General features: G+C 61.1%; 55 protein-coding genes and 1 other RNA gene (2 of these 56 cut by a window edge). 35 read left to right on the plus strand and 21 right to left on the minus strand.

The window, feature by feature from the left end; all coding sequences use genetic code 11:
• From LQ215_RS05350 to LQ215_RS05380, 7 genes are all read left to right on the plus strand, one after another.
• A protein-coding gene (locus LQ215_RS05350) for a FadR/GntR family transcriptional regulator (RefSeq protein WP_230147704.1) crosses the window boundary here: on the plus strand, positions 1–274 show its 3' end. 434 nt of this gene lie to the left of the window's left edge; only the last 274 of its 708 coding nucleotides appear in the window; its start codon lies beyond the left edge, outside the window; the stop codon is at positions 272–274.
• A gap of 121 nt (positions 275–395) precedes the next feature.
• The gene (gene trxA / locus LQ215_RS05355) at positions 396–725 is read left to right on the plus strand and encodes a thioredoxin TrxA (RefSeq protein ID WP_003206727.1); all 330 of its coding nucleotides are present in this window, start codon (positions 396–398) and stop codon (positions 723–725) included.
• Positions 726–966: 241 nt separating this feature from the next.
• The gene (gene rho, locus LQ215_RS05360) at positions 967–2,226 is read left to right on the plus strand and encodes a transcription termination factor Rho (RefSeq protein ID WP_003177350.1); all 1,260 of its coding nucleotides are present in this window, start codon (positions 967–969) and stop codon (positions 2,224–2,226) included.
• Positions 2,227–2,360: 134 nt separating this feature from the next.
• Complete coding sequence (locus tag LQ215_RS05365) at positions 2,361–4,316, plus strand: acyltransferase family protein (protein WP_230147706.1); 1,956 nt, start codon at positions 2,361–2,363, stop codon at positions 4,314–4,316.
• 78 nt (positions 4,317–4,394) lie between these two features.
• Complete coding sequence (ubiD, locus tag LQ215_RS05370; protein ID WP_230147708.1) at positions 4,395–5,861, plus strand: 4-hydroxy-3-polyprenylbenzoate decarboxylase; 1,467 nt, start codon at positions 4,395–4,397, stop codon at positions 5,859–5,861.
• Complete coding sequence (locus LQ215_RS05375; protein ID WP_230147710.1) at positions 5,861–6,829, plus strand: CDP-6-deoxy-delta-3,4-glucoseen reductase; 969 nt, start codon at positions 5,861–5,863, stop codon at positions 6,827–6,829. The genes ubiD and LQ215_RS05375 overlap by 1 nt, the downstream gene beginning before the upstream one ends.
• Before the next feature lie 341 nt (positions 6,830–7,170).
• Entirely contained in the window at positions 7,171–7,839 is a 669-nt protein-coding gene (locus LQ215_RS05380) for a gamma-glutamylcyclotransferase (protein ID WP_230147712.1), read from the plus strand.
• On the opposite strand, the gene glpT is transcribed toward LQ215_RS05380, so the two are convergent.
• Positions 7,815–9,164 (minus strand): glycerol-3-phosphate transporter, encoded by a 1,350-nt coding sequence (gene glpT, locus LQ215_RS05385; RefSeq protein ID WP_230147714.1) that lies wholly within the window; start codon positions 9,162–9,164, stop codon positions 7,815–7,817. The two genes, LQ215_RS05380 and glpT, sit on opposite strands and share 25 nt — an antisense overlap.
• Positions 9,165–9,381: 217 nt before the next feature.
• Positions 9,382–10,359 (minus strand): NADPH:quinone oxidoreductase family protein, encoded by a 978-nt coding sequence (locus LQ215_RS05390; protein WP_230147716.1) that lies wholly within the window; start codon positions 10,357–10,359, stop codon positions 9,382–9,384.
• A gap of 150 nt (positions 10,360–10,509) precedes the next feature.
• Here LQ215_RS05390 and LQ215_RS05395 point away from each other — a divergent pair, with 150 nt between their 5' ends.
• Positions 10,510–10,926, plus strand: a complete 417-nt coding sequence (locus LQ215_RS05395) for a flagellar basal body-associated protein FliL (RefSeq protein WP_003206698.1) — start codon at positions 10,510–10,512, stop codon at positions 10,924–10,926.
• A gap of 66 nt (positions 10,927–10,992) precedes the next feature.
• Here the strand turns inward: LQ215_RS05395 and LQ215_RS05400 are convergent, their stop codons facing one another.
• The 4 genes from LQ215_RS05400 to LQ215_RS05415 form a co-directional block, all read right to left on the minus strand.
• A complete protein-coding gene (locus tag LQ215_RS05400; protein ID WP_230147718.1) occupies positions 10,993–12,111 on the minus strand; it encodes an ABC transporter permease in 1,119 nt (372 codons plus the stop codon).
• Positions 12,111–14,834 (minus strand): ribosome-associated ATPase/putative transporter RbbA, encoded by a 2,724-nt coding sequence (gene rbbA, locus LQ215_RS05405; protein ID WP_230147720.1) that lies wholly within the window; start codon positions 14,832–14,834, stop codon positions 12,111–12,113. The genes LQ215_RS05400 and rbbA overlap by 1 nt, the downstream gene beginning before the upstream one ends.
• Entirely contained in the window at positions 14,831–15,796 is a 966-nt protein-coding gene (locus LQ215_RS05410; protein ID WP_230147722.1) for an HlyD family secretion protein, read from the minus strand. The genes rbbA and LQ215_RS05410 overlap by 4 nt, the downstream gene beginning before the upstream one ends.
• Positions 15,797–15,877: 81 nt before the next feature.
• Positions 15,878–16,327 (minus strand): EVE domain-containing protein, encoded by a 450-nt coding sequence (locus tag LQ215_RS05415; protein ID WP_230147724.1) that lies wholly within the window; start codon positions 16,325–16,327, stop codon positions 15,878–15,880.
• 195 nt (positions 16,328–16,522) lie between these two features.
• Here LQ215_RS05415 and LQ215_RS05420 point away from each other — a divergent pair, with 195 nt between their 5' ends.
• Positions 16,523–16,669 carry a hypothetical protein gene (locus LQ215_RS05420; RefSeq protein WP_230147726.1) on the plus strand — a complete coding sequence of 49 codons (147 nt, stop codon included), beginning with the start codon at positions 16,523–16,525 and terminating at the stop codon, positions 16,667–16,669.
• Positions 16,670–16,704: 35 nt separating this feature from the next.
• On the opposite strand, the gene LQ215_RS05425 is transcribed toward LQ215_RS05420, so the two are convergent.
• The 4 genes from LQ215_RS05425 to LQ215_RS05440 form a co-directional block, all read right to left on the minus strand.
• Positions 16,705–17,310 carry a 5-formyltetrahydrofolate cyclo-ligase gene (locus LQ215_RS05425; protein ID WP_058542288.1) on the minus strand — a complete coding sequence of 202 codons (606 nt, stop codon included), beginning with the start codon at positions 17,308–17,310 and terminating at the stop codon, positions 16,705–16,707.
• A 114-nt stretch (positions 17,311–17,424) separates the two neighbouring features.
• A non-coding RNA gene (ssrS, locus tag LQ215_RS05430) (6S RNA) lies at positions 17,425–17,604 on the minus strand.
• 30 nt (positions 17,605–17,634) lie between these two features.
• On the minus strand, positions 17,635–17,952 hold the full coding sequence (locus tag LQ215_RS05435) for a cell division protein ZapA (protein WP_003177364.1): 318 nt from the start codon (positions 17,950–17,952) through the stop codon (positions 17,635–17,637).
• Entirely contained in the window at positions 17,949–18,158 is a 210-nt protein-coding gene (locus tag LQ215_RS05440) for a TIGR02449 family protein (protein ID WP_003177365.1), read from the minus strand. The genes LQ215_RS05435 and LQ215_RS05440 overlap by 4 nt, the downstream gene beginning before the upstream one ends.
• Positions 18,159–18,287: 129 nt before the next feature.
• On the opposite strand from LQ215_RS05440, the gene LQ215_RS05445 reads away from it, so the two are divergent.
• From LQ215_RS05445 to gcvH, 8 genes are all read left to right on the plus strand, one after another.
• Complete coding sequence (locus LQ215_RS05445) at positions 18,288–18,842, plus strand: YecA family protein (protein ID WP_058542287.1); 555 nt, start codon at positions 18,288–18,290, stop codon at positions 18,840–18,842.
• A gap of 25 nt (positions 18,843–18,867) precedes the next feature.
• Complete coding sequence (pepP, locus tag LQ215_RS05450; RefSeq protein ID WP_230147728.1) at positions 18,868–20,202, plus strand: Xaa-Pro aminopeptidase; 1,335 nt, start codon at positions 18,868–18,870, stop codon at positions 20,200–20,202.
• Positions 20,199–21,386 (plus strand): 2-octaprenyl-6-methoxyphenyl hydroxylase, encoded by a 1,188-nt coding sequence (ubiH, locus tag LQ215_RS05455; RefSeq protein ID WP_230147730.1) that lies wholly within the window; start codon positions 20,199–20,201, stop codon positions 21,384–21,386. The genes pepP and ubiH overlap by 4 nt, the downstream gene beginning before the upstream one ends.
• A 67-nt stretch (positions 21,387–21,453) precedes the next feature.
• Positions 21,454–22,671: a 2-octaprenyl-3-methyl-6-methoxy-1,4-benzoquinol hydroxylase gene (locus LQ215_RS05460; protein ID WP_230147807.1), complete on the plus strand. Its 1,218-nt coding sequence runs from the start codon at positions 21,454–21,456 to the stop codon at positions 22,669–22,671.
• A gap of 217 nt (positions 22,672–22,888) precedes the next feature.
• Positions 22,889–23,893 (plus strand): extracellular solute-binding protein, encoded by a 1,005-nt coding sequence (locus tag LQ215_RS05465; RefSeq protein WP_230147732.1) that lies wholly within the window; start codon positions 22,889–22,891, stop codon positions 23,891–23,893.
• Positions 23,894–23,980: 87 nt separating this feature from the next.
• A complete protein-coding gene (locus LQ215_RS05470; protein ID WP_230147734.1) occupies positions 23,981–25,597 on the plus strand; it encodes an ABC transporter permease in 1,617 nt (538 codons plus the stop codon).
• Between the two features lie 156 nt (positions 25,598–25,753).
• Positions 25,754–26,836, plus strand: a complete 1,083-nt coding sequence (gene gcvT / locus LQ215_RS05475) for a glycine cleavage system aminomethyltransferase GcvT (protein WP_230147736.1) — start codon at positions 25,754–25,756, stop codon at positions 26,834–26,836.
• 52 nt (positions 26,837–26,888) lie between these two features.
• Positions 26,889–27,272 carry a glycine cleavage system protein GcvH gene (gene gcvH, locus LQ215_RS05480; RefSeq protein ID WP_230147738.1) on the plus strand — a complete coding sequence of 128 codons (384 nt, stop codon included), beginning with the start codon at positions 26,889–26,891 and terminating at the stop codon, positions 27,270–27,272.
• 97 nt (positions 27,273–27,369) lie between these two features.
• Here the strand turns inward: gcvH and LQ215_RS05485 are convergent, their stop codons facing one another.
• From LQ215_RS05485 to LQ215_RS05510, 6 genes are all read right to left on the minus strand, one after another.
• Positions 27,370–28,038, minus strand: a complete 669-nt coding sequence (locus LQ215_RS05485) for an outer membrane protein (RefSeq protein ID WP_230147740.1) — start codon at positions 28,036–28,038, stop codon at positions 27,370–27,372.
• A gap of 217 nt (positions 28,039–28,255) precedes the next feature.
• Entirely contained in the window at positions 28,256–28,576 is a 321-nt protein-coding gene (locus tag LQ215_RS05490; RefSeq protein ID WP_170846005.1) for a DUF2388 domain-containing protein, read from the minus strand.
• A 65-nt stretch (positions 28,577–28,641) separates the two neighbouring features.
• Positions 28,642–29,091 carry an NfeD family protein gene (locus LQ215_RS05495; RefSeq protein ID WP_230147748.1) on the minus strand — a complete coding sequence of 150 codons (450 nt, stop codon included), beginning with the start codon at positions 29,089–29,091 and terminating at the stop codon, positions 28,642–28,644.
• A 9-nt stretch (positions 29,092–29,100) separates the two neighbouring features.
• Entirely contained in the window at positions 29,101–30,021 is a 921-nt protein-coding gene (locus LQ215_RS05500) for an SPFH domain-containing protein (RefSeq protein WP_014340768.1), read from the minus strand.
• Between the two features lie 206 nt (positions 30,022–30,227).
• Positions 30,228–32,012, minus strand: a complete 1,785-nt coding sequence (locus LQ215_RS05505; RefSeq protein ID WP_230147756.1) for a GspE/PulE family protein — start codon at positions 32,010–32,012, stop codon at positions 30,228–30,230.
• A gap of 144 nt (positions 32,013–32,156) precedes the next feature.
• Positions 32,157–32,495 carry a hypothetical protein gene (locus LQ215_RS05510; RefSeq protein ID WP_230147758.1) on the minus strand — a complete coding sequence of 113 codons (339 nt, stop codon included), beginning with the start codon at positions 32,493–32,495 and terminating at the stop codon, positions 32,157–32,159.
• A 126-nt stretch (positions 32,496–32,621) separates the two neighbouring features.
• On the opposite strand from LQ215_RS05510, the gene LQ215_RS05515 reads away from it, so the two are divergent.
• Positions 32,622–33,092: an Lrp/AsnC family transcriptional regulator gene (locus tag LQ215_RS05515; protein WP_230147760.1), complete on the plus strand. Its 471-nt coding sequence runs from the start codon at positions 32,622–32,624 to the stop codon at positions 33,090–33,092.
• A gap of 130 nt (positions 33,093–33,222) precedes the next feature.
• Here LQ215_RS05515 and LQ215_RS05520 read toward each other — a convergent pair whose 3' ends face one another.
• Positions 33,223–34,590, minus strand: coding sequence for a CYTH domain-containing protein (locus LQ215_RS05520; protein WP_230147762.1), 1,368 nt, complete (start codon positions 34,588–34,590; stop codon positions 33,223–33,225).
• A 146-nt stretch (positions 34,591–34,736) separates the two neighbouring features.
• On the opposite strand from LQ215_RS05520, the gene argE reads away from it, so the two are divergent.
• The 3 genes from argE to LQ215_RS05535 all read left to right on the plus strand — a co-directional run bounded on the left by argE (position 34,737) and on the right by LQ215_RS05535 (position 39,126).
• The gene (gene argE, locus LQ215_RS05525; RefSeq protein WP_230147764.1) at positions 34,737–35,894 is read left to right on the plus strand and encodes an acetylornithine deacetylase; all 1,158 of its coding nucleotides are present in this window, start codon (positions 34,737–34,739) and stop codon (positions 35,892–35,894) included.
• 137 nt (positions 35,895–36,031) lie between these two features.
• Complete coding sequence (argA, locus tag LQ215_RS05530; RefSeq protein ID WP_230147766.1) at positions 36,032–37,330, plus strand: amino-acid N-acetyltransferase; 1,299 nt, start codon at positions 36,032–36,034, stop codon at positions 37,328–37,330.
• A gap of 473 nt (positions 37,331–37,803) precedes the next feature.
• The gene (locus LQ215_RS05535) at positions 37,804–39,126 is read left to right on the plus strand and encodes an OprD family porin (protein ID WP_230147768.1); all 1,323 of its coding nucleotides are present in this window, start codon (positions 37,804–37,806) and stop codon (positions 39,124–39,126) included.
• 84 nt (positions 39,127–39,210) lie between these two features.
• Here the strand turns inward: LQ215_RS05535 and hepT are convergent, their stop codons facing one another.
• Together hepT and mntA are read right to left on the minus strand one after the other, a co-directional pair.
• Complete coding sequence (gene hepT, locus LQ215_RS05540) at positions 39,211–39,639, minus strand: type VII toxin-antitoxin system HepT family RNase toxin (protein ID WP_230147770.1); 429 nt, start codon at positions 39,637–39,639, stop codon at positions 39,211–39,213.
• Positions 39,629–40,024 carry a type VII toxin-antitoxin system MntA family adenylyltransferase antitoxin gene (gene mntA, locus LQ215_RS05545; protein ID WP_230147772.1) on the minus strand — a complete coding sequence of 132 codons (396 nt, stop codon included), beginning with the start codon at positions 40,022–40,024 and terminating at the stop codon, positions 39,629–39,631. Before mntA ends, hepT begins: the two co-directional genes overlap by 11 nt.
• Positions 40,025–40,359: 335 nt before the next feature.
• Here mntA and LQ215_RS05550 point away from each other — a divergent pair, with 335 nt between their 5' ends.
• The 7 genes from LQ215_RS05550 (at position 40,360) to LQ215_RS05580 (ending at position 45,965) form a co-directional block, all read left to right on the plus strand.
• Positions 40,360–40,998: a peroxiredoxin gene (locus LQ215_RS05550; protein ID WP_230147779.1), complete on the plus strand. Its 639-nt coding sequence runs from the start codon at positions 40,360–40,362 to the stop codon at positions 40,996–40,998.
• A gap of 309 nt (positions 40,999–41,307) precedes the next feature.
• Entirely contained in the window at positions 41,308–41,901 is a 594-nt protein-coding gene (ssuE, locus tag LQ215_RS05555) for an NADPH-dependent FMN reductase (protein WP_230147780.1), read from the plus strand.
• A gap of 91 nt (positions 41,902–41,992) precedes the next feature.
• Positions 41,993–42,958, plus strand: a complete 966-nt coding sequence (locus LQ215_RS05560; protein ID WP_230147782.1) for a sulfonate ABC transporter substrate-binding protein — start codon at positions 41,993–41,995, stop codon at positions 42,956–42,958.
• Between the two features lie 24 nt (positions 42,959–42,982).
• Complete coding sequence (gene ssuD, locus LQ215_RS05565; protein WP_230147784.1) at positions 42,983–44,131, plus strand: FMNH2-dependent alkanesulfonate monooxygenase; 1,149 nt, start codon at positions 42,983–42,985, stop codon at positions 44,129–44,131.
• A gap of 7 nt (positions 44,132–44,138) precedes the next feature.
• Positions 44,139–44,921 (plus strand): aliphatic sulfonate ABC transporter permease SsuC, encoded by a 783-nt coding sequence (gene ssuC / locus LQ215_RS05570; RefSeq protein ID WP_230147785.1) that lies wholly within the window; start codon positions 44,139–44,141, stop codon positions 44,919–44,921.
• Positions 44,918–45,724, plus strand: a complete 807-nt coding sequence (gene ssuB / locus LQ215_RS05575) for an aliphatic sulfonates ABC transporter ATP-binding protein (RefSeq protein ID WP_230147787.1) — start codon at positions 44,918–44,920, stop codon at positions 45,722–45,724. The genes ssuC and ssuB overlap by 4 nt, the downstream gene beginning before the upstream one ends.
• A 25-nt stretch (positions 45,725–45,749) precedes the next feature.
• Positions 45,750–45,965 (plus strand): TOBE domain-containing protein, encoded by a 216-nt coding sequence (locus tag LQ215_RS05580; RefSeq protein WP_003177394.1) that lies wholly within the window; start codon positions 45,750–45,752, stop codon positions 45,963–45,965.
• 69 nt (positions 45,966–46,034) lie between these two features.
• Here LQ215_RS05580 and LQ215_RS05585 read toward each other — a convergent pair whose 3' ends face one another.
• Positions 46,035–46,667 carry a TetR/AcrR family transcriptional regulator gene (locus LQ215_RS05585; RefSeq protein WP_230147790.1) on the minus strand — a complete coding sequence of 211 codons (633 nt, stop codon included), beginning with the start codon at positions 46,665–46,667 and terminating at the stop codon, positions 46,035–46,037.
• A 286-nt stretch (positions 46,668–46,953) separates the two neighbouring features.
• Positions 46,954–48,330, minus strand: coding sequence for a glutamine synthetase family protein (locus LQ215_RS05590; RefSeq protein WP_003177396.1), 1,377 nt, complete (start codon positions 48,328–48,330; stop codon positions 46,954–46,956).
• 278 nt (positions 48,331–48,608) lie between these two features.
• Here LQ215_RS05590 and LQ215_RS05595 point away from each other — a divergent pair, with 278 nt between their 5' ends.
• The 7 genes from LQ215_RS05595 to LQ215_RS05625 form a co-directional block, all read left to right on the plus strand.
• Positions 48,609–49,385 carry a gamma-glutamyl-gamma-aminobutyrate hydrolase family protein gene (locus LQ215_RS05595; protein ID WP_230147792.1) on the plus strand — a complete coding sequence of 259 codons (777 nt, stop codon included), beginning with the start codon at positions 48,609–48,611 and terminating at the stop codon, positions 49,383–49,385.
• A gap of 40 nt (positions 49,386–49,425) precedes the next feature.
• Positions 49,426–50,784 (plus strand): glutamine synthetase family protein, encoded by a 1,359-nt coding sequence (locus tag LQ215_RS05600; RefSeq protein ID WP_003206640.1) that lies wholly within the window; start codon positions 49,426–49,428, stop codon positions 50,782–50,784.
• Positions 50,785–50,842: 58 nt separating this feature from the next.
• A complete protein-coding gene (locus LQ215_RS05605; protein WP_230147794.1) occupies positions 50,843–52,207 on the plus strand; it encodes an aspartate aminotransferase family protein in 1,365 nt (454 codons plus the stop codon).
• A gap of 216 nt (positions 52,208–52,423) precedes the next feature.
• Complete coding sequence (locus LQ215_RS05610) at positions 52,424–53,521, plus strand: polyamine ABC transporter substrate-binding protein (protein ID WP_230147809.1); 1,098 nt, start codon at positions 52,424–52,426, stop codon at positions 53,519–53,521.
• A gap of 184 nt (positions 53,522–53,705) precedes the next feature.
• Positions 53,706–54,803 (plus strand): polyamine ABC transporter substrate-binding protein, encoded by a 1,098-nt coding sequence (locus LQ215_RS05615; RefSeq protein ID WP_230147796.1) that lies wholly within the window; start codon positions 53,706–53,708, stop codon positions 54,801–54,803.
• Positions 54,804–54,865: 62 nt separating this feature from the next.
• Positions 54,866–56,008, plus strand: a complete 1,143-nt coding sequence (locus LQ215_RS05620) for an ABC transporter ATP-binding protein (protein ID WP_003206635.1) — start codon at positions 54,866–54,868, stop codon at positions 56,006–56,008.
• Positions 56,005–56,224, plus strand: partial view of an ABC transporter permease subunit gene (locus LQ215_RS05625; RefSeq protein WP_230147798.1) — the 5' end (the start) only. It continues 701 nt past the right edge of the window; 220 of the gene's 921 nt are visible here — the first part of the coding sequence; the start codon lies at positions 56,005–56,007; the stop codon falls past the right edge of the window. The genes LQ215_RS05620 and LQ215_RS05625 overlap by 4 nt, the downstream gene beginning before the upstream one ends.

Raw genomic sequence — 56,224 nt, forward strand, 5'->3', positions numbered from 1 at the left:
GCTGGATTTCGAATTCCATCGACGCATCCTGTTGGCCAGCGGCAATCAGGCGATGCTGAGCATCCTTACTGCCAGCGCCGACATCTTCCTGGAAAGCCAGAAACTACCGTTCATCAGGGCGGAGCGGGCGATGGAAACGTGGCAGGAGCATCGCAAGATCCTTCGCGCCCTGGCCCGTCGGGCTTCAGGCGCTGCGCAAAAAGCCATGCAGGAACATGTACGTAACGCTGCACTGCGCACCGGGATTTCCTTCGTCGCCCCCGCGGCTTCGTGACGTCGGCCATACCCAAAGCCATCGACCGCCATAGCGAGACTCAATCAACTGCGGCTTCCTGAACCCGGGAAGGGCCGCTATGATGGGCCACGTTTTTTTGCTGACAACCCCGGAGATTTCCATGAGCAGCGATCTGATCAAACACGTTAGCGACGCTAGCTTCGAGGCTGACGTACTCAAGGCCGAAGGCGCGGTACTGGTCGACTATTGGGCTGAGTGGTGCGGTCCCTGCAAAATGATTGCCCCGGTCCTGGACGAGATTGCCGAGACCTACAAAGGCAAGCTGACCGTTGCCAAGCTGAACATCGACGAAAACCAGGAGACTCCGGCCAAGCACGGCGTACGTGGTATCCCGACCCTGATGCTGTTCAAGAACGGCAATGTCGAAGCCACCAAAGTGGGTGCGCTGTCGAAGTCGCAACTGGCTGCTTTCCTCGACGCCAACATCTAAGCGCCGAATGCCATTGAAAAAGCCCCGCAAATCGCGGGGCTTTTTCGTTATTCAGGGCTAGACGCTCGCAAACCCAGGTGTTACATTCGGCCCCGCACTGGTTTCTCCATTGCCCCCTGCAAGCCGTCGCCGACGCTCTCCTTTCGAATAAGTACGCGATCCTGTCGCCTTCTCCGCGGCGCGGCCTCATTAAGCCAAAAGCTTAATTTCCCCCCTCCATAAATGATTACGTCATTCCTATATGAATCTGACTGAACTCAAGCAAAAGCCGATTACCGAACTGCTCGAATTGGCCGAACAGATGGGCATAGAAAATATGGCCCGTTCGCGCAAGCAGGACGTGATTTTCTCCCTGCTCAAAAAGCACGCGAAAAGCGGCGAGGAAATCTCCGGTGATGGCGTGCTGGAGATTCTCCAGGACGGCTTCGGCTTTCTCCGCTCTGCAGACGCTTCCTATCTCGCCGGCCCAGACGATATCTACGTCTCGCCGAGCCAGATCCGTCGCTTCAACTTGCGCACCGGTGACACCATCGTTGGCAAGATCCGTCCTCCGAAGGAAGGCGAACGTTACTTCGCCCTGCTCAAGGTCGACACGATCAACTTCGACCGTCCGGAAAACGCGAAAAACAAGATTCTCTTCGAGAACCTGACGCCGCTGTTCCCGACCGTGCGCATGAAGATGGAAGCCGGCAACGGTTCCACCGAAGACCTCACCGGTCGAGTCATTGACCTGTGCGCACCCATCGGCAAGGGCCAGCGTGGCCTGATCGTGGCGCCGCCGAAAGCGGGCAAGACGATCATGCTGCAGAACATCGCGGCCAACATCGCCCGTAACAACCCTGAAGTTCACCTGATCGTGCTGCTGATCGACGAACGTCCGGAAGAAGTGACCGAGATGCAGCGCACCGTGCGCGGCGAAGTGGTCGCCTCGACGTTCGACGAGCCGCCAACCCGCCACGTGCAGGTTGCCGAAATGGTGATCGAGAAGGCCAAGCGCCTGGTCGAACACAAGAAGGACGTGGTGATCCTGCTGGACTCCATCACCCGTCTGGCCCGTGCCTACAACACCGTGATCCCGAGCTCCGGCAAGGTGCTGACCGGTGGTGTCGATGCCCACGCCCTGGAAAAACCCAAGCGTTTCTTCGGTGCCGCGCGGAACATCGAGGAAGGCGGTTCGCTGACCATCATCGCCACCGCGCTGGTTGAAACCGGTTCGAAGATGGACGAAGTGATCTACGAGGAATTCAAGGGCACCGGCAACATGGAGCTGCCTCTGGATCGTCGTATCGCCGAGAAGCGTGTGTTCCCGGCCATCAACATCAACCGTTCCGGCACGCGCCGCGAAGAGTTGCTGACCGCCGACGACGAATTGCAGCGCATGTGGATCCTGCGCAAGTTGCTGCATCCGATGGATGAAGTCGCTGCCATCGAGTTCCTGGTCGACAAGCTGAAAGCGACCAAGACCAACGACGAGTTCTTCCTGTCGATGAAACGCAAGTAACACGAAGCACCGTTTCAAAAAAAGGGCGCCCTAAGCAGGGCGCTTTTTTTTTGCTGTATTTGTATCAAAATAGACAACTTTCCCAGGCCGGCAGTGTCCGTGCTTGCATCATCTGGTAAACGACAAGGATCGTTATGCACACATTCGGCAACCGCCGTGACATCGACGGCTTGAGGGCTCTGGCCGTTATTCCTGTGGTGCTGTTTCACTTCGGCTTCAGCACGTTCAGCGGTGGCTTTGTCGGTGTTGACGTTTTCTTTGTCATTTCCGGTTTTTTGATAACCGGTATCCTGTTTCGCGAGATCAATGCGCAGCGTTTCAGCTTCGTCGATTTCTGGGCGCGACGTGCGCGGCGCATCCTTCCGGCCTTGAGCGTGGTGCTGGTGGCAACGCTGGCCTTGGGCTGGTTGCTGTTGACGGCCAAGGACTTTTCCGAGCTGGGCAGGGCGGTTCGTTATCAGGCGCTGTTCATATCAAACATCTTGTTCATGCGTCAGGACGGTTACTTCGAGCCCGCCTCTGATCTCAAGCCCTTGCTCCACACCTGGTCCCTGGCTGTCGAAGAGCAGTACTACATCTTCTTTCCGCTGCTGATGGTGTTGTTGATGCGCCATGTACGGCATTGGCGCTGGGTGCTGTTTGCCGTGCTGTTGGTTTCTTTCGGACTGAATGTCGCCTACATCGACCGCAAGCCTGACTTCGTTTTCTTTTCGCTGCCGACGCGGGCCTGGGAGTTGTTGTGCGGTGCAATGCTCGCGGTGTTACCTGCGTCGAAACAGGTCGTGAGGCCGTGGCGCTATCAACTCGCTGGCGTGGCCGGGCTGGCTGCGGTCCTAATAGCGGTTTTCACCTTCGACGAGACCACGCGCTTTCCGGGTTGGGCCGCCTTGCTGCCGGTGCTGGGCACTACTGCGCTGATCTGGTCTGGCGCCCAGGGTTCGACCTGGGTGGCTCAAGCGCTCAGTACCAGGGGACTTGTCTGGATTGGCTTGCTGTCCTATTCCTTTTACCTGTGGCATTGGCCGATCTACGTCTATGCCAATGCCATCTCCATCGACGGTATCCAGGCCTGGGAAGCCGCGGGCTGGATTCTGCTGGCGCTGGGCCTGGCCTGGTTGAGCTGGCGCTTCGTCGAGCTTGCGTTTCGCGAAAAGCGCGTGCTGCGCGCACGCAGGCCGGTACTGGTCGCCGGTTTGCTGGCCATGGCCGTCCTGGCGGTGACGGGGGCGGTGGTGCGCTCGGCCGATGGTTTTCCCCAACGCTTCACGGGCAAGGCGCTGGAACTTGTCCAGGCGCAGGAATGGCGGGCCGGGCAGATGAACTGCATGTTGGTGAACTCGGACAGGAACCTGGACAAGGCCTGTCTGATTGGCAGAAATAAAGACGGGCCGGCGACTCAACTGGTTTGGGGCGACAGTCACGCCGCCGCACTGTTGCCGGCCATTCAAACCAATGCCGACCGCGAGGGGCGCCCGGTATGGCTCTACAGTATGAGCGGCTGTCCACCGATCCTGGGCGATGGCCCGCGGCAGCGCTGCAAGGACTTTAACGAACGGACCATGGAACAGGTGCGTCGCCTGCAAATCAAGGACGTGGTGCTGGCATCCAACTGGAGCCTTTACATCTATGGGCGCGAGGACGGCGACAGGAAGCTATTGCTCGACCCCCGCGACAGTACCGACGCAGCTGAGGCACGTATGGCCGCAGCGCTCCAGGCGCAGGTGGCGGCGATCAGGGCGGCGGGGGCCCAGGTCTGGTTGTTCAAGGAAGTGCCGCTGCAGCGCGAGGGCGCTATCAGTCGCTTGACCAGCCTGGCCCGGGTCGGGCGTTCGGCCGAAGGATTGAGTCGTCCACTCGAGGAACACTTGGCCCGCCAGCATTTCCTGAGTGCCTTGTTCGACTCGATGAGCGCCGTCGACCCCGGTGTACACGTCATCGATCCGACCCCGCTGATGTGTGCGGGTCAACTCTGCGATATCGAGTTCAGGGGGCATTCGCAGTACAAGGACGAGGATCATCTGTCTGACATCGGCAGTGCCCGACTGGCCCCATTGTTTGCCCCGGTGCTGTTGGGTACAGCCGAAAATTGATCGTGCCGCGCACGCGCGGGCTGCTGTTTGGGCGTTAGAGCAGGTAGGATGTACGCCTATTTTCGGGGTGGCATCTCAATGAAATTCAAGGATCTTCGGGATTTCGTGCAGCAGCTTGAGCAGCGCGGCGAGTTGAAACGCATCCAGGTTCCTATCTCTCCAGTGCTGGAGATGACAGAAGTCTGCGACCGCACGCTGCGGGCCAAGGGCCCAGCGCTGCTGTTCGAGAATCCTACCGGCTACGACATTCCGGTACTGGGCAACCTGTTCGGCACGCCGGAGCGCGTGGCCCTGGGCATGGGCGCCGAAGCCGTCAGCGAACTGCGCGAGATCGGCAAGCTGCTGGCGTTCCTCAAGGAGCCCGAGCCGCCCAAGGGCCTGAAGGACGCTTGGTCGAAGCTGCCGATTTTCCGCAAGATCATTTCCATGGCGCCGAAAGTCGTCAAGGACGCGATCTGTCAGGAAGTGGTGATCGAGGGCGACGATGTCGACCTGGGCATGCTCCCGGTGCAGACCTGCTGGCCGGGCGACGTGGGGCCGCTGATCACCTGGGGCCTGACCGTTACCAAGGGCCCGAACAAGGATCGCCAGAACCTGGGCATCTATCGTCAGCAGGTGATTGGCCGCAACAAGGTCATCATGCGCTGGCTGAGCCATCGCGGCGGTGCACTGGATTATCGTGAGTGGTGTGAAAAACACCCCGGCCAGCCCTTCCCGGTGTCGGTGGCGCTGGGCGCGGACCCGGCGACCATCCTTGGCGCTGTCACGCCGGTGCCCGACAGCCTCTCCGAATATGCGTTCGCCGGCCTGTTGCGCGGCAACCGTACCGAGCTGGTGAAATGCCGCGGCAACGACCTGCAAGTGCCGGCCACCGCCGAGATCATCCTCGAAGGGGTGATCCATCCTGGCGAAATGGCCGATGAAGGTCCGTACGGCGACCACACCGGCTACTACAACGAAGTCGACAGCTTCCCGGTGTTCACCGTCGAGCGCATCACCCATCGGATCAAGCCGATTTACCACAGCACCTACACCGGTCGGCCGCCCGATGAGCCGGCTATTCTGGGTGTAGCGCTGAACGAAGTGTTCGTGCCGATCCTGCAGAAGCAGTTTCCGGAAATCACCGATTTCTATTTGCCACCGGAAGGCTGTTCGTATCGCATGGCCGTGGTGACCATGAAGAAGTCGTATCCGGGGCACGCCAAGCGGGTGATGCTCGGGGTCTGGTCGTTTTTGCGACAGTTCATGTACACCAAGTTCGTTATCGTCACTGATGACGATATCAACGCACGGGACTGGAACGACGTGATCTGGGCCATCACCACGCGCATGGACCCCAAGCGCGACACGGTGATGATCGAGAATACGCCGATCGACTACCTCGACTTCGCCTCGCCGGTGTCCGGCCTGGGGTCGAAGATGGGGCTCGATGCCACGCATAAATGGCCCGGTGAAACCACCCGTGAGTGGGGCCGGGTTATCGTCAAGGATGAAGCCGTTACCCAACGGATCGATGCCATCTGGAATCAGTTAGGAATAGATTGATGCGTGTAACCTTGCAGCCTTCCGGCGCGGTGCTGGAGATTCGGCCCGCCGAGCGGATTCTCGATGGCGCGCGGCGCCTGGGCTATGAATGCCCGCAAAGCTGCCGCAACGGCAACTGCCATGTCTGTGGCGCGTTGCTGGTGGAGGGCCGTGTGCAACAGGCGGGCGAGGTGCGCGATCACGGTGAGATCTTCACCTGCATCGCCGAGCCGCTGGAGGACTGCGTGGTGTTGTGGGATGGCGTGCTGTCGCCGGGTGAGCTGCCGGTACGCAACCTGGCGTGCCAGGTGGTCGAGTGCGCCGACGTGGGGGGCGATGTCTGGCGAGTGCGCCTGCGTGCGCCGGCCGGCAAGCCGCCGCGCTATCACGCCGGGCAGTACCTGATGATCGAGCGGGAGAACGGCGAAAAATCGGCCTTCTCCCTGGCCTCGGCGCCGCATTCGGGGCGCGAGCTGCAATTGCACGTATTGGTGCGCGAAAGCAGTGCACAATCCCTGCTGGAGCAACTGCGACGCAACCCCAGCGTGCGTATCGAGATGCCTTTTGGCGACACGCATTTGTCCGAACTGCCGGACGGACCGCTGGTTTTGATCGCCGCCGGAACCGGCATGGCGCAGATGCACAGCCTGATCGAACATTGCCGGGCGGCGGGTTTCAAGCACCCGGTGCACCTGTATTGGGGCGTGCGGCGGCCGGAAGATTTCTATGAAATCGAGCATTGGGACGAATGGAAAAAACTGCCGAACCTGTTCCTGCACAAAGTCGTCAGCGACGTGTGCGGCTGGGAAGGGCGCTGCGGCATGCTCCATGAAGCGGTGTGCGAGGACATCCAGGATCTTTGCGGCGTGCATGTCTATGCCAGCGGCTCGCCGGCCATGATCTACGCCACGCTCGATGCGCTGGTGGAAGCCGGAATGGACGCCCACCAAATGCGCGCCGACGTGTTTGCGTATGCGCCGCGGGCTTGATAGCGATTGAGCCCAAGTCTTGAATCATGCGCTTTAGTGGTCTGGTCTCGTGCGCTGTTGTGGCGAGGGAGCTTGCTCCCGCTGGGCTGCGCAGCGGCCCCAACATCTTGCGGTCGCTGCGCAACCGAGCGGGAGCAAGCTCCCTCGCCACAACCGCGCGCATGTCCACCCATTGATATAACTTCATATATTTCGTTTCGATATTTAGTCTCTAGGCTAGATACCGATAACGTATATAGAGTGCAGGATGGCATTTAACTTGCCTTGATCCCGATAAACGTCAACTGCATGACGGGCGTCCCTTCACCTTCCGACCCGCGAGGAGCCAAACGCTACCGGCCATGACCGCTATCGAATCCGCCATTCCTTGTGCCCTGTATCCACCACGACTGGAGCTGGGGCCGCAACTGACCCGTGAGCAACTGCTCGCCTCGATGCAATTGACCATGAGCCTCCACCAAGGCGGTCCGGTCTGGCTCTTTGCGTACGGTTCATTGATCTGGCGGCCCGAATGCACGGCGGTGGAGCGGATGCGCGGTCGGGTCCATGGTTATCATCGCGGTTTGTACCTGTGGTCCCACGAGCACCGCGGTACACCGGAGTTGCCCGGGCTGGTGTTCGGTCTGGATCGCGGCGGCTCGTGCAGCGGTTTCGCCTACCGATTGCCGGAGGAGAATCTCGAAGACTCGCTGTTTGCCCTGTGGCAGCGCGAGATGCCGGTCCCGTCCTATCGCCCGCACTGGCTCAGTTGCCGTCTCGAGGATGGCAGCCGGGTGCAAGCCTTGGGGTTTGTCCTGGAGCGGCACCTGCCCAGCTATGCCGGCAACCTGCCGGACCATGTGCTGAGCCAGGTGTTTGAAAGCGCCTGTGGGCGTTACGGGACCACTCGCGATTACGTCGAGCAGACCATCCACGCCCTGCGCAGCCACGCCATGCCAGACCGGAATCTGGAGGCGCGGCTCAAACGCTGCAAATCAGCGCTGGATCAGGCGACCGCTTCGCGGCTCTGACTGGCGATCTGCTTGTGCCACAGGGTTGGCGCGAGGAAGGCCATCGCCAGCAGGCAAGCGACAACCAGTAGGATGAAACCGCCATCCCAGCCGAAATAGTCCACCGTGTAGCCCATCATGGCACTGGCCGCGACCGAACCACCGAGATAACCAAACAGACCGGTAAAGCCGGCAGCCGTGCCCGCCGCTTTCTTGGGCACCAGTTCCAGCGCCTGCAGACCCACCAGCATCACCGGACCATAGATCAGAAAGCCGATCGCGAATAGCGAGATCATGTCGACCATCGGGTTGCCCGGCGGATTCAGCCAGTAAACGATCGTCGCAACCGTCACCAATGCCATGAACACCATGCCCGTCAGGCCACGGTTGCCCCGGAAGATCTTGTCCGACATCCACCCGCACAGCAGCGTGCCGGGAATGCCGGCCCACTCGTACAGGAAGTAAGCCCAGGACGTCTTGTCGAAGTTGAAGTGCTTGACCTCTTTAAGGTAGGTCGGCGCCCAATCCAGGATGCCGTAGCGCAACAAGTAGACGAAGACATTGGCCAGCGCGATGAACCAGAGCATTTTGTTGCGCAGCACGTATTTGACGAAGATGTCCTTGGCACTGAATTCTTCTTCGTGGCTGGCATCGTAGCCTTCCGGGTAATCGTTCTTGTACTTCTCGATGGGGGGCAAGCCGGTCGATTGCGGCGTGTCGCGCATGACAATGAAGGCAAATACAGCGACCAGCAGCGCCACCGCTGCCGGTACGTAGAACTTGCTGTGCCAGTCGTTGAACCAGCCCATGCCGAGTATTGCCAGTGGCCCGATCAGGCCGCCGCCGACGTTGTGGGCGGTGTTCCAGACCGAAACCACACGACCGCGTTCTTTCTGCGACCACCAATGCACCATGGTGCGCCCGCTAGGTGGCCAACCCATGCCTTGGGCCCAGCCGTTGATGAACAACAGGATGAACATCATGGTCACGCTGGAGGTTGCCCACGGTGCGAAACCGAAGACAAACATGACAGCGGCGGACACGATCAGGCCAAAGGGCAGGAAATAACGCGGATTGGAGCGGTCGGACACGATGCCCATCAAAAACTTGGAAAGGCCGTAGGCGATCGCGATCGCCGACACTGCCACCCCCAGTTGGCCTTTTGTATAGCCTTGGGCGATCAGGTCCGGAAACGCCAGGGTGAAGTTCTTGCGCAGCAGGTAGTAACCCGCATACCCAATGAAAATCCCGGCGAAGATCTGCCAGCGAAGGCGTCGATAGGTGCTGTCTATTTTTTCTTCAGGCAATGGAGCCTGATGGGCAGCAGGGCGAAAGAAAGCAAACATTCAAGAGCTCCATTTTTTTTATTTTGACCGCGGATGCGAATGTTACAGTTTCGTTACCGAAAATAGCATCGGTTCGCAGCAACAAAAAAGCGCGAATGTTGGAGATATTGTGTTCTTTTGTGAACATGTCGCTCAGGTATAAATGAAGGGCGGTATGGGAATGGCGAAACCGGGTCGCAGGGTTACGGCCCGGTATAGAAACAGGACTGGTACGCAATCAGCGAACCTGAATCACCACTTTTCCGACCGCCTTGCGTTGGCCAAGATCATTGATGGCTTGTGCCGCATTGCTCAGCGGGTAAACCTGCGACACCAGCGGCTTGAGCTTGCCCTCGGCGAACCAGCCAAACAATTGCTGGAAGTTGGCGGCGTTGTCCTGGGGCTGGCGTTGGGCGAAGGAGCCCCAGAACACGCCCACCACGGCGGCGCCCTTGAGCAGGGCGAGGTTCACCGGCAATTCGGGGATGCGTCCGCTGGCAAAGCCCACCACCAGCAACCGGCCGTTCCAGGCGATGGCGCGGATGGCCTGGTCGAACAGGTCACCACCCACCGGGTCGTAGATCACGTCGGCGCCCTGGCCGTCGGTGAGGCGCTTGATTTCATCCTTGAGACTGGTTTCGCTGTAGTTGATCAATTCGTCGGCGCCGGCCGCCTTGGCCACGGCGAGTTTCTCTGCGCTGCTGGCGGCGGCGATCACCCGGGCGCCCATGGCTTTGCCGATCTCCACTGCCGCCAGGCCGACACCACCGGATGCGCCGAGCACCAGCAGGGTTTCGCCGGGTTGCAGGTTGGCCCGTTGCTTGAGGGCGTGCATCGAGGTGCCATACGTCATGCTGAAGGCGGCGGCAGTGTTGAAGTCCATGGATGCGGGGACCGGCAACACGTTGTAGCCAGGTACCGCCACTTGTTCGGCAAAGCTGCCCCAGCCGGTCAACGCCATGACCCGGTCGCCGACCTTCAAGTGGCTGACTTTCTCTCCCACTTCGCTGACGACGCCCGCCGCTTCGCCACCGGGTGAGAAGGGGAAGGGTGGCTTGAATTGGTATTTGCCCTCGATGATCAGCGTGTCAGGGAAGTTCACCCCGGCGGCATGCACGTCCAGCAGCACTTCGTTCTTCTTGGCGACGGGGCTGGCGACGTCTTCCAGCACCAGCGATTCGGCGGGACCGAATTCTTTGCACAGCACGGCTTTCATCAGGGCTATTCCTTTGGGAGTGATGGCCGATAAGTGTAGGTGTGAGAGACAACGGGTCAACGAGCATGCCCTGCCCTGATAGCCGGCCATAAGCTTGTGCTTGAACGGCGGGGCGGTATGCTGGGCCGCAAACCGGATGAGGAATCAATTGTGAAAGCGTGGATCATGTTGATGCTGGCCCTGTCGTTGCCTGTGGCAGCGATGGCCGAAGAGGGCAAGGAAGCAAAGGAAGGTGAGGCGCCGAAGGTCAGCTACATCACCCTCAGCCCACCCTTTGTCGGCAACTATGGGCTCGACGGTTCGGCGAAGCTGAGGGTCTACAAGGCCGATGTGGCCCTGCGCGTGACGGGGGATGCTGCAGCCGCGGCGGTCAAGGCCAATGAGCCGTTGATTCGCAACCAGTTGGTGGCGCTGTTCGCCCAGCAGACCACCGAGGCCATGAACAACCTGGAAGCCAAGGAAAAACTGCGCCAGGAAGCGTTGAAGCAGACCCAACAGGTGATGAACGACGAAACCGGCAAGCCGATGGTCGATGACCTGTTGTTCAACAACCTGATCATTCAGTAAACCGGCTCGATCGCAGCCTTTGGCAGTGCCTGGGCTTTTGGCGCTGCCCAAGGCTGCTTTTTTTCGTCAAGACGCCAGGCTTTTCCGAAACCGGGCCAGGGCGATGGCAAAGAACAATAGTCCGATGGCCGCCAACGCCAGCAGGTCCGTCCAGATCACGCTGGGGCCGGCATCGCGGAACAGGATCGCCGCGCTGAGGCTGACGAAATGCGTCGAGGGCGAGCCCTGCATCACCCATTGCAACCATTGCGGCATGCTGTCCAGCGGTGTACTGCCGCCCGACAACAGCAGCATCGGGATGATGACCGGGATCGCCAGCAAACCGAATTGCGGCGTCGAACGGGCGAGGGTGGCGAGGAAGATGCCCAGTGAGGTGCTGGCGAACAGGTAGAGTGCTGTCACCAACAGGAAGAGCACCATGGAGCCGGCGAGTGGAACCCCCAGGGCGAACTTGACGATGATTTCCAGCGACGCCCAGGTGCACAGCACCACCACCAGCAGGTTGCTCCAGATTTTCGCCAGCATGATTTCCACTGCCGTCAGCGGCAGCACCAGCAAGTGGTCGAGGGTGCCGTGCTCACGCTCGCGCAACAGCGCGGTCCCCGTCAGGATGATCGCCAGGATCGTGATGTTGTTGACGATCTGGATCACCGCCAGGAACCAGCCACCTTCCAGGTTGGTATTGAACAGCGAACGCGTGGTCAGCCTCACGGGCGTTGCTTCGCTCGTTTGTGCCTGGCCGGCGTAGGTCGTCAGTTCCTGTTGGAAAATCCGTCCGATGTAGCCGGCGCCCATGAACGCCTGGCTCATGGCCGTGGCATCGACGTTGAGTTGCAGCGTCGGTTCACGTCCTGCGAGCAGATCGGCCTGGAAGTTGGCGGGCACGTTGATGACAAAGGTGTAGCGGCCACTGTCCATGACCTTGTCCAGTTCGGCATAGGGCAAGGCCACCGGGTTCTGGAACTCCGGCGGTTGCAGGACCTGGGCCAATTGGCGCGAGAGATGGCTCTGGTCTTCGTCCACTATGGCGACACTGGCGTTGTGGACGCCGATTACCGAACCGGCGGCCGGCATGTAGATCGCCACCGTGAAGGCGTAGCCCAAAAACAGCAGCAGAACGGAGTCGTACCTCAGGCTGGTCAGTTCCTTGAGCCCCAGACGCCAGATATGTGAAAGCGTGTGCATCAGGCCTCCTGCTTTTTCAGCATGATCAGGCTGAGCCCGGTGAAGGCCAGGAAAAACCCGCCCAGCGCCAGGCATTGCGGCCATAGCTGGCGCAGATCCAGGGCCTTGGTGAAGGTGCCGACGGCGATATCCAGGAAGTAACCGGCGGGAAACAACTGGCCCATCACCGCGGCCGCACCGTCCAGGGACGAGCGCGGCACGATCAGCCCCGAGAACTGGATGGTCGGCAGGCTGGTGATGATCATGGTGCCGAGGATCGCCGCGATCTGGGTGCGGGTGAACGCTGAGATCAGCAGCCCCATGCTGGTGGTTGCCAGTACATAGAGCAGGCCGCCCACCGCCAGCGTCAGGCCGCTGCCCTTGAACGGCACGCCGAACAGCCAACGGTTCATCGCTGTCAGCAGGGCCAGGTTGATCAGGCTGACCGCCAGGTAGGGCACTTGTTTGCCCAGCAGGAACTCCAGGCGAGTCAGCGGCGTGGCGTAGAAATTGGTGATCGAGCCTAGTTCCTTCTCCCGCACGATGCCCAGCGCCGTCAGCATGGCCGGAATGAACGCCAGGATCAGCGCCATGACCCCCGGGCCGATGGCGTTGACGCTGACCACGTCCTGGTTATAACGAAAGCGCGTCTCCAGCGTCGCGCCGGGTTGCCGGTTCGGCGCGCGGCTACTGAGTTCAGCCAATTGCTCAAGGTTGGCCTGGTGCACGGCCTGGACGTAGTTGCGACTGGTCTCGGCCCGGAACGGTATGCCGCCGTCCAGCCAGGCGCCCACTGTCGGTTGGCGGCCGGCATACAGGTCACGCCCGAAACCGGGGGGTATTTCCAGGGCCAGCTTGATCTCCGAGCGCTGCAAACGGCGATGCAGCTCTTTCGCGTCGAGAATGATCGGCTGCTCCTCGAAGTAGCGCGAGCTGCGGAACGCTTCCAGGTAGGCACGGCTTTGCGGGCTCTGATCCTGGTCATACACGGCGAAGGCCAGTTTCTCCACATCCAGGGAAATACCGAAGCCGAAGACCACCATCATGAACAAGGCGCCCAGCAGGGCGAAAGCCATCCGTACTTTGTCGCGCAGCAACTCCTTGCCTTCCCTGCTGGCAACGGCCCACAGGCGACCGAGGCTCAGGCCGCGCCGATCCCGGGGGGCGTCGGCACTGTCGAGGGTCACGGGAGCGGCGTCTTGCTGCGTCTGGCCCTGGGCCTTTTCCAGGCAGGTGACGAACGCAGCTTCCAGCGTCTGGCCATTGAACTGCGCCTGCAAGGCCGCCGGCGTATCGCAGGCCAGGACCTTGCCGGCGTGCATCAGCGAAATGCGATCGCAGCGCTGGGCCTCGTTCATGAAGTGCGTGGAAAGGAAAATCGTCACGCCCTGTTCGCGAGACAACTCGATCAACAGCCGCCAGAAGTCATCCCGCGCAGCCGGGTCGACACCTGACGTCGGCTCATCGAGGATCAGCACTTCCGGGCGATGCAACACCGCCACGGCCAGGGACAAACGCTGACGCAGGCCCAACGGCAGCGCGCCGGAAGGCTGGTCGGCCAGGGCCTGGAGATTGAAGCGCTGGATCAGTTCGTCGATGCGCTGGCGACTGTCCGTCGTGGGCAGGTCGAAGAGTTTGGCGTGCAGTTCCAGGTTCTGGCGCACGCTCAGTTCGCCGTACAGCGAAAAGCTCTGGGACATGAAACCCACCCGCTTGCGGGTAGCGAGGTCCTTGGCGTTGACCGGGTTGCCCAGCAGCCGGGCGCTGCCTTCGCTGGCGGGGATCAGTCCGGTCAGCACCTTCATGGTGGTGGTCTTGCCGCAACCGTTGGAACCCAGGAACCCGAAGATCTCGCCGCGACCAATCGCGAAGCTGACGTTGTCGACGGCGGTGAAATCACCGAAGCGCAAGGTGAGGTCGTGGGCTTCGATGGCAATGTCGGCGGTGCTGGCGCTCCTGGGGGGGATCACCAGCGGTTCGGCGTCGCGACCGCTGTCGCCCTGGAAATGGGTGAAGGCCGAGTCGAGCTTGCCGTCCGGGGTGACCTTGGCCAGCTCCGCACTCAAGCCCTTGGCGATCAGGCGACCGTTGTCGAGCATCAGGCAATGCTCGAATTGTTCGGCCTCTTCCATGTACGCGGTGGCGACCAGCAGGGTCAGTTGCGGGCGTTGTCGACGCACGTCTTCTATCAGCTCCCAGAAGCGTCGTCGGGACAGCGGGTCCACGCCGGTGGTGGGTTCGTCGAGAATCAGCAGGTCCGGTTCATGGATCAGTGCGCAACACAGGCCCAGCTTCTGTTTCATGCCGCCGGACAGTTTGCCTGCCGGGCGATCGGCAAACCGCTGCAGATCGGTGGCCAGCAGCAGAGTACCCATGCGTTGTTCGCAGTCTGCCCGCGATAACCCGAACAACGTGCCGAAGAACCGGATGTTCTCGCGTATCGACAGGTCCGGGTAGAGGTTGCCCCCCAGCCCTTGGGGCATGAAGGCAATGCGTCGGTAGAGGGTGTTGCGATGGCGTCGGTCGTCGATCGAGGCGCCGAGCACGTCCAGTTGGCCGTGCTGGAGTTTCTTCACGCCGGCAATCAGCCCCAGCAGGCTCGACTTGCCGGCGCCGTCCGGGCCGATCAGGCCGCAGCGAGTGCCGACGGGCAGGCTGAAGTCGATATCGCTCAACGCCACCTGCTGGCCGTAGCGATGCTCGATGCCCGAGGCGTGCAATGCCTCGCCGAGGGCGGTGCTCATTGCAGGTTGGCCGGCCAGTCGATGGGGGCGGTGCGTACATAGCCGGCGCCGGGCATGCCAGGTTTGGCCTGGGGCACTTCGCCGGGTTGGGTCAGGCGTACTTTGACGCGGAACACCAGTTTCTGGCGTTCATCACGGGTCTCGACTTCTTTGGGTGTGAACTGGGATTTGGCGGCGACGAAGCTGACCTTGGCCGGCAGCGGCCGCTCGGGCAGGGCGTCGAGCAGCAGGCGCGCTTCATTGCCCACCGCCAGTTTCCCGGCCACCGAGGCCGGCAGGTAGAGGTTCATGTATTGGTCGTTCGGATCGATCATCAGCAGCACCCGGCCGCCGGCGCCCAGCACTTCTCCCGGCTCGGCCAGGCGCAATTGGATCACGCCGTCAAGGGGTGCCCGCAACGTGCTGTCGTCAATTTCGCTGGTGAGTTGCGCCACTTGTGCCTGGGTCGCGCCGATGGCGGCCGTCGCCGCCGAGACCTGGGCCCGGGCAGCGTTGACCGCAGCGTTGGCGGTGTCGACGCGGGCTTGCTGCTGGTCGATGACCTGGGCGCTGGCGTAACCGCGCTTGAACAGTTCCTGGCTGCGCTTGAGTTCCTGGTGAGCGAGCAATTGTTCGCTCTGGCGCAACTGCACGTTGGCCTCGGCGGCGGCGAGGTTCTGCCGGGCACGCACCACTTCGGCCTCGGCCTGGTTGCGCTGGGCCTCCAGGGTGCGGGTGTCCATGCGCGCCAGCACTTGGCCCTTGATGACGTTGTCGCCTTCGTCGACATGCACTTCGGCCAGGCGCCCGGGTGTCTTGCTGGCAATCTGCACCTCGGTGGCCTCCAGGCGGCCATTGCCCATGCTCAAGCCTTCCGGCAGGCGATCGTGACGTGACTTCCAATAGCCGAAACCGCCAGCGGCCAGCAACACAGTCATCAAGGCGAGGGCAAAAAAACGAGAGGTACGATGGTTCGTCGACATATCCAGCATCCTGCGGCTATAGCATCGAAGTCTGCGGGATCAGCGACCGATCCAGCTTGATATCCATCAACTCATCGGCGATCAGCGCAGGGCAATCACTGCGGCCCATTGTTCGGCGGTGACGGGCATCACCGACAGTCGCGAGCCTTTCTGCACCAGGGGCATCTCAGCCAGGGCGGTCTGTTGCTTGAGGTAGTCGAGCTTCAGCACGTGGGTAAACGTTTCGACGTGGGCCACGTCGATCGCGGTCCAGGGGTTTTTGTCCGGGCCGGCCTTGGGGTCGAAGTAATGGCTGTCGGGTTCCAGCGCTGTCGGGTCGGGGTAGGCCGCGCGGACGATCCGGCCGATCCCGGCAATGCCTGGCTCGGGGCAACTGGAGTGGTAGAAAAAGAACGCGTCGCCCACCGCCATGGTTCGCAGGAAGTTACGCGCCTGGTAGTTGCGAACCCCGTCCCAGCGTGCCTGGCCGAGCTTTTCCAAACCTTGGATGGATAATTCGTCGGGCTCGGATTTCATCAGCCAATAGGCCATGATTGCTACTCCTTGGCGGTGTTGAAAAAAATAGTTCAGCGATTTTATGACAAACCGACAGTCGGTTGACGCCAGCGTTTGCGTGTCGGGGCCGGTTGCCGCAAAATGCCGGCCTTCCAAGCTTGACGCTGCTGCACGGCCAATAAGAAAACCGCTGCTGTCATCGTGTGTGATATGCCTTGAGGGGGGCAATCGATGAAACGCAAACCGGATTTGTTGTGGATCTTAGTCATTCTGTTCGGTCTGGGTGTCGTGACCACGGGTTACGCCCAAAGCCTGTGGGCCAACAAGACCGATGCGCCGGTGGAAATCACCCAACCCGCACCATCGCTCAAACGCTGAACCTGCTTTCCTGGCGCCGCTGATGACCGCGGCGTCTACCCCGCGATATACCAATGCCTGTCGCTGACCGTTCCCTGCAGCGGCACGTCCCAGCTTGCCTGCGCCAAGCGTTCGACTTTCTGGCATTCATGGGCCAGCCCCAGTAGCGTCGGCTTGCGCCACTGCTTGCGCCGTGCCAGATATGCCAGGCTGCGGTCATAAAAGCCGCCGCCCATGCCCAGCCGCCCACCCGCATCGTCAAACCCCACCAGTGGCAACAACACCAGGTCCAGCGTCCAGACCTTGCGCTGCCGGGCGATGTTCTTGCGTGGCTCAGGAATACGAAACCGGTTGGGCTGCATTTTTTCGCCGGGGTGGATGCGCTGGAACACCATCTTGGTCTGCGGCCATGGGCTGAGTACCGGCAGGTAAGTGGCCTTGCCTCGGCGTTGGGCTGCGCGCAGCAGCAGGCGCGGGTCGATCTCGCCGTCGTTGGGCAGGTACAGGGCGATGTGCCGCGCACGGCGAAACAGCGGATGCTGGGCCAGTTGCTTGTACAGCCCGCGGGCGGCTTGCCGTTGCTGGGCGGGCGTCAGGGCGCGACGGGCCTGGCGCAGCAGGCGTCGAAGTTGCGGGCGGGGCAGCAGCGCAGGTTCGGTCATATCAATGCTTCACGCAATGGCGATGCCACAGCGTAACCGCAAAACGGGCTGCTCAGAAATGCCGGCGCCAGAAACGACAATGCCAGTCCGCATGGACTGGCATTGTCTGGAATCAGGCTCCCCGGATGAACCGCTGTCGGCTTAGCCCTTGAACCCGAAAGTTCAAGGTGGAAGTTGCAGGGGGCGTTAAGGCTTTCCGTCAAGCGGACATGCACACCGGCCCCAACGTGCAACCCCCGTGGTTGTGCGTATCGGCTCAGGGACATCACCAACTGGCAAGCACCCCAGGGAGTGAAGCGAGTATACCCCAGGCAGCCTCGCGAATCAGCCCTTGCTGACGTCTGGATCGGTGGCGAGCACCAAATCCACCCGATCGAGCAGGTCGCGCACCTGTTCACGGGTCGAGCCGCTGACCTGCAGGTCAGGCGTATCCTGGCGATGCAGCAGGTCGTGGGTGATGTTCAAGGCGGCCATCACGGCGATGCGGTCGGCGCCGATGACTTTGCCGCTGCTGCGGATCTCGCGCATCTTGCCATCCAGGTAACGGGCGGCGCTCACCAGGTTGCTACGCTCTTCCTGGGGGCAGATGATCGAATATTCTTTGTCGAGGATCTGCACGGTAACGCTATTGCTTGAACTCATGAGTCTTGCTCCAGGGCCTTGAGGCGCGAAATCATCGATTCGACCTTACGCCGGGCGATTTCGTTTTTTTCAATGAGGTGCGCGCGTTCCTCGCGCCAGGTTTTTTCCTGAGCTAATAGGAGTCCGTTTTGGCTCTTAAGTTGCTCGACCCGGTCAATTAGCAGTTCGAGTCTGGCCATCAGCGCTTGCAGGTCGGTGTCTTCCATTGTGTCCACTGAAGATTGTGTCTGATGGAGGGTATGGGTCGCACAGCCTCTGATAGTCTTGGCGAGTCTGTCGATGTAGGATACAAGGCCTCCATTCTAGACATAGCGCCGTCTGGCGCCTAGCTGCCCATGCCCATTCAGAATTCCCCGTATCAAGCATTCGCCACCCTGCTGAGCACCAGCGGTCATCCTGTCTCGCCTGCCGAACTGCATGGCCTTCTGCTCGGTCGCAGCTGCGCCGGCGCCGGTTTCGAGGCCGACGGCTGGTTGGCCGACGCCGCCGAACTGCTGGAAGGCGAGCCGGCGGACAACGTCCGCAATGCGCTTATCGGCCTGCAGGAAATGGTCAAGGGCGAGCTGACCAGCGACGACATGACCGTCGTCCTGCTGCTGCCCACTGACGACGCCCCCTTGGCCGAGCGCGCCGCTGCGCTGGGCCAATGGTGCCAGGGCTTCCTCGCCGGCTTCGGCCTGACCCGCCGCGAATACGCCTTGAGCGAAGAGGCCAAGGAAGTGCTGCAGGACTTGGCCGCGATCTCCCAGGTCCAGGATGCCCTGGAAGAATCCGATGACGGCGAAAGCGACTACATGGAAGTGATGGAGTACCTGCGGGTCGCGCCATTGCTGCTGTTCACCGAGACCAAGAAAACCGATGCAGCGGCCCCCAAGCCATCCTTGCATTAATTTTTAGAGGGAACCCCGTCTGCCCATGATTCATATCCCGAAATCGGAATACAGCCGTCGCCGCAAGGCCCTGATGGCGCAGATGGAACCCAACAGCATCGCAATCCTGCCCGCCGCCGCCGTTGCGATCCGCAACCGCGACGTCGAGCACGTCTACCGCCAGGACAGCGACTTCCAGTACCTCAGCGGCTTCCCCGAGCCGCAAGCGGTGATCGTTCTGATGCCTGGCCGTGCCCATGGCGAATACATCCTCTTTTGCCGCGAGCGCAACGCCGAGCGTGAATTGTGGGATGGCCTGCGCGCTGGCCAGGAAGGGGCGATCCGTGACTACGGCGCCGACGATGCATTTCCCATCACCGACATCGACGACATCCTGCCGGGCCTGATCGAAGGCCGCGACCGGGTGTATTCGGCCATGGGCAGCAACCCGGAATTCGACCGGCACCTGATGGAGTGGATCAATGTGATTCGCTCCAAGGCCCACCTCGGCGCCCAGCCGCCGAACGAATTCGTTGCCCTGGATCATCTGCTGCATGACATGCGCCTGTATAAATCGGCGGCAGAAGTGAAAGTGATGCGCGAAGCGGCGCGGATCTCCGCCCAGGCGCACATCCGGGCGATGCAGGCGGCGCGCCCGGGTCTGCATGAATTCAGCCTGGAAGCCGAGCTCGATTATGAGTTCCGCAAGGGCGGGGCGAAGATGCCGGCCTATGGCTCGATCGTCGCGGCGGGGCGCAACAGCTGCATCCTGCATTACCAGCAGAACGACGCGCTGCTCAAGGACGGCGACCTGGTGCTGATCGACGCCGGTTGTGAAATCGACTGCTACGCCAGCGATATCACCCGTACCTGGCCGGTCAGTGGCAAGTTTTCACCCGAGCAGAAGGCGATCTACGAAGTGGTGCTGGCCGCCCAGGAAGCCGCGTTTGCCCAGATCGCGCCGGACAAACACTGGAACCAGGCCCACGAAGCGACGGTGCGGGTCATTACCGAAGGATTGGTGCGCCTGGGGCTGCTGGAGGGTGAAGTGGACGATTTGATTGCCAGCGAGGCCCACAGGGCGTTCTACATGCACCGCGCCGGCCACTGGCTGGGCATGGACGTGCACGACGTGGGCGAATATCGGGTCGGCGGCGAGTGGCGGGTACTTGAGGTCGGCATGACGCTGACGGTGGAGCCGGGCATCTATATCAGCCCGGACAACCGCAGCGTCGCGAAAAAATGGCGCGGCATTGGCGTGCGCATCGAGGATGACGTGGTAGTGACCAAAACCGGTTGTGAAATCCTGAGCCACGGCGTACCGAAGACGGTCGCCGACATCGAGGCCCTGATGGCCGCCGCCCGGACGCAAGCAGCATGAGCCGGGTCAACCTGGCGATCATCGGCGGCGGCCTGGTCGGCGCGAGCCTGGCCCTGGCCTTGCAGGCCGGTGCCAAGGCCCGGGGCTGGAAGATCATGCTGATCGAGCCCTTCGCCCCCGGCGACGCCTGGCAACCAAGCTACGATGCCCGGTCCTCGGCATTGTCCTACGGTGCCCGGCAGATTTATCAACGCCTGGGTGTCTGGCAGGAAATTTCCCGCCGCGCCGAACCGATCAAGCAGATCCATGTGTCCGACCGCGGGCGGTTTTCCACGGCGCGGCTGTCGGCCATGGAAGAGGGCGTGCCGGCGCTGGGCTACGTGGTGGAAAACGCCTGGCTCGGCCAGTGCCTGTGGCAAGGCCTGGACCCGGAGGTCATCAGTTGGCGCTGCCCGGCACAGGTCACCCGCATGGAACCGCTGGTCGGCGGTTATCGCTTGACCCTCGACGACGAAACCACCCTGGAGTGCGACCTTGCCGTACTGGCCGATGGCGGCCGCTCCGGCCTGCGCGAGCAGTTGGGTATCGGCGTGAGCAGTCGACCCTACGACCAGAGCGCCTTGATCGCCAACATCACCCCCAGCGAAGCCCACAACGGCATGGCCTTCGAACGTTTTACCGATGACGGCCCGATGGCGTTGTTGCCGCTGCCGGAGAATCGTTGCGCGCTGGTCTGGACCCGCCAAGGCATGGACGCACAACGGCTGGCGGCCCTCGACGAGCGCAGTTTCCTCAGCGAGTTGCAGGGCGTGTTCGGCTATCGCCTGGGCACCCTGAAACAGGTGGGCGTACGACATCTGTACCCGCTGGCGCTGGTGGAGGCCGAAGAACAGGTCCGTCCGCACCTGGCGATCCTGGGCAACGCCGCCCACAGCCTGCACCCGATTGCCGGGCAGGGGTTCAACCTGTCCCTGCGCGATGCCCAGGCCCTGGCCGATGCCTTGCTCGACAGCGAAAGCGAGCCTGGGGATTTTGCCGTGTTGCAAGCCTATCGCGAGCGCCAGCGAATGGATCAGGCCCTCACCGTGGGCTTCTCCGACCAGGTCACGCGCCTGTTCGCCAGCAACCTGCCGTTGGTGTCCCTGGGCCGTAACCTCGGCCTGTTGGGCCTCGACCTGCTGCCGCCGGCCAAGCGCTGGTTCGCCCGCCAGGCCATGGGGTTGGGGACGCGTCCCGATGCATGAGGCCGGGGCTGTCATTTTTTTTCATGGGCGACTGATGTCGCCAGCAAAACAGGCTTAGAGCATGGAATTGCGTGCAGATCTGCTGATTGTCGGCGCCGGTATGGTCGGCAGCGCCCTGGCGCTGGCGTTGCAGGACAGTGGCCTGCAAGTGCTGTTGCTCGACGGCAGCCCGATGAGCGTCAAACCCTTCGATCCCCAGGCCGCGTTCGAGCCTCGGGTCAGTGCCTTGTCGACGGCCAGCCAGCGGATCCTCGACCGCCTGGGCGTCTGGGACGGCATCACCGCCCGGCGCGCCAGCCCCTATACCGACATGCACGTCTGGGACGGCAGCGGCACCGGGCAGATCCATTTTTCAGCCGCCAGCCTGCACGCCGAGGCGCTTGGGCACATCGTTGAAAACCGTGTTGTGCAGGACGCCTTGCTGGATCGACTGCATGACTGCGACCTGGGCCTGCTGGCCAATGCCCGGCTGGAACAGATGCGGCGTTCCGGTGACGACTGGCTGCTGACCCTGGCCGACGGTCGCACGTTGCGCGCGCCCCTGGTCATTGCGGCTGACGGTGCGAATTCCGCTGTGCGCCGCCTGACGGGCGTCGCTACGCGCGAATGGGATTACCTGCACCACGCCATCGTCACCAGCGTGCGCAGCGCCCGGCCGCATCGAATGACGGCCTGGCAACGGTTTACCGATAACGGTCCGCTGGCGTTCCTGCCACTTGAGCGTGACGGTCAGCACGATTGGTGCTCGATCGTCTGGTCCACCACCCCCGGTGAAGCGCAGCGCTTGATGGCACTCGATGACACGGGATTCTCCAGCGAGCTGGAACGGGCCTTCGAAGGCCAGCTCGGCACGGTGCTGAGTGCCGACCCGCGCCTGTGCGTGCCGCTGCGCCAACGGCATGCCAAGCGCTATGTGGCCGAAGGGCTGGCGTTGATCGGCGACGCGGCCCATACCATTCATCCGTTGGCCGGGCAGGGCGTGAACCTGGGCTTCCTCGACGCCGCCGTGTTGGCCGAAGTGCTGTTGCAGGCGGCCGGGCGTGGCGAACGACTGGCCGACGTGAAGGTGTTGAGCCGTTACGAACGGCGACGCATGCCCCATAACCTGGCGTTGATGGCAGCGATGGAAGGGTTCGAGCGCTTGTTCCAGGCCGATCCGTTGCCGGTGCGCTGGTTGCGTAATACCGGGCTGAAGCTGGTGGACCGCATGCCCGAGGCCAAGGCGTTGTTCGTGCGCGAGGCGCTGGGGTTGATTGGGGATTTGCCGGATTTGGCCAAGGCTTGAGAGGCGGGTTGGGGCTTATGGCCCTATCGCGAGCAAGCTCGCTCCCACAGGCTTCACCGGATCAAATGTGGGAGCGAGCTTGCTCGCGATGAGGCCGGCACAGCCACCTCAATCCATCTGTGCAACATTTGGAAATGTGTCCGCCCACAGTTCGATTGAGATGCCAAATGTGAGTCCTTATCATTTGCGCTTCGTTCATAATCCAGAGACCGCTACCATGTTGGCACCTAAGCGCCTGCTATCCGCCCTCGCCTTGACCCTGATCGGTACCACTGCCGCCCAGGCCGCCGATGAGGTGGTGGTCTACTCTTCGCGCATCGATGAACTGATCAAACCTGTCTTCGATGCCTACACCAAGAAAACCGGCGTGCCGGTGAAGTTCATAACCGACAAGGAAGCGCCATTGATGCAGCGGATCAAGGCCGAAGGCGAGAACGCCACGGCCGACCTGCTGCTCACCGTCGACGCCGGCAACCTCTGGCAAGCCGAGCAGATGGGCATTCTCCAGCCGTTCACCTCGCCGGTGATCGACGCCAACATCCCTTCCCAATATCGCGCCTCTTCCCACGCCTGGACCGGCTTGAGCCTGCGGGCGCGGACCATCGTCTACTCCACTGATCGGGTCAAACCCGGCGAGCTGAGCACCTACGAAGCCCTGGCTGGCAAAGAGTGGGAAGGCCGCCTGTGCCTGCGCACCTCGAAGAAGGTCTACAACCAGTCGCTGACCGCCACGCTGATCGAAACCCACGGTGCGGAAAAAACCGAGGAGATCCTCAAGGGCTGGGTCCGGAACCTGTCCACCGACGTGTTCTCCGATGACACCGCGCTGCTTGAGGCGATCAATGCCGGGCAGTGCGACGTTGGCATCGTCAATACCTACTATTATGGCCGCCTGCACCAGCAGAAGCCGGACCTGAAGGTGAAGCTGTTCTGGCCGAACCAGGCCGACCGTGGCGTGCACATCAACCTCTCGGGTATTGGCTTGACCCAGCATGCACCGCATCCGGACGCCGCGAAGAAGCTGGTGGAGTGGATGACTACGCCGGAAGCGCAAAACATCTTCGCCGACGTGAACCAGGAGTTCCCGGCCAACCCGAACGTCGAGCCGTCCAAGGAAGTGGCAGCCTGGGGCAAGTTCAAGGCCGATACCCTGCCGGTGGAAGTCGCGGGTAAGCGTCAGGCCGAAGCCATTCGCATGATGGATCGCGCTGGCTGGAATTAATCCAAGTCAGACACGGTCCCCTGTGGCGGTTGTAAGATAGGTGCCCGCGCGAACGCGCGGGCATCATCATTTAAACGAGAACACCCCTTGGCCCACCCCGCCCAACGCCGTTGGTACCCCCTGGTCTTTGCCATCGCCGCGCTGGTCTTGTTGCCCCTTAGCGTCTTGCTGCTGTCCTGGCAGAGCATCGATCAACAGATCTGGTCCCACTTGTGGGACACGCAAATGCCGCGCTTGCTGGGCAACACCCTCACGCTGGTCCTTGGCGTGGGTGTCGGGGTGACGTTGCTGGGTGTCAGTCTGGCCTGGCTCACCAGCCTGTGTGAGTTCCCCGGGCGACGCTGGCTCGACTGGGCGTTGATGTTGCCGTTTGCGATTCCGGCCTACGTGTTGGCGTTTGTCTTCGTTGGCCTGCTGGACTTTGCAGGCCCCGTACAGACGCTCATGCGGGAATGGTTCGGCAGTGGCCTGCGCCTGCCCCGGGTCCGTTCCACCGGTGGGGTGATCCTGGTGCTGGTGCTGGTCTTTTACCCTTACGTCTACCTGCTGGCGCGCAGCGCCTTCCTGGCCCAGGGCAAGGGGTTGATGGAAGCCGCCCGGGTGCTCGGGCAGTCGCCGTGGCAGGCGTTCTGGCGCGTGGCGCTGCCGATGGCTCGGCCGGCCATCGGTGCGGGTGTGGCGCTGGCGCTGATGGAAACCCTGGCGGATTTCGGCGCGGTGTCAGTGTTCAACTTCGATACTTTCACCACCGCGATCTACAAGACTTGGTACGGCTTCTTCAGCCTCTCCAGCGCAGCCCAACTGGCCAGCCTGCTGTTGCTGGCGGTGATGCTGGTGCTCTACGGCGAACGCCGGGCTCGCGGTGCCCACCGAGCCAGTAACGAGCGTCCCCGGGCCAAGGCATTGTATGCGTTGCGCGGAATCAAGGCCGTGGCAGCCAGCAGTTGGTGCTTCCTGGTGTTCGCCTGTGCCTTTGTCATTCCAGTGATGCAGTTGGTGGTGTGGTTCTGGCAACGCGGTCGTTTCGACCTGGACGAACGTTATGCCGGGCTGATCGTCCACACCCTCTACCTGGGCGGCCTGGCCGCGCTGATCACCGTTTGCGTGGCCTTGCTGCTGGCGTTCGCCCGACGGCTGGCGCCAACCCGTCCGATTCGTGTCGGCGTCGGCCTGGCGAACCTGGGCTATGCCTTGCCCGGTTCGGTGCTGGCGGTGTCGATCATGCTTGCATTCAGCTACCTGGACCGTGAACTGGTCATCCCGCTGTCGACCTGGCTTGGCGGTGCAGGCAAACCGTTGTTGCTGGGTAGCCTGTCGGCGCTGTTGCTGGCGTATCTGGTGCGCTTCCTGGCGGTGGCCTACGGTCCGTTGGAGAGCAGCCTGGCGCGAATTCGTCCGTCTTTGCCCGAGGCGGCACGCAGCCTTGGGGTCAGTGGGCCGCGACTGTTTTTCAAAGTGTATCTGCCGTTGCTGCTGCCCGGCACCTTGAGCGCGGCGTTGCTGGTGTTCGTCGACGTGCTCAAGGAAATGCCCGCGACCCTGCTGATGCGGCCGTTCGGCTGGGACACGCTGGCGGTGCGGATCTTCGAGATGACCAGCGAAGGGGAGTGGGCTCGGGCTGCCTTGCCGGCGCTGACGCTGGTGCTTGTGGGTCTCTTGCCGGTCATCGGATTGATACGACGTTCGGCCCATCGAAACAGCTAGGTGTCAGTCCTACCTCATGCGGCTACAATGCGCGGCATTCGGTGCGGTCCGTCTGTCGGACCGGGCAACTGAGAATGTCAGAAAACTCCTTTTTTTCAGACGTTCGCGCTGTGCAGTGCCCCTCCGCACCTTCGCCAAGCCCGGAAGGAGAAACCCATGGGACAGCGTACGCCACTGTATGACCTTCATCTCGCCCTCGGCGCGAAGATGGTCGATTTTGGCGGTTGGGATATGCCTTTGCATTACGGCTCGCAAGTCGAAGAACACCATCAGGTGCGTCGCGACTGTGGAGTGTTCGATGTATCCCACATGACCGTGATCGATGTCGCCGGCCCCCAGGCCAAGGTCTGGCTGCAGCGCTTGCTGGCCAATGACGTCGATCGTTTGCAGGACACAGGCAGTGCCTTGTATAGCGCGATGCTCAATGAGCGCGGCGGCATTGTCGACGACATGATCATCTACCGTGTCGAGGACGGCTATCGGCTGGTCTTCAACGCCTCGACCCGCGATCAGGATCTTGCCTGGATGCAGGCACAGCTCGGTGGCTACGACGTGCAGCTGCATGAACGCCCCGAACTGGCGATGCTGGCGATCCAGGGCCCTCAGGCCAGGCAGAAGATTGCCGAGCTGGTGGCGCAACCGCGTGGGCAAATCATCCAGCAACTCAAGCCTTTCGAAGGTCGCGCCGACGGCGAATGGTTCATCGCCCGGACCGGCTACACCGGCGAAGATGGTCTGGAAATCGTTCTGCCGGCCCAGGAGGCCCCGAGCTTTTTCAACGACCTGGTAGGGGCCGGCATTTCGCCCATCGGCCTTGGCGCCCGCGATACCTTGCGCCTGGAAGCCGGCATGAACCTCTACGGCCAGGACATCAACCAGGATGTTTCGCCGCTGGCCTCGAACATGGCCTGGAGCATCGCCTGGGAACCGGCGAGCCGTCAGTTCATCGGGCGCAGTGCGCTGGAAACCGAGCTTGCCAGCGGCGTGCAGCACAAACTGGTCGGGCTGGTGCTGGAGGAACGGGGTGTTTTGCGCGCCCATCAGGTGGTTCGCATCGCCAATGTTGGCGAAGGGGAGATCACCAGTGGTAGTTTTTCTCCTACGCTTAGCAAGTCGATCGCGCTGGCACGTGTTCCGATGGCTACCGCCGACCGTGCCGAGGTAGAGATTCGCGGCAAGTGGTACCCGGTACGGGTGGTCAAACCGACCTTCGTCCGCCATGGCAGAACCCTGATCTAACCTTTTGCGGCGGGCCGCTGGCCGCTGACACTTTCTCTTGAGGACACCGAATATGAGTAATATCCCTGCCGAGCTGCGTTTTGCCGATAGCCATGAGTGGGCACGCCTGGAAGCTGACGGTACCGTCACCGTGGGCATCAGCGATCATGCGCAGGAAGCCTTGGGCGATGTGGTATTTGTCGAGCTGACTGAAGTCGGTAAGGTCTTTGGCGCAGGTGACCAGGCCGGTGTGGTCGAGTCGGTCAAGGCGGCTTCCGATATCTATTCCCCGATTGCAGGTGAAGTGATCGCGGTTAACGAAGAGCTGAGCGGTTCGCCGGAACTGCTGAACTCCGATCCGTACGGCGCCTGGATCTTCAAGCTCCAGCCAAGCGACAAGGCCGAGGTGGGCAAGTTGCTCGATGCGGCAGGCTACAAGGCCGCTATCGGCGAATAACCCGCTCCCACAGGGGTTGGGACAGGCTCGGGATGTTCGCCGGGCAAAAAATGCCGCTCCCATCGAGCGGCATTTTTTATGGGTGTTGCGCCTGAAATCAGAACGCCATCCGCGCCTCGACGTAAAGGTTCTGCTCGCGCAGTTTTCCCTTGAGTTGTTCGTCCCGAGCATTGATACGGTTGGCGAAGGTGTTGTAACCGGTTTCGATATCGCCCATGTCGACGTAGCGATAGCCGGTGCCAAGGGTAATTTGCTGGTTGAGTTTGATATCCGCCCCCACGCCCAGGGCATAGGCAAAGTTGTTCTGGCTGTTGTTTGCGAATCGCCGCGAAGGATTGGATTGATATCCTTCGGAACTGATGTGTGCCACACCCAGGCCGGCCATGGCGTACAGCGAGAGGTATTGATTCAGGGGGAAATCCTTGTATCCGTTGAGCATCAAGCGGCTAGAGGAGACTTGCATGTTGTTGACGTTGGCATTGAACGGCGCCCAGTGACTCTTGAACTCCGAATCCTGCTTGAGGGTGTATTCCGCTTCCAACCGCCAATCACCCTTCAATCCGAAGCCAATCGCCACGGAGCCGCCGACGTCCTTGTTGCTGTTGGGGCTGACAACCCGATTGTGGACCCTGGGACTGGTGAGCAGCGCATCTGCGAGATCTTGCTGGGCACTCAGAATTTTTATCGAGCCGTACAGGCCCTCGGCATGAGAGATGTTGCTGAATGCGGCGGTGATCAGCAGCAGGGAAAGACAAGATTTATTCATAAGTATCGACTCGTAGGGTGGGTAAAGTTCGAATCGATAGAGTTTGCGGCGCCTGTCTCGAAGCCTTATATCAGAGCCTTCCTCGGTGAACCGGTGAATTTTCGTCGTAGAGGCGGGGTTAAGGGCTTATTCGATGTAGGAAAAGAAGTTGCAGATTTTTCCGCAAAAAAAAATGCCGCTCATGGAGCCATGAGCGGCATGCGGTTCTGGGTAACGATCAATCCTGGGCGACGGCGTTTTTCGCCAGGATCGCGTTGGCCAGTTCCATGTCGGTGGCTTGCAGGCCTGGGTTGTCGGCGCGCACTTTCTGCATCGCCGCTTCCAGGTAAGGGCCACGAATACCGCCGTCACTGGCGACGAAGCTGCCGGCGTCGTCCTGGGCGGCGACGATCAGCTTGTGATCCTTGAAGGTCAGGTAGGTGGAACCGGTGGTCGCACCGGATGAGATGACGTTACGCCAAAACGTGTCGGCCATTGCCGAGCCAACAGGAAGAGACAGCAAGGCTAGGGTAGCGACAGCAAGTTTGAGACGCATGATAGGTGACTCCACTGGGTTAACTATGACGTTGGATTACCTGCGCCTCTATTCAGTTCCATGACTGCTCAGTCAGCCCGTTCCACCTGCAGCACCGCGCCTTCCTGCGCCACCACCCTGACCCGCGTGCCCACGGACGACTCGGGGCCCTTGGCCAGCCAGACGCTGTCGGCCACCTTGATCTTGCCGCGGCCATCGACAATCGCTTCATGAACCTGGAAGACCTTGCCGATCAGCTCCTGCCCACGCAGGTTCAAGTGCGGCTGATCGCTTTGGCGCACGGCGCTGCGCTGGCGTCGCCACCAGTACAGCGCTGTGGCGATGGCGAACAGGCCGAACAACAGGAACTGCAGCTCCCACGGCATCTGCGGCAGGATGAGCGTGAGCACGCCGACTGCCGCGGCGGCCATGCCGATCCACAGCAAGTAGCCGCCGGCGCCGAACACTTCAAGGATCAGCAGGATGACGCCCAGCGCCAGCCAGTCCCAGTACGACAGGTGTTGCAGGAACATCCACATACGCGTGCCTCAGGCTTTCTTGCTGTCGAAGGTGGCCCTGACGATCTCGCCAATCCCGCCGACCGCACCGATGACCTGGCTGGCTTCCAGGGGCATCAGGATCACCTTGCTGTTGTTGGCCGAAGCCAGTTTGCCCAGCGCATCGATGTATTTCTGCGCGACGAAGTAGTTCACGGCCTGGACGTTACCGTCGGCAATGGCCTGGGACACCACCTGAGTGGCCAGCGCTTCGGCTTGTGCCTGGCGCTCGCGGGCCTCGGACTCCAGGAACGCGGCCTGGCGACTGCCCTCGGCCTCAAGGATTTGCGCCTGTTTCTTGCCTTCGGCGGTGAGAATCGCCGACGCTCGCAGGCCCTCGGCTTCGAGGATCTGGGCACGCTTGATACGTTCGGCTTTCATCTGTCCCGACATGGCGGCCATCAGGTCGGCCGGCGGGCTGATGTCCTTGATCTCGATCCGGGTGATCTTGATGCCCCACGGCGCCGTGGCTTCATCGACAGTGCGCAGCAGTTTTTCGTTGATACCGTCGCGCTGGCTCAGCATCGCGTCCAGCTCCATGGACCCCAGCACGGTACGGATATTGGTTTGCAGCAGGTTGCGGATAGCGTGTTCGAGGTTGTTGACCTCGTAGGCGGCCTGGGCGGTGTTGACCACCTGGAAGAAACACACGGCGTCGATCTGTACCGTGGCGTTGTCGGCGGTAATGACTTCCTGGGGCGGGATGTCCAGCACGCTTTCCATGACATTGATCTTGCGCCCGATGCGATCCATCACCGGGATGATGATGTTCAGGCCGGGCTTGAGGGTGTTGGTGTAGCGGCCGAACCGCTCGACGGTCCATTGGTAGCCCTGGGGCACCACCTTGAAACCCATGAATAGAATGGCGACCACGAGGCCGATAAAAAGTAAAAGAACGCTACCGATCTGCATGACGGTTCCCTGTTCGGATTGAGATGGACCTGCGAGCCCCTGAGTGTAGGGCAAGCGGCCATTATCTTCCCTATAGTCCTTGTGCCGTGGAGATTTAGCGACACGTTGAGCCCTGTAGGAGCTGCCGAAGGCTGCGATCTCTTGATCTCGATCTTGAGACTCAACTGTCTGGGACAAGATCGCAGCCTCGCTGCACTCGACAGCTCCTACTTCTGCTCGCTCTGCGGCGTCACCCGCAGCACTTCCTCGACCGTGGTCAAGCCCGCCGCCACCTTTTGCGCCCCCGACAGTCGCAGGCTGCGCATGCCTTCCTTGAATGCCTGGCGGCGTACCGCCAGCAGGTCGGTGTCGGGGTGGATCAAGGCCTTGACGCTGTCGGTCAGTTGCATGATTTCGTAGACGCCCGCGCGGCCGCGGTAACCGGTGTCACGGCATTCCAGACAACCGACGGCCTGTTGGGCGTTGCTCGGCAGCGGCGCCTGCCAGGGCCGCGTCAGGGTTTGCCAATCATCTTCATCCAGGGTCAGGGGAGCCTTGCATTGAGGGCACAGGGTGCGCACCAGTCGCTGGGCCATGACCCCGAGCACGGTGGCCTTGATCAAGTAATGCGGCACCCCCAGCTCCAGCAGGCGACTGATGGCGCTCGGCGCGTCGTTGGTGTGCAGCGTCGACAGCACAAGGTGCCCGGTGAGCGCCGCCTGGATCGCCATTTCGGCGGTCTCCAGGTCGCGGATCTCACCGATCATGATGATGTCCGGGTCTTGTCGCATCAGCGCCCGCACCCCGGCAGCGAAGGACAGGTCGATGTTGTGCTGGACCTGCATCTGGTTGAAGGAGGCCTCGACCATTTCAATCGGGTCCTCGATGGTGCAGAGGTTCACTTCCGGCGTCGCCAGTTTCTTGAGGGTGGTGTAGAGGGTGGTGGTCTTGCCGGAACCGGTGGGCCCGGTCACCAGGATGATGCCGTTGGGCTGGCGGGTCATGTCCTGCCAGCGCCGCAGGTCGTCGGCGGAGAAGCCGAGTTGGTCGAAATCCTTGAGCAGCACTTCCGGGTCGAAGATCCGCATGACCATTTTTTCGCCGAACGCGGTGGGCAAGGTCGACAGGCGCAATTCCACTTCGCCACCGTCCGGGGTCTTGGTCTTGACCCGGCCGTCCTGGGGTTTGCGTTTTTCCGCGACGTTCATCCGCCCCAGGCTCTTGAGACGGCTGACGATCGCCATCGTGACCTGCGGTGGGAACTGATAGACGGTGTGCAGCACCCCGTCGATGCGAAACCGCACGGTGCCCTGCTCGCGGCGCGGTTCGATGTGGATATCGCTGGCGCGCTGCTGGAAGGCGTACTGGAACAGCCAGTCGACGATATTGACGATGTGGGCGTCGTTGGCGTCCGGCTCCTGGTCGCTGGCGCCCAGGTTGAGCAGTTGTTCGAAATTGCTCAGGTTGCTCGGTTGCTGATCGACCGTGGTGGCGCCGCTGACCGATTTGGCCAGGCGATAGAACTCCACGCTCAAGCGCTGGATGTCTACCGGGTTGGCGACCACCCGCTTGATCGGCAGCTTGAGCACGTGGGTCAGGTCGGCTTCCCAGCTATTGACGTAGGGCTGTGCGCTGGCGACGGTGACGGCGTCGCGATCGACCGCCACCGCAAGGATCTTGTGGCGCTGGGCGAAGGCGTAGGACATCAAGGGCGTCACGGCCGCGACGTTGATTTTCAACGGGTCGATGCGCATGTACGGCTGGCCGGCCTGCTGGGACAGCCACAGGGTCAGGTTCTCCAGCTCCAGGCGCTTGCCGGGCCGGCTGAGGTCGTCCAGGTGCTGGTTGGCGATGAACTCCAGCGGATGCAACTGGCTATTGGCGCTGTGGCGTCGGCGGGCGTTCAGCGCGGTTTCGGCCGAATCCTGGCTGATGAGGCCCTGGGTGACCAGTTGGCGCAGCAGATCGTTGAGGTCCAGCCAGCGGTCCTGAGTGGCGTGTTTGGTGGACATGCGGGTTCCTATTGGACAATTGCAGCAAAGCCGCGATACAGACGCTTCGGCGTCCTCGCTCGGTCTGCAAAAGAATAGTCCCGACCCCGTAGACCGTTGGGCCACTACCCGACCAATGCGTTACCAATTCTTGCCCACGGGCGTTCAACAGACGGCTTGGGCCGGCCCAACGTGCGCAATATCAGCGTCTTGCAGGTCCACCGAACAGACACTGATCAAGTTACGTAATTTTTCAGCAATGACCTGGGCACGGTGCCAGCTCAGCCCATCCATGACGATCTCCAGCGCCAGCACATCGTCGAGGCGCTCGACCTGAACCTGCAGCGGCGTCAGGCCTTGCAAGGCAAACAGGTTCAACGCCCGGCACAGTAAATCCGGCTCGGCTTCGGCCAATATCTGGTACTGCACCCGGCAATGGGTATTGGCGGCGTGCCAGACATCGGCGCGGGTCGGGGTTATGGCAACGGCTTCGAGTGGGGGCATGTTCGGTCTCCTGGGTAGCGGGAGAAATATTTACATGCGAGCCGGGGTATTTCTTATCTAAGATGAGTGATTATTAGGATGTTTTGAATCGCTTGATTCTCGAAATCAATCATTACGGGTTTGATTATGCACTGCGAATTGGATGGCTACGACCGTAGGATACTGGCGCTGCTGCAGGAGGATGCGTCGCTGTCCAGTGCGCAGATCGCCGAACAGGTCGGCTTGTCTCAGTCGCCATGCTGGCGGCGGATCCAGCGGATGAAGGAGGAAGGCATCATTCGCGGCCAGGTGACCCTGCTGGATCGCAAGAAAATCGGCCTCAACACGCAGATCTTCGCCGAAATCAAACTCAACGCCCACGGTCGTTCGAACTTCACCGAGTTCACCGAGGCGATCCGCGGCTTCCCCGAAGTGCTGGAATGTTACGTGCTGATGGGGTCGGTGGATTTTCTGCTGCGCATCGTCACGGCGGACATCGAGGCGTATGAGCGATTCTTTTTCGAAAAGCTGTCGATGGTGCCGGGGATCCAGGAAGTGAACTCGATCGTGGCGCTGTCGGAGATCAAGTCGACGACGAGTTTGCCGGTGGTGCGCTGAGCTTGTTTCTGCGGTGTTTTTACTGGCCTCATCGCGAGCGAGCTCGCTCCCACAGTTGATCTTCAGTGGCCACAAGATGTGTGTACAACACTGATCCAATGTGGGAGCGAGCTTGCTCGCGATGGCGGCATCACAGACGCAGCAAAGTCTTCCAGGCCCGATTCTGGTAAACCGCAATCGCCTGCTGCTTGCGCGCATCCAGCGTTTCGTCGGTGATCGGCTGGTTGGCCAATTGCGCCAGTTTGTTCAGCTCGCCGTAGAGGCGATCCATTTCCGGGATCTCCAGCACATGGCGGGCGTGGTGCAGCCAGGCCTGGATGCGTTCGATGCGCGGCAGTTGCTCGGCCAGGTCTTCCGGCTGTTGCTGGTAGCGTTGCAATTGCAGGGACGAGGACTCTTCGCCCAGCAGGCGCGGCAGCCAGCTGCCCAGTTGTGCCGCGCCCTGGCGATTGCCTCGGGTGTTGCGCTCGGTGGCCCAGCTGCGCGCCAGCAGCCAGCGTGAAGTATTGAGGGAAAACAGGCCCCAGCGCGGGTCTTGCAGCTCTTCAAGGAACTGTTCCGGCGCCGCCTTGCGCACGTCTTCGTCATCCAGGCCGGCCTGGACCAGTGGGCGCCAGTCTTCCAGCAACGCGTCCAGGGCCAGGCGCAAGTCGTGGGTCGATTGGCGCGGCGCGGCCTGGCCGAGGCTGCTGAGCAGGGCACGCAGTTCGGCGAGGTTTTCCACCCAGTCCTGCAGCAGGCGCCAGTGGCCGTTGAAACGGTATTGTTCGGCCAGGCGCTGGCTGCTGCCAAGCAGATGCCAGCTCAGCGCGGCGAAGGCGTCATCCAGCGGCGTTTCGGCGGTCAATTGCGGAGCCGGCAAGCTCAGGGCGTAGCTGCCCGCGTCATACAGGCGATAGCCACGCTCGGCCTTGCTGATGTCGCAGGGCATCAAGGGCAGGGTCGCGGCCAGCTCGGCGGCCAGCTCCAGCAGGGCGGCGGGTTCGCCTTCGCGCAGTTCCAGCTCCAGTTCGCAGATTTCTTCCTTCTGCTTGCCGACCACCACATGGCCCAGGTCCAGGGCGGCTTCGATGACCACTTTGCTTTTGCCACGGCCCCAGGCGATTTCAGCGCGTTCGCGAACAAAATCGGTGGTGAAGATGGCCTTGAGGGTTTTCTTGTCCAGTTCGGCCAGGGCATCGGGCCAGCATTCGCCGTCGAGCTTCTTCAGGTCGAGCTTGGCCTTGGGCAGGTGCCAATCGTACTCGTTGCGCTCGGACAGGCCGGCGACGCTCTGGCCGCGGGTCTTGAGGGTCTGGATCACCTCTTCGCCGTCGCGACGCAGGCGCAGGGCGACCTTGGCCCGGGCCAGGTCACGCTCTGGCGTGTCGAAATACTGGTTCATCAGTTCGTGGCGTTCCCAGCCACTCTTGTTGCGTTTTTTCAGCAGCGGATGCTCGCGCAAGGCTGCCAGGGTCTCGCGGCTGACGCGGAGTTTGATTTCGGTTTCTTTCTGCATGGCCGGAAAATCCAGGGATCGGGTGTGCAGCCGGGGAAGGTGTGGCTGCCAAGGCCGTGCAGTGTACAGGACTCACTCGCCCTAGGTTTATTCCTGGGTCCAGATGGTTCTATGATGAACGTCAATCTGTAAGCCCGGAGTCAGCGATGCCTTTGCCGTCCATGAAAGATCAATTCGCTGCCCTGATCGCCGCCCCTTCGGTCAGTTGTACCCAGCCTGGGCTGGACCAGTCCAACAGTGCCGTGATCGAGCTGCTGGCAGGCTGGCTCACTGAGCTGGGGTTCTGCTGTGATATCCAGCAGGTCAGCCCTGGCAAATTCAACCTGCTGGCCAGTTTCGGCAGCGGCCCCGGCGGCCTGGTGCTGGCCGGCCACAGCGACACGGTGCCGTTCGACGGCGCGTTGTGGCAGACCGATCCGCTGAAGCTCACCGAGGTCGATGGCCGCTGGGTGGGCCTGGGCAGTTGTGACATGAAGGGTTTTTTCGCCTTGGCCATCGAAGCGGTCAAGCCGCTGCTGGACCAACCGTTCAAGCAACCGCTGCTGATCCTCGCGACCTGTGACGAAGAAAGCTCCATGGCCGGCGCCCGGGCCCTGGCCGATGCCGGGCGGCCACTGGGGCGCGCGGCGGTGATTGGTGAGCCAACCGGCCTCAAGCCGATTCGCCTGCACAAAGGCGTAATGATGGAGCGCATCGACATTCTCGGGCGCAGCGGCCATTCCTCCGATCCGAGCCTGGGCCACAGCGCCCTGGAAGCCATGCACGATGCCATGGGCGAACTGCGCGGGCTGCGCCTGCAATGGCAGCGTGAGTTCCGTAACCCGCAGTTCACCGTGCCACAGCCGACCCTGAACTTCGGCTGCATCCATGGTGGCGACAACCCCAACCGCATCTGCGGCCAATGCTCCATGGAATTCGACCTGCGGCCCTTGCCCGGCATGGACCCGCACATGCTGCGGGCGGCGATCCAACAGAAGCTCGACCCCATCGCCGAACGCCATAAAGTCAAGATCGACTACGCACCGCTGTTCCCCGAAGTGCCACCCTTCGAGCAGGCCGAAGACTGCGAGCTGGTACGGGTGGCTGAGCGACTCACCGGCCATCGTGCCGAAGCAGTGGCGTTTGGCACCGAAGCGCCTTATCTTCAGCGCCTTGGCTGCGAGACCCTGGTGCTCGGCCCTGGCGATATCGCCTGCGCCCACCAGCCGGGCGAGTACCTGGAAATGTCACGTTTGCAACCTACCGTACAGCTGTTGCAACAATTGATCGGTCATTACTGCCTGACACCGGCCACGGTCGGTTAAATTGCCCCCTTGCGGGGCCGTATTCATCACATGAGGAGAGCGCGCGTGTCGCCAAGCCTGTTCCGACGATAACCACCAGCCCGTTGTGCGTTCTGTTTCGTCTTTTTTTGGCTGTTATTTATTACAGGTCCAGGTTCATGCCCGAATACGTCAATTGGCTTCGTCACGCTTCGCCCTACATCAACGCCCACCGCGATTGCACCTTCATCGTCATGCTGCCCGGCGACGGGGTGGAACACCCTAATTTCGGCAACATCGTCCATGACCTGGTGCTGCTGCACAGCCTCGGCGTGCGCCTGGTGCTGGTCCATGGTTCACGCCCGCAGATCGAGACCCGCCTCGCTGCACGGGGCCTCACGCCCCATTACCACCATGGCATGCGCATCACCGATGCCGCGACCCTGGAGTGCGTGATCGACGCGGTCGGCCAGTTGCGCATCGCCATCGAGGCCCGCCTGTCCATGGACATGGCGTCCTCGCCCATGCAAGGCTCGCGGCTGCGGGTCGCCAGCGGCAATCTGGTCACCGCGCGTCCCATCGGTGTGCTCGAAGGCGTGGATTATCACCACACCGGTGAAGTGCGCCGGGTCGATCGCAAGGGCATCAACCGTCTGCTGGACGAGCGCTCCATCGTGTTGCTGTCGCCGTTGGGTTATTCGCCCACCGGGGAGATCTTCAACCTCGCCTGTGAAGACGTTGCCACCCGTGCCGCCATCGACCTGGCCGCCGACAAGCTGCTGCTGTTCGGTGCCGAGCAGGGACTGATTGGGGAGGATGGGCGACTGGTTCGCGAATTGCGCCCGCAACAGGTTCCGGGCCACATGCAACGTCTGGGCAGTGACTATCAGGCCGAACTGCTGGATGCGGCAGCCCAGGCCTGTCGTGGCGGCGTCGCACGCAGCCATATCGTCAGCTATGCCGAGGACGGTGCGCTGCTGGCTGAACTGTTCACCCGCGATGGCAGTGGCACGCTGGTGGCCCAGGAGCAATTCGAGGTGGTGCGCGAAGCGGCCATCGAAGATGTTGGCGGCCTGCTGGACCTGATCAGCCCGCTGGAAGAGCAGGGGATCCTGGTGCGTCGCTCCCGCGAAGTGCTGGAACGCGAGATCGAGCAGTTCAGCGTGGTCGAGCGCGAAGGCATGATCATCGCCTGCGCGGCGCTGTACCAGATCGCCGATTCCGACGCCGGGGAACTGGCCTGCCTGGCCGTGAACCCGGAGTACCGCCACGGTGGCCGGGGCGATGAGCTGCTGGAACGGATCGAAACCCGGGCCCGGGCCCAGGGGCTCAAGACGCTGTTCGTGCTGACGACCCGGACCGCCCACTGGTTCCGCGAGCGCGGTTTCGAGCCCAGCAGTGTCGAGCGCCTGCCGGCGGCGCGGGCTTCGCTCTACAACTATCAGCGTAATTCGAAGATCTTCGAAAAAGCCTTGTAGGCGGCCGTCGGAAACTTTGCCCTGCCGCGATCTTCTTGATTTCAGACAATGAGCAGCTAGTCTGGAACACGTCAAGATCGCGGCATGCGCTAATTGTCGTGACAGGAATCGAAGGCGCAGGAGGCGCGCAAACCTATCTCGCCGCCAAGCATTCGCGGGCCTTCATGAATCCCCGACGAATCATCGTTCAGTAAATTCCTGCGTCGCCGATAAGCCATGTCACGGCCTGATGGTGCTGTGATAGTGGCCATATGTCGAAACGAGCTGAAAACTGTTGAAACAATTCTTTTTGGAATTATAGAGAATCCATTATCCTGCGGGCCGGTGTAGAGGGGTTAGACCATAGTCGTAGTCATAAATGGTTACGATTGACTTGTCAGTCACGGTCTGGCGCTAATCGCGCATCCGCGGAATCCGGGCGTTCGATCCGGAACCAAAGACACACAAGAATTAGAAAACGAGAGGAGCGAAGCATGAACAAGTCCACCTTGGCCCTGGCCGTGGCCGTTGGGGTTCTGGCGCAGCAGGCAGGCGCCGCGGGTTTTATCGAAGACAGCAAGGCGTCCGTCAGTTCTCGTACGTTGTATTTCAACAACGACAACCGTGAAACGGGCAGCGAGGATCTGCGCGAAACAGGCACCGGCCTGAAGTTCGACTACAAGTCGGGCTTCACGCAAGGTGTTGTGGGTTTCGGTATCGACGCCCAAGCCCTGGTGGGTATTCGTCTCGATGGGGGTGACGGGCGTAACAACGGCTCCTATATGCCAGCCGATACCGATGGTTCGGCGGTACATGAATGGAGCCGTCTGTCCGGTAACGTAAAGGCGCTTTTCTCCAAGACCGAGGCCCACCTGGGTGGTGCCCTGGCGCCTAACCTGCCGATCCTGGTTGCCAACGACAGCCGTCTGCTGCCGCAGACCTTTGAAGGTGGCACCATCACCTCCAAGGAAATCGACAACGTCACCTTCAACGCTGGTCAGTTGGAACACGCAACAGGCCGTGCATCGAGCAACAGCACCGGTTTGGCCGTGGCGGGCGGTACCCAGGACAGCAACCAGTTCCGCTTTGCCGGTGCTGACTGGAAGGTTACCAAGGACCTGACCCTGCAGTACTACTACGCGAACCTGCAGGATTACTACAAGCAGCACTTCCTGGGCGCGGTTCATGTGTTCCCGATCAGCGAAGGCCAGTCGTTCAAGACTGACCTGCGTTACTTCGACAGCAGCTCGGATGGCCGTAACGGCGATGCGGGCTATGTCTTCAATAACAACCAAGGCTATGCCAAGAACCCGGGCGAGGTCGATAACAAGACCTGGAGCGCGATGTTCACGTACACCCTCGGCGGCAGTGCCTTCCTGTTGGGTCACCAGCAAGTCGGCGATGACGGTGGCTTCGTCTACCTGAACCAGGGCAACGTGGTGAACGGCGACGGTCGTCCCGAAGGTGCCGGTGGCGCGAGCTTCTACCTGTTCACCGACAGCATGATCAACGGGTTTGTCCGTGCCGGTGAAAACACCACCTTCGGTCAATACTCCTATGACTTCGCTTCCCTCGGCGTTCCAGGCCTGAAAGCCTCGGTCGCCTACCTGCGCGGTGACGACGTCAAGTCCCGCACCGCAGGCGGAAGCGATTACTCCGAGTGGGAACGCGACATGCGCGTGGATTACGTCATCCAGCAGGGTGCGTTGAAAGGCTTCGGCACTACCCTGCGTCAGGGTACCTACCGCAGCAGCGGTGCAGGCGACAGCCAGGATCAGACCCGCCTGATCTTCAACTACACTTACAACTTCATGTAAGACGTAGCGAAGTAAAAAAAGCCCCGCCCGGCAGCACGCCGGGCGGGGCTTTTACGTTTTCTGGGGACGCGATAGGGTTCTCCGCTATCGTGCAGACTCCGCCGCGTCCTTACGCAGGATGAACGCGCTGAACGCGAGGAAATCACCCAAGTGCTGGGTAATGATCGCGACCATGATCGGTAGCTGCAGGGCTTGGTAGTCATGCACGGCGATATTCCTGAAACCCACCATGTTCTTCAGGTTTTTCACCAGACCTTCTTCCACCCAGCCACCTTGAAAAAGTAACTCGAATGTATCGCGGGCACTTTGCGGGACACCCAGTCGCTCACGTCGAATCAGATGCTGTCCCATATCCAGTGCCGCTTCGCACGCACGCTGGATGTTCAGGACTGCCGAATCCTGGCGAGTGAAATCGGTGGCAAACGTAGCGGGATCCTTCTCATATTCCTCCCGTACCCTGGCGACGCAACGCTCGATGCTCGCAGCTTTGTTGATCAGTACGTCATCGGCCATACACGCTGCCTTCTTCCTGAATATCCTTGAGCAGGCCTGCCCGAGCCTCGTCGAGAGCGGTCTTTTCGCTGAGAATAAAACACTCGAACAACCCCGCTTGTACGTCTCTGGCCCAGAGCCTCTGACCGCGGGTCACGATCTGGTATTGCATGACGGTGGTTGCCGCACGTAGGTCGATCAGATCCACCGGACTGCCCGCGATATCCGCCAAATCACCTGAAAGCTGCCATAACGACACAGGGTCGACTTCGCCGGACAAAAGCACAGCCAAGTCGACATCGCTGTCAGGCCCGGCGGTTCCCTGTGCATGGCTACCAAACAGGTAAACCGCCAGCAGTCCAGGGAGGTGGTTTTGCAGATGAGTCAACAAGGCATGAGTGTTCATGTTGCCTATCCTAGCCGCTCGTCCTGAAATCGCGTCAATAATTTCCGTAATGTAGACACAAAACAAAAAAAGCCCCACCCGGCAACACGCCGGGCGGGGCTTTTGCGTTTCGGGTCTGGCCCACCCCTGTAGCCTTCCCCGAACTTTCTCCTCTTTACAGCAACTCGAGGCCTTCTCGAACCTCGCTGACGATCTTGTGCCGGTAGGCGGAAGGGCGCCAGTGAACAGTTTTTTATATTCACTATCGATCTAGATAAATGGATATTCATTCTTTTTAAAGCAATCGAAAGCGGTGCAAAGTTGGGCTCACAACAACCTCATCCAGGAGCCGCACCATGAGCCTCAGACTCGGCGACATCGCCCCCGACTTCGAACAGGATTCCAGCGCCGGCAAGATTCGCTTCCACGAATGGCTCGGCGACAGCTGGGGCGTGCTGTTTTCCCACCCGGCGGATTTCACCCCGGTGTGCACCACCGAGTTGGGCCTGACCGCCAAGCTCAAGGACGAGTTCGCAAAGCGCGGGGTCAAGGCCATTGCCCTCTCGGTCGACCCGGTGGACTCGCACCAAAAATGGATCGAGGACATCAACGAGACGCAGAACACCGTGGTCAATTTTCCGATCCTGGCCGATGCCGATCGCAAGGTGTCGGACCTGTACGACCTGATTCATCCCAATGCCAGCGACACGCTGACCGTGCGCTCCTTGTTCGTGATCGACCCGAACAAGAAGATCCGCCTGACCATCACCTACCCGGCCAGCACCGGGCGCAATTTCAATGAGATCCTGCGAGTGATCGACTCGCTCCAATTGACCGACAACTACAAAGTCGCCACCCCGGCCAACTGGCAGGACGGTGATGAAGTGGTGATCGTGCCGTCGCTCAAGGATGAAGAGGAACTCAAGCAGCGTTTTCCCAAGGGTTATCGCGCTGTGAAGCCTTATCTGCGCCTGACCCCGCAGCCTAACCGCTGACGCACACCCGACCTGAACCTGTGGGAGCGAGCTTGCTCGCGATGGCGTCGGATCTGCCAACGTCGATGTCGACTGATACACCGCTATCGCGAGCAAGCTCGCTCCACAAGGGATTTCTGTGCACCAAGGGTTTTGGCCGTTTCGACGGCCTTTTTTTATTGCTTAAAGAGAGTGAACTTCATATCTCTAAATTGCATAACTAAATGAATAAATATGATTTAAAGATATATGTGTCCCCCTGTTATGGTTGGCTCCATACCGCGAGATCGCCCTCCGCGAATCGCACGTGACAGTTAAGGAATAGCAGGCATGTTGGTCGTCTCACTCGGTGGCAGTCCCAGCCAACGCTCCCGCTCCGGGGTGCTGCTGGAGCGCTCGCAACGCTGGTTGCAGCAGCAAGGTGTGGAAGTGGTGAGCTATCAGGTGCGCGACTTCCCGGCCGAAGATCTGCTCCATGCCCGTTTCGATAGCCCGAAGGTGATCGACCTGCTCCAGCAGATCGAAAATGCCGACGGCCTGTTGATTGCCACGCCGGTGTACAAGGCGTCTTTTTCCGGTGCGCTGAAGACCCTGCTGGACCTGCTACCTGAACGCGCCCTGGCCCATAAAGTGGTGTTGCCGATGGCAACCGGCGGCAGCATCGCCCACATGCTGGCGGTGGATTACGCCTTGAAACCGGTGTTGTCAGCGCTCAAGGCCCAGGAAATGCTCCACGGGATCTTTGCCGAAGACAGCCAGATCACTTACGGCGAAGGCAGCGCCCAGGCGCAACTGGCACCGGCCCTGCAACAGCGCCTGGACGAGGCCTTGGAACAGTTTTTCAGCGCCATGGCCCGTCGGCCCAGGCCGCTGGACCCCAATGTATTGAACGAACGTTTGTTGAGTGCTCGCTGGAGCATTTGAACCCCGAACACCCCTGATTCAACTCACCTTACTCAGCCGCCAACGGCCAAGCAGGTGCAGCCAAAACCCCACTGCAAAAAGGAGAGGCGCCATGCGCACTGTCATTTTGCGTCGCGGGCTGGTCGCTCTGTTTGCTGCGGCTGTGTCCCTCGGCGCCATTACTCAAGCTCAAGCCGAGACCTTGCGGATCGGTTACCAGAAATACGGCACCCTGGTGCTGCTCAAGGCCAAGGGTTCATTGGAGAAACGTCTCGCCGCCCAAGGCGTGGACGTGCAATGGACCGAGTTCCCCGGCGGCCCGCAGCTGCTTGAAGGCTTGAACGTCGGCTCCATCGACTTTGGCGTGACCGGTGAAACCCCGCCGGTATTTGCCCAGGCCGCGGGCGCCGATCTGCTCTACGTCGCTTACGAGCCACCGGCGCCCACCAGCGAGGCGATCCTGGTGCCCAAAGGCTCGGCGATCCAGTCGGTGCAAGACCTCAAGGGCAAGAAAGTCGCCTTGAACAAAGGCTCCAACGTCCACTACCTGCTGGTGCGGGCGCTGGAAGATGCCGGCCTGAAGTATTCCGATATCCAGCCCGTTTTCCTGCCGCCGGCCGACGCCCGCGCCGCGTTCGAGCGGGGCAGCGTCGACGCCTGGGTGATCTGGGATCCGTACCAGGCGGCCGCCGAACAGCAGTTGCAGGCGCGCACCCTGCGTGACGGCAAAGGCATCGTCGATAACCACCAGTTCTACCTCGCCACCAAACCCTATGCGCAAAAAAATCCCCAGGTCATCACGACGCTGGTGGAAGAAGTGCGCGCAGTAGGGGAGTGGTCCAAGGCCAATCCTGAGGACGTGACCCAGCAGGTGTCGCCGCTGCTTGGCCTGCCGGCGGACATCACCCTGACGGCGGTGAAACGCCAAGGCTATGGGGCGTTGTTTCTCACGCCGGAAGTGGTGGCGGCGCAGCAGAAAATTGCCGACAGCTTCTATCAGCTCAAATTGATTCCCAAACCCTTGAGCGTCAAGGACGTGATCTGGACGCCGCCGGCGGCCGTTGCGAACGCGCAGTAATTCGATCCCTTAGGAGACCACTCCATGAGCCTCAATATTTTCTGGTTCCTGCCTACCCATGGCGACGGCCATTACCTTGGCACTGCCGAAGGCGCCCGCGCCGTCGATCACGGTTACCTGCAACAAGTCGCCCAGGCGGCGGATCGACTGGGTTTTGGCGGCGTGCTGATTCCCACCGGGCGTTCCTGCGAGGACTCCTGGCTGGTGGCCGCTTCGTTGATTCCGGTGACCCAGCGCCTGAAGTTCCTCGTTGCCCTGCGCCCCGGGATCATTTCCCCGACGGTGGCTGCGCGTCAGGCTGCGACCCTGGACCGGTTGTCCGGCGGACGTGCGTTATTCAACCTGGTGACTGGTGGCGACCCGGATGAGTTGGCCGGCGATGGCCTGTTTCTCGACCACGAGCAACGCTACCAGGCGTCGGTGGAATTCACCCGCATCTGGCGCCGGGTGCTGGAAGGCGAAACCGTGGATTACGACGGTGAACACATCAGTGTGAAGGGCGCCAAGCTGCTCTATCCACCGATCCAGCAACCGCGTCCGCCGCTGTATTTCGGCGGCTCCTCGGAAGCGGCCCAGGATTTGGCGGCCGAGCAGGTGGACATGGTGCTGACCTGGGGCGAGCCGCCCGCGGCCGTGGCGCAAAAGATCGAACAAGTGCGGGCCAAGGCTGCGAAATTGGGGCGCACGGTACGCTTCGGCATCCGCCTGCATGTGATCGTGCGGGAAACCAACGCCGAAGCCTGGCAAGCGGCTGACCGGCTGATTTCCCACTTGGATGACGACACCATTGCCCGTGCCCAGGCTTCCCTGGCGCGCTTCGATTCGGTGGGCCAGCAACGCATGGCCGCCCTGCACGGTGGCCGTCGCGACAAGCTGGAAGTCAGCCCCAACCTCTGGGCCGGTGTCGGTCTGGTGCGTGGCGGTGCCGGTACGGCGCTGGTGGGCGATGGCCCAACCGTGGCAGCGCGGGTCAAGGAATACGCCGATCTTGGCATCGACACCTTTATCTTCTCCGGTTATCCACACCTGGAAGAGTCCTATCGCGTGGCGGAATTGTTGTTCCCACACCTGGACGTGGAGCGCCCGGAGTTGCCGAAGAGCCAGGGCTATGTGAGCCCGTTCGGTGAAATGGTCGCCAACGATATCCTGCCCAAAGCCGCGTCCCAGAGCTGAGGCGGCCATGAAGAAAATCATTCACACCCTCGCGCCCTGGGCGTTGCCACTGCTGTTGCTGGCGGTATGGCAACTGTCGGTGTCGGCCGGTTGGTTATCCACGCGGATCCTGCCAGCACCCGTGGCCGTGATCGAGGCCGGGGTCAACCTGGTGCGCAGCGGCGAGATCTGGACGCACTTGGCGATCAGCGGTTGGCGGGCTGCGGTCGGATTCCTGATCGGCGGCGGCATCGGCCTGGCCCTGGGCTTCATCACCGGTTTGTCGAAATGGGGCGAACGCCTGCTGGACAGTTCCGTGCAAATGCTCCGGAACGTCCCGCACCTGGCGCTGATTCCGTTAGTGATCCTGTGGTTTGGCATCGATGAGTCGGCGAAAATTTTCCTGGTGGCGCTCGGCACGTTGTTCCCGATCTACCTCAACACCTACCACGGCATTCGCAACGTCGACCCGGCGCTGGTGGAAATGTCCCGCAGCTACGGTTTGTCCGGTTTCAGCCTGTTTCGCCAGGTGATCCTGCCGGGGGCCTTGCCTTCGATCCTGGTGGGCGTGCGCTTTGCCCTCGGTTTCATGTGGCTGACGCTGATCGTGGCGGAAACCATCTCGGCCAGCGCCGGCATCGGCTATCTGGCGATGAATGCCCGGGAGTTCCTGCAGACCGATGTGGTGGTGCTGGCGATTCTTCTGTACGCCGTGCTGGGCAAGCTGGCCGACCTTGCCGCCCGCGGGCTTGAGCGAGTCTGGCTGCGTTGGCACCCGGCCTACCAAGTGAACAAGGGAGGTGCCGCATGACCGCCCAACAACCGCCGCGCCTGCTGCGTGGTATCCCGCTGGCAGTGCGCAAGCTGCAAAAAAACTTCGGCACGCGCCAGGTATTGCGCGACATCGACCTGCATATCCCGGCCGGGCAGTTCGTGGCCGTGGTCGGACGCAGTGGCTGTGGCAAAAGTACCTTGCTGCGGTTGCTGGCCGGCCTCGATCAACCCACCGATGGCCAACTGTTGGCGGGCTCGGCTGCGTTGAGTGCCGCGCAACAGGACACGCGGTTGATGTTCCAGGAAGCGCGTTTGCTGCCCTGGAAAAAAGTCATCGACAACGTCGGCCTCGGGCTCAAGGGCAACTGGCGCCCGCAGGCGTTGCAGGCACTGGAAGCCGTCGGCTTGGCCGACCGCGCCCACGAGTGGCCGGCGGCTTTGTCCGGCGGACAGAAACAGCGAGTGGCCCTGGCCCGTGCGCTGATTCATCAGCCACGCCTGTTGCTGCTCGATGAACCCCTGGGGGCGCTGGACGCACTGACCCGCATCGAGATGCAGCAATTGATCGAAAACCTCTGGCGGCAGCACGGCTTCACGGTGTTGCTGGTGACCCACGACGTCAGCGAGGCGGTCGCGATTGCCGACCGGGTGATCCTGATCGAGGACGGCCAGATCGGCCTCGACCTGCCCATCGACCTGCCACGCCCACGGGTTCGCGGCTCTCATCGCCTGGCGAGCCTGGAAACCGAAGTCCTCAACCGTGTGCTGTCCTTGCCCGGCCAACCGCCGGAACCGGAACCCGTTTCACCCTTGCCTACGCAATTGCGTTGGGCGCAATAACTTCATCCAGACAGGAATCGACACCATGACCATTAAAGCCATCAACGTACGCAACCAGTTCAAAGGCACCATCAAGGAGATCGTCGAAGGCGACGTACTGTCGGAAATCGACGTGCAGACCGCGTCGGGCATCGTCACTTCGGTCATCACCACCCGCTCGGTCAAGGAGTTGGAACTGGCGATCGGCAGCGAAGTGATCGCCTTCGTCAAATCCACCGAGGTGTCTATCGCCAAGTTGTGAGTGATGCTTGACCCGCGGCCCCGGACGGCGTGAGCCCTTCGGGGCTTTTTGGTCTCTGGCGATCAACGATCAATCAGGGCGCTTGGGCAAATACGGCGGCAGATACAACCCCAGGTACGCATCGAACACCCGCATGCCTTCTTCGGCCATGCGCGGGGTGATCTGGCCGTGTTGTTGTACCGAGCGGGCGTAGACGCGGTCGCCCAGTTCCATGGCCAGGGCGAACACGTCGACGTCTTTGGGCAAGGTCGGCAGCTCGAAATGGCGGTCGAACACCTTATGCATCAAGTCACTCAGCTCGAGGTCGAGCTGGCGGTCGGCCTGGGTGACTTCGGTCAAGCCGTGCTGGGCCAGAATCAGCTGGCGAGCGGCGGCGTCCTGGCTGTAGATGGCGAGCATGCGTTGTTCCACCAGACGTGACAGGTCGTGCCAATGATTCAGCGCCGCATGATCGATCGGTGCTTGCAGGCCGGCGCGAAAGTCGGCGTGGATGTCGGCGGTCAGGGCTTCGAGCAGGGCCGGGACGCTGGCGAAGAAGTGATACACGGAAGAGGGCGGGATCCCGGCGCGCTCGGCGACGCTGTAGATCGACAGGCTGGCCACGCCTTCGGCGGCAAGCAGCGTACGGGCGGCATCGAGAATGCTGTCGATCCGGGCCTGGCTGCGTGCGCGGGGTTTGCGGGGTGTGGCGATGCGTGTCATGAAGCTCTCCTGCGGGGCTGCCGGGCATTGTACGCAGAGCGGGCGGCTGGTCCATACCTGCACTTGAGAGGAGAGTAACTCCTGTGGCGAGGGAGCTTGCTCCCGCTGGGGTGCGAAGCAGCCCTGAAATCAGTCACTGCGGTGCTTCAGGTTGACCGCTTCAGCATTTTTGGGGCGGCTGCGCAGCCCAGCGGGAGCAAGCTCCCTCGCCACAATGTGGGTGAGCATCCATAAAAAAACGCCGCAGGCCATAAGGCCTGCGGCGTTTCTTTTTTACCGCAACCGCTTACACGGTATGCAGGTACCAGTTGTACTCGAGGTCGGAGATGGAGTGTTCGAACTCCTCCAGCTCGCTCTCCTTGCAGGCCACGAAGATATCGATGTATTTCGGGTCGATGTACTTGGCCATGACTTCGCTGTCGTCCAGCTCGCGCAGGGCATCACGCAAGTTGTTCGGCAGGCTTTGCTCGTTCTGCTCGTAGCTGTTGCCTTCCACCGGCGCACCGGGCTCGATCTTGTTGGTCAGGCCATGGTGCACGCCCGCCAGCACGGCGGCCATCAGCAGGTACGGGTTGGCATCGGCACCGGCGACGCGGTGTTCCAGGCGCACGGCATCGGCCGAACCGGTAGGGACGCGCAAGGCCACGGTGCGGTTGTCCAGGCCCCAGGTCGGCGAGTTCGGCACGTAGAACTGTGCGCCGAAACGACGGTAGGAGTTGACGTTCGGGCAGAGGAAAGCCATCTGCGCGGGCAGGGTCTCGAGCACACCGCCGATCGCGTGACGCAATGCGGCGTTCTGCTCGGGATCCTCGCTGGCAAAGATATTCTTGCCGTCTTTATCCAGAATCGAGATATGGACGTGCAGACCATTACCCGCCTGGCCCGGATAAGGCTTGGCCATGAAGGTGGTGTCCATTTCATGGTCGTAGGCGATGTTCTTGATCAGACGCTTGAGCAGGACCGCATAGTCGCAGGCCTTGATCGGGTCGGCCACGTGGTGCAGGTTCACTTCGAACTGCGCCGGGGCACTTTCCTTGACGATGGCGTCGGCGGGAATGCCTTGCTCCTTGGCCCCTTCCAGAATGTCCTGGAGGCAATCGACGTATTCGTCGAGGTCATCGATCAGGTAGACCTGGGTCGAATGCGGGCGTTTGCCGGAAATCGGCGAGCGGGGCGGTTGTGGGCGTCCATTCACGTTCTCCTGGTCGATCAGGTAGAACTCCAGCTCGAATGCGGCGCAGATGGTCAGGCCCAGTTCATCGAACTTGGTCACGACTTGGCGCAGGACTTCACGCGGGTCGGCGAAAAAAGGCTCGCCTTCAAGTTCGTGCATGGTCATCAACAGTTGCGCAGTAGGGCGCTTCTGCCAAGGTTCGTTGCACAGGGTGTCAGGGATTGGATAGCAGATCCGGTCGGCATCGCCGATGTCCAGACCCAGGCCGGTGCTTTCCACCGTAGAGCCATTGATATCCAGGGCAAATAAAGAGGCCGGCAGGTTGATGCCTTTCTCGTAAACCTTGTGGAGGCTGGTGCGTTCTATGCGCTTGCCGCGCACCACACCATTCATATCCGCAATCAGAAGGTCAACGTACAGAACCTCAGGATGTTCCTTAAGGAACGCGTTCGCTTCGTTAAGCTGAACGGCACGCGGGGGTACCGACATGATGCAACACCTTTGTTGTTAAAAATATCAATCATTGATCTCTTCGAAAGCCAGTCAACCCGAACGGCATGCCGAAGTCAAGCAGGGCCTTTTTTGCCCTAAAAAAGCACCTGCAGGGCTTTTTTGAGGCAATTTAGGGCGTTTTTTTCCCTTTAAGGGTCTTGGCGCCCGCAGGCTTGAGCGGGCCGTGTTGTATTTTTTACGGGGGAGTTGTGTAAAAAAATGAACAAGGCTAAGCTCGATTCAAACCCATAACAGCAATAATACCGGGGTGCTTCATGTCTCGCCTGCCGTTAATCGGCGTCACCACCTGCTCCAAGCAGATTGGTCTGCATGCTTATCACATCAGTGGCGATAAATATTCCCGGGCTGTCGCGACAGCCGCCAAGGGCCTGCCAGTGCTGCTTCCGTCCCTGGCGGATCTGCTCCCGCCGTCCGATATTCTGGACGCCCTGGACGGTATTCTCTTTACCGGCTCTCCTTCCAATGTAGAACCTTTTCATTACCAGGGCCCGGCCAGTGCGCCAGGCACTGCTCATGATCCTGCACGGGACGCCACCACCTTGCCGCTGATCCGCGCCGCTGTCGAGGCGGGCATCCCGGTGCTAGGCATCTGCCGCGGTTTCCAGGAGATGAACGTAGCCTTCGGCGGCAGCCTGCATCAGAACGTTCATGAAGTCGGAACGTTCATCGATCATCGTGAAGACGATACCCAAGCGGTGGGTGTTCAATACGGCCCTGCCCACGCCGTGCTTATCCAGCCTGGCGGCGTACTGGCAGGCCTGGGGCTGCCGCAACAGATAGCGGTCAACTCGATCCACAGCCAGGGCATCGAGCGCCTGGCGCCAGGGTTGCGGGCCGAAGCGGTGGCCCCCGATGGCCTGATCGAAGCTATTTCGGTGCCAGAAGGCAAGGCTTTTGCTTTAGGTGTGCAATGGCACCCCGAATGGGAGGTAAGCTCTAACCCGCACTACCTTGCGATTTTCCAGGCATTTGGCGATGCCTGCCGAGCAAGGGCAACACAACGCGACGCCGATGCGTCAAACAACGCCTGACGACTAATAGCAGTCAGGAAACTCACGCCTAGAGGCATTTATGAGTAACAACCTCGACCAGCTCACCGATTGGTTGAAAGACCACAAGATCACAGAAGTCGAATGCATGATTGGCGACCTCACCGGTATCACCCGGGGCAAGATCTCGCCGACCAACAAGTTCATCGCCGAGAAAGGCATGCGCCTGCCCGAGAGCGTTCTGCTCCAGACCGTTACGGGCGACTATGTCGAAGACGACATCTATTACGAACTGCTCGACCCTGCCGACATCGACATGATCTGCCGCCCGGACGAGAACGCAGTCTTCCTTGTGCCCTGGGCCATCGAGCCCACGGCCCAGGTCATCCACGACGCCTACGACAAGCAGGGCAACCCCATCGAGCTGTCGCCGCGCAACGTGCTCAAGAAAGTGCTCAAGCTCTATGCCGACAAGGGTTGGCAGCCGATCGTCGCGCCGGAAATGGAGTTCTACCTGACCAAGCGCAGCGACGACCCGGACTTTCCGCTGCAACCGCCGATTGGCCGCTCCGGCCGCCCGGAAACCGGCCGTCAGTCTTTCTCGATCGAAGCGGCCAACGAATTCGACCCGCTGTTCGAAGACGTCTACGACTGGTGCGAACTGCAGGAACTGGACCTCGATACCCTGATCCACGAGGACGGCACGGCGCAGATGGAAATCAATTTCCGTCATGGCGATGCCCTGTCCCTGGCCGACCAGATCCTGGTGTTCAAGCGCACCATGCGCGAAGCGGCCCTCAAGCACGACGTGGCTGCCACTTTCATGGCCAAGCCCATGACCGGCGAGCCGGGCAGTGCGATGCACCTGCACCAGAGCATCATCGACAAGGAAACCGGCAAGAACGTCTTCTCCAACGAAGACGGGACCATGAGCGATCTGTTCCTGCACCACATCGGTGGCCTGCAGAAATTCATCCCCGAGCTGTTGCCGCTGTTCGCCCCCAACGTCAACTCGTTCCGCCGCTTCCTGCCGGACACGTCGGCGCCGGTGAACGTGGAGTGGGGCGAAGAGAACCGCACCGTGGGCCTGCGTGTGCCGGATGCCGGGCCGCAGAACCGGCGGGTAGAAAACCGCTTGCCGGGCGCTGACGCCAACCCGTACCTGGCGATTGCCGCCAGCCTGCTGTGTGGCTTCATCGGCATGGTCGAAGGCATCAACCCGAGCGCGCCGGTGGTGGGCCGAGGCTACGAACGCCGCAACCTGCGTTTGCCGCTGACCATCGAAGACGCTCTGGAACGCATGGAAAACAGCACCACCATCGAGAAATACCTGGGCAAGAAATTCATCACAGGCTACGTCGCGGTCAAGCGGGCCGAGCATGAAAACTTCAAGCGCGTCATCAGTTCGTGGGAGCGGGAATTCCTGCTCTTTGCCGTCTGAAGCGCCGGGCGGGGCTGCTTCAGGCAGCTTCGCCCTCACCGATAACAGGAGAATTGGCATGACCCGCAATAACCCGCAAACCCGTGAATGGCAGGCCCTGAGCAACGATCATCACCTGGCGCCGTTCAGCGACTTCAAGCAGCTCAAAGAGAAAGGCCCGCGCATCATCACCCACGCCAAGGGTGTCTACCTCTGGGACAGTGAAGGCAACAAGATCCTCGACGGCATGGCCGGCCTCTGGTGCGTGGCCGTCGGTTATGGCCGCGAGGAACTGGCCGACGCCGCCAGCCAACAGATGCGCGAGCTGCCGTACTACAACCTGTTCTTCCAGACGGCCCACCCGCCGGTGCTGGAATTGTCCAAAGCCATCGCCGACATCGCCCCTGAAGGCATGAACCACGTGTTCTTCACCGGCTCCGGCTCCGAAGGCAACGACACCATGCTGCGGATGGTCCGCCACTATTGGGCGATCAAGGGCCAGCCGAACAAGAAAGTCATCATCAGCCGCAAGAACGGTTATCACGGCTCGACCGTGGCCGGCGCGAGCCTGGGCGGCATGACCTATATGCACGAGCAGGGCGACCTGCCGATCCCGGGCATTGTCCACATCGCCCAACCTTACTGGTTCGGCGAAGGCGGCGACATGAGCCCTGAAGAGTTCGGCGTGTGGGCGGCCAACCAGTTGGAAGAAAAGATCCTGGAGCTTGGCGTGGACAACGTCGGCGCCTTCATCGCCGAGCCGATCCAGGGCGCCGGCGGCGTGATCGTGCCGCCGGACAGCTACTGGCCGCGCATGAAGGAAATCCTCGCCAAGTACGAAATCCTGTTCGTGGCTGACGAAGTGATCTGCGGTTTCGGGCGTACCGGTGAGTGGTTCGGTACCGATTACTACGGGTTGAAACCGCACATGATGACCATCGCCAAGGGCCTGACCTCGGGCTATATCCCCATGGGTGGGCTGATCGTACGCGACGACGTGGTCGCGGTGCTCAACGAAGGCGGTGACTTCAACCACGGGTTTACCTACTCCGGTCACCCGGTGGCCGCGGCGGTGGCCCTGGAAAACATCCGTATCCTGCGCGATGAAAAGATCATCGAGCGTGTCCACAGCGAAACGGCACCCTATTTGCAGAAGCGTTTGCGGGAACTGAACGATCATCCGCTGGTGGGTGAAGTGCGCGGTGTCGGTTTGCTGGGGGCAATCGAGCTGGTCCAGGACAAGGCCACGCGCAAGCGCTACGAAGGCAAGGGCGTGGGCATGATCTGCCGGCAGTTCTGCTTCGATAACGGGCTGATCATGCGCGCGGTGGGCGACACCATGATCATTGCGCCGCCGCTGGTGATCAGCAAGGCCGAGATCGATGAATTGGTGACCAAGGCGCGGCAGTGCCTGGACCTGACGCTCAGTGCGTTGCAAGGCTAAGTGCTAGGCTCTGAGCGAGGTGCCTGCAAGGGCCTCGCCCAGCGAGAATAAAAGGCTGGGCTTGTGTTGAAAGCCTGGCCTGTAACTTGCCAGACTGGTGTCCTGTTTCACGAATATTTGTGATACAGGACACTCTTGTTCAAGTTGCCCGCGAGCCGGCTACTGAACTGTGGCTAAGAAGAATAACTGGAGCATTTTTTCATGAAGGCATTAGGTATGAAGATAGCTGGCAAGACCCTCCTCGCCATGTCCCTGGCGGGCATGATGGCGGGCGCCGTCCAGGCGGACAACAAAGTGCTGCACGTCTATAACTGGTCGGACTACATCGCACCGGACACGGTCGCCAAGTTCGAGAAAGAAACGGGGATCAAAGTCGTCTACGACGTATTCGACAGCAACGAGACCCTGGAGGCGAAGCTGCTGGCGGGCAAGTCCGGTTATGACATCGTGGTGCCGTCGAACAACTTCCTGGCCAAGCAAATCAAGGCTGGCGTCTACCAGGAACTGGACAAGTCCAAGCTGCCGAACTGGAAGAACCTGGACACCGACCTGCTCAAGGCCGTCGGCGATGCCAGCGACCAAGGCAACAAACACGCCTTCCCCTACATGTGGGGCACCATCGGCATCGGTTACAACCCCGAGAAGGTCAAGGCCGCCTTGGGCGTCGACAAGATCGATTCCTGGGACACCCTGCTCAAGCCCGAGAACATCGCCAAGCTCAAGAGCTGCGGCGTGAGCTTCCTCGATTCGCCAACCGAAATGATTCCGGTGGCCCTGCATTACCTCGGTTACCCGACCGACAGCCAGGACAAGAAGCAACTGGCCGAGGCCGAGGCGCTGTTCCTCAAGCTGCGCCCATCGATCGGTTACTTCCACTCTTCCAAATACATCTCGGACCTGGCCAACGGCAACATCTGCGTGGCCGTGGGTTACTCGGGTGATATCGAGCAATCCAAGAGCCGTGCTGCCGAAGCTGGCGGCAAGGTGAAAGTGGCCTACACCATTCCCAAGGAAGGTGCCGGTTCGTTCTACGACATGGTCGCCATTCCCAAGGATGCCGAAAACGTCGAGGCCGCTTATAAGTGGATGAACTTCATCATGCAGCCGGAAGTCATGGCGGAGATCACCGATAACGTGCGTTTCCCTAACGGCAACAAGGCCGCCACTGCTCTGGTGGACAAGGAAATCTCCGGTGACCCGAGCATTTATCCATCGGACGAAGTGAAGGCCAAGCTGTACGCCATCAGCGATCTGCCGCCTGCGACCCAGCGGCTGTTGACCCGCAGCTGGACCAAGATCAAATCCGGTAAATAAGCCGGCTTGAAGCATCTTCCTGTTGTCGCCGCCTTCGCGGCGGCGGCAACAGGAGCAATTAAATAACTAAAAGTTTTGCTGGATCGGTTTATCGAGGGTAAGTTGCGCGCCGGTTTTGTTGCAGGGCCTTTCCTGGCCAAGTAACGGGGGCAACTTGGGCCCAACTATTTAAGAGGACCTCCACGTGCCAGTCTTTTCTTTGTTACGCAACGCCTTGCTGGTCGGTGCCGGCCTGACGCTCGCCGTCAGCGTCCAGGCCGCCTCCACCGTGCATATTTATAATTGGTCGGACTACATCGGCGAGACCACCCTGGCGGATTTCGAAAAAGCCACTGGCATCAAGCCGGTGTATGACGTGTTCGATTCCAACGAAACCCTGGAAGGCAAGTTGCTGGCCGGGCGTACCGGTTACGACGTGGTGGTGCCGTCCAACCACTTCCTGGGCAAGCAGATCAAGGCCGGGGCCTTCCAGAAGCTCGACAAGGCGCAGTTGCCCAACTACGCCAACCTCGACCCTGTGCTGCTCAAGCGCCTGGAAAAGAACGACCCGGGCAACCAGTACGCCGTGCCTTACCTGTGGGGCACCAACGGCATCGGCTACAACGTCGAGAAGATCAAGGCGGTCCTGGGCGTCGAGAAGATCGATTCGTGGGCCATGCTATTCGAGCCGGAAAACATCAAGAAGCTGTCCAGCTGCGGCGTTTCGTTCCTCGACTCGGGCGACGAGATGATCCCGGCGATGCTTAATTACCTGGGTCTGAACCCCAACAGCGAAGACCCTGAAGACTACAAGAAGGCCGAGGCGCAGCTCCTCAAGATCCGGCCTTATGTGACCTATTTCAATTCTTCCAAGTACATTTCCGATCTGGCCAACGGCGAGATCTGCGTGGCCGCCGGTTTCTCCGGCGACATCTTCCAGGCCCGCGAACGTGCCAGCGAAGCCGGCAAGGGCGTCGAAATCGCCTACGTGATTCCCAAGGAAGGCGGCAACCTCTGGTTCGACATGCTGGCGATCCCGCGCGACGCCACCAACGTCAAGCAAGCGCACGCCTTTATCAACTATGTGCTCAAGCCTGAGGTGATCGCCCAGGTCAGCGATGTTGTCGGTTATGCCAACCCGAACCCGAAGGCTGGCGAACTGATGGACCAGAAAGTGCGCACCGATGAAGCGGTTTACCCGCCGCAAGCGGTCGTCGACAAGCTCTACGTCAACTCCGAGTTGCCGCCCAAGATCCAACGACTCATGACCCGCAGCTGGACCAAGGTCAAGTCGGGTAAATAACGTCAACACTCTTAAGGTTCGTCCGCGTGGGGCGAACTGCAAATTCTGTGGGAGTTTCGTAAATGGCAGTTGCCTCCGGCGCCTATAAGAAAGCCCTCGAGGGCGACCAGACACCCAAGCAGGTGTTGGTCAAAATCGACCGGGTCACGAAGAAGTTCGACGAGACGATTGCCGTGGACGATGTGTCCCTGGAAATCAAGAAAGGCGAGATCTTCGCCTTGCTCGGCGGTTCGGGATCGGGCAAATCCACCTTGCTGCGCATGCTGGCCGGTTTCGAGCGGCCCACCGAGGGGCGGATTTACCTCGATGGCGTGGACATCACCGACATGCCGCCCTACGAGCGGCCGATCAACATGATGTTCCAGTCCTACGCCTTGTTCCCCCACATGACCGTGGCGCAGAACATCGCCTTCGGCCTGCAGCAGGACAAGATCCCGAAAGCCGAGGTCGATGCCCGCGTGGCTGAAATGCTCAAGCTGGTGCAGATGAGCCAGTACGCCAAGCGCAAGCCGCACCAGCTCTCCGGCGGCCAGCGCCAGCGCGTGGCCCTGGCCCGTTCCCTGGCCAAGCGGCCGAAGCTGTTGCTGCTCGACGAACCGATGGGGGCGCTGGACAAGAAGCTGCGCTCGCAAATGCAGCTTGAGCTGGTGGAGATCATCGAGCGGGTCGGCGTGACCTGCGTCATGGTGACCCACGACCAGGAAGAAGCCATGACCATGGCCGAGCGCATCGCGATCATGCACCTGGGCTGGATCGCCCAGATCGGCAGCCCGATCGACATCTACGAAACCCCGACCAGCCGGCTGGTCTGCGAGTTCATCGGCAACGTCAACATCTTCGAGACCGAAGTGGTGGACGACGCCGAAGGCCACGCAGTGCTGACCTGCAAGGACCTGGACCGTAACATCTACGTGGGCCACGGCATCAGCACCTCGGTGCAGGACAAGTCCGTGACCTACGCCATTCGCCCGGAAAAACTGCTGGTCACTGCCGAGCAGCCGACCTGCGAGAACAACTGGTCCAGCGGCAAAGTCCATGACATCGCCTACCTGGGCGGCCACTCGGTGTTCTACGTCGAATTGCCAAGCGGCAAGCTGGTGCAGTCCTTCGTCGCCAACGCCGAACGCCGCGGCCAGCGTCCAACCTGGGGCGACCAGGTGTTCGTCTGGTGGGAAGACGACAGCGGCGTGGTGCTTCGCTCATGAACATGCGCAAACTCAAACGCCGACTCGATCGAATAACGCCCGGTGGCCGCCAACTGGTCATCGGGGTGCCCTTTATCTGGCTGTTCCTGTTCTTCATGCTGCCGTTCTTCATTGTCCTGAAGATCAGCTTCGCCGAAGCCGACGTCGCCATCCCGCCGTACACCGAGATCTACAGCTACGTCGACCAGAAACTGCAGGTGCTGCTCAACCTCGCCA

The sequence above is a fragment of the Pseudomonas brassicacearum genome (assembly GCF_918698105.1).
In the GTDB taxonomy this organism is placed as follows: domain Bacteria; phylum Pseudomonadota; class Gammaproteobacteria; order Pseudomonadales; family Pseudomonadaceae; genus Aquipseudomonas; species Aquipseudomonas brassicacearum_F.

Bases quoted from the DNA above. Each gene is read 5' to 3' on its own strand.
- trxA (WP_003206727.1), top strand. From the start codon at position 396: ATGAGCAGCGATCTGATCAAACACGTTAGCGACGCTAGCTTCGAGGCT.
- rho (WP_003177350.1), top strand. From the start codon at position 967: ATGAATCTGACTGAACTCAAGCAAAAGCCGATTACCGAACTGCTCGAA.
- LQ215_RS05365 (WP_230147706.1), top strand. From the start codon at position 2,361: ATGCACACATTCGGCAACCGCCGTGACATCGACGGCTTGAGGGCTCTG.
- ubiD (WP_230147708.1), top strand. From the start codon at position 4,395: ATGAAATTCAAGGATCTTCGGGATTTCGTGCAGCAGCTTGAGCAGCGC.
- LQ215_RS05375 (WP_230147710.1), top strand. From the start codon at position 5,861: ATGCGTGTAACCTTGCAGCCTTCCGGCGCGGTGCTGGAGATTCGGCCC.
- LQ215_RS05380 (WP_230147712.1), top strand. From the start codon at position 7,171: ATGACCGCTATCGAATCCGCCATTCCTTGTGCCCTGTATCCACCACGA.
- glpT (WP_230147714.1), bottom strand. From the start codon at position 9,164: ATGTTTGCTTTCTTTCGCCCTGCTGCCCATCAGGCTCCATTGCCTGAA.
- LQ215_RS05390 (WP_230147716.1), bottom strand. From the start codon at position 10,359: ATGAAAGCCGTGCTGTGCAAAGAATTCGGTCCCGCCGAATCGCTGGTG.
- LQ215_RS05400 (WP_230147718.1), bottom strand. From the start codon at position 12,111: ATGCACACGCTTTCACATATCTGGCGTCTGGGGCTCAAGGAACTGACC.
- rbbA (WP_230147720.1), bottom strand. From the start codon at position 14,834: ATGAGCACCGCCCTCGGCGAGGCATTGCACGCCTCGGGCATCGAGCAT.
- LQ215_RS05410 (WP_230147722.1), bottom strand. From the start codon at position 15,796: ATGTCGACGAACCATCGTACCTCTCGTTTTTTTGCCCTCGCCTTGATG.
- LQ215_RS05415 (WP_230147724.1), bottom strand. From the start codon at position 16,327: ATGGCCTATTGGCTGATGAAATCCGAGCCCGACGAATTATCCATCCAA.
- LQ215_RS05420 (WP_230147726.1), top strand. From the start codon at position 16,523: ATGAAACGCAAACCGGATTTGTTGTGGATCTTAGTCATTCTGTTCGGT.
- LQ215_RS05425 (WP_058542288.1), bottom strand. From the start codon at position 17,310: ATGACCGAACCTGCGCTGCTGCCCCGCCCGCAACTTCGACGCCTGCTG.
- LQ215_RS05435 (WP_003177364.1), bottom strand. From the start codon at position 17,952: ATGAGTTCAAGCAATAGCGTTACCGTGCAGATCCTCGACAAAGAATAT.
- LQ215_RS05440 (WP_003177365.1), bottom strand. From the start codon at position 18,158: ATGGAAGACACCGACCTGCAAGCGCTGATGGCCAGACTCGAACTGCTA.
- LQ215_RS05445 (WP_058542287.1), top strand. From the start codon at position 18,288: ATGCCCATTCAGAATTCCCCGTATCAAGCATTCGCCACCCTGCTGAGC.
- pepP (WP_230147728.1), top strand. From the start codon at position 18,868: ATGATTCATATCCCGAAATCGGAATACAGCCGTCGCCGCAAGGCCCTG.
- ubiH (WP_230147730.1), top strand. From the start codon at position 20,199: ATGAGCCGGGTCAACCTGGCGATCATCGGCGGCGGCCTGGTCGGCGCG.
- LQ215_RS05465 (WP_230147732.1), top strand. From the start codon at position 22,889: ATGTTGGCACCTAAGCGCCTGCTATCCGCCCTCGCCTTGACCCTGATC.
- gcvT (WP_230147736.1), top strand. From the start codon at position 25,754: ATGGGACAGCGTACGCCACTGTATGACCTTCATCTCGCCCTCGGCGCG.
- gcvH (WP_230147738.1), top strand. From the start codon at position 26,889: ATGAGTAATATCCCTGCCGAGCTGCGTTTTGCCGATAGCCATGAGTGG.
- LQ215_RS05485 (WP_230147740.1), bottom strand. From the start codon at position 28,038: ATGAATAAATCTTGTCTTTCCCTGCTGCTGATCACCGCCGCATTCAGC.
- LQ215_RS05495 (WP_230147748.1), bottom strand. From the start codon at position 29,091: ATGTGGATGTTCCTGCAACACCTGTCGTACTGGGACTGGCTGGCGCTG.
- LQ215_RS05500 (WP_014340768.1), bottom strand. From the start codon at position 30,021: ATGCAGATCGGTAGCGTTCTTTTACTTTTTATCGGCCTCGTGGTCGCC.
- LQ215_RS05505 (WP_230147756.1), bottom strand. From the start codon at position 32,012: ATGTCCACCAAACACGCCACTCAGGACCGCTGGCTGGACCTCAACGAT.
- LQ215_RS05510 (WP_230147758.1), bottom strand. From the start codon at position 32,495: ATGCCCCCACTCGAAGCCGTTGCCATAACCCCGACCCGCGCCGATGTC.
- LQ215_RS05515 (WP_230147760.1), top strand. From the start codon at position 32,622: ATGCACTGCGAATTGGATGGCTACGACCGTAGGATACTGGCGCTGCTG.
- LQ215_RS05520 (WP_230147762.1), bottom strand. From the start codon at position 34,590: ATGCAGAAAGAAACCGAAATCAAACTCCGCGTCAGCCGCGAGACCCTG.
- argE (WP_230147764.1), top strand. From the start codon at position 34,737: ATGCCTTTGCCGTCCATGAAAGATCAATTCGCTGCCCTGATCGCCGCC.
- argA (WP_230147766.1), top strand. From the start codon at position 36,032: ATGCCCGAATACGTCAATTGGCTTCGTCACGCTTCGCCCTACATCAAC.
- LQ215_RS05535 (WP_230147768.1), top strand. From the start codon at position 37,804: ATGAACAAGTCCACCTTGGCCCTGGCCGTGGCCGTTGGGGTTCTGGCG.
- hepT (WP_230147770.1), bottom strand. From the start codon at position 39,639: ATGGCCGATGACGTACTGATCAACAAAGCTGCGAGCATCGAGCGTTGC.
- mntA (WP_230147772.1), bottom strand. From the start codon at position 40,024: ATGAACACTCATGCCTTGTTGACTCATCTGCAAAACCACCTCCCTGGA.
- LQ215_RS05550 (WP_230147779.1), top strand. From the start codon at position 40,360: ATGAGCCTCAGACTCGGCGACATCGCCCCCGACTTCGAACAGGATTCC.
- ssuE (WP_230147780.1), top strand. From the start codon at position 41,308: ATGTTGGTCGTCTCACTCGGTGGCAGTCCCAGCCAACGCTCCCGCTCC.
- LQ215_RS05560 (WP_230147782.1), top strand. From the start codon at position 41,993: ATGCGCACTGTCATTTTGCGTCGCGGGCTGGTCGCTCTGTTTGCTGCG.
- ssuD (WP_230147784.1), top strand. From the start codon at position 42,983: ATGAGCCTCAATATTTTCTGGTTCCTGCCTACCCATGGCGACGGCCAT.
- ssuC (WP_230147785.1), top strand. From the start codon at position 44,139: ATGAAGAAAATCATTCACACCCTCGCGCCCTGGGCGTTGCCACTGCTG.
- ssuB (WP_230147787.1), top strand. From the start codon at position 44,918: ATGACCGCCCAACAACCGCCGCGCCTGCTGCGTGGTATCCCGCTGGCA.
- LQ215_RS05580 (WP_003177394.1), top strand. From the start codon at position 45,750: ATGACCATTAAAGCCATCAACGTACGCAACCAGTTCAAAGGCACCATC.
- LQ215_RS05585 (WP_230147790.1), bottom strand. From the start codon at position 46,667: ATGACACGCATCGCCACACCCCGCAAACCCCGCGCACGCAGCCAGGCC.
- LQ215_RS05590 (WP_003177396.1), bottom strand. From the start codon at position 48,330: ATGTCGGTACCCCCGCGTGCCGTTCAGCTTAACGAAGCGAACGCGTTC.
- LQ215_RS05595 (WP_230147792.1), top strand. From the start codon at position 48,609: ATGTCTCGCCTGCCGTTAATCGGCGTCACCACCTGCTCCAAGCAGATT.
- LQ215_RS05600 (WP_003206640.1), top strand. From the start codon at position 49,426: ATGAGTAACAACCTCGACCAGCTCACCGATTGGTTGAAAGACCACAAG.
- LQ215_RS05605 (WP_230147794.1), top strand. From the start codon at position 50,843: ATGACCCGCAATAACCCGCAAACCCGTGAATGGCAGGCCCTGAGCAAC.
- LQ215_RS05610 (WP_230147809.1), top strand. From the start codon at position 52,424: ATGAAGATAGCTGGCAAGACCCTCCTCGCCATGTCCCTGGCGGGCATG.
- LQ215_RS05620 (WP_003206635.1), top strand. From the start codon at position 54,866: ATGGCAGTTGCCTCCGGCGCCTATAAGAAAGCCCTCGAGGGCGACCAG.